The organism is Butyrivibrio sp. XPD2002, from assembly GCF_000423945.1.
In the GTDB taxonomy this organism is placed as follows: Bacteria; Bacillota; Clostridia; order Lachnospirales; family Lachnospiraceae; genus Butyrivibrio.
Window position 1 is genome coordinate 57672 of sequence record NZ_AUIY01000011.1, and the last position, 57671, is coordinate 115342.

Sequence of the window (57671 nt, forward strand, 5' to 3'; positions counted from 1 at the left end):
TCTGAACAGGCTTTATCCGTATCTGACCGATAAAGATGTCACACCGCTCTCCACGGAGGAGCACTCGGAGATATGGCGAAAAACCAGAGCTCTTGTATTACACAAGGTCGGCGACGTCGCAAGACTTCAGACAGATACCCTGATCATTTCCTCATTTATAGAAGTCGGCATGGCCGCTGTTGTCGGCAACTACACCATGGTCACCGGAACAATTGCCAATTTTGTAAATATCATTTTTAACTCGGTAATTTCAGGCTTTGGCAATCTTATAGCAACAGAATCAAAGGAAAAGCAGTTCAAGACCTTCAAGGTTTATAGGTTCTTTGCTTCCTGGGTCTACGGATTTTCAGCCTGCGGATTTTTCATTCTTCTGCAGCCCCTTATCTACCTGTGGATAGTACAAAAATACGGACCGGACTGGATGCTTGGGAACCTGGCTGTTTACCTGTTTTTAACTGACTATTACTTTAAGGGCGACAGAATCGTTCTATCAAATTACAAGACCGCTGCCGGTGTTTTTGAACAGGATAAATATCTTGCTCTGATACAGGGCATTGTAAACCTTGTTCTTTCCATCGTTCTGGTTCAAAAGATAGGACTTGCCGGAATTTATGTGGGAACTGTTGTGTCCGGCCTTATCGCTAACATAACAAAGCCCATAATCATTTACAAGGTATGCTTTGATAAAAGCTCAATATCCTACTTTGCAGACAGCGCGAAGTACATTATCACGGAAGCAGCAACAATCCTTGCACTTTATATGCTTGGAACCGTTGTCATGAAAAACATAACCTTCCTCACCTTTGCCATGATGTTCGTGATCGTTACTGTAGTATTTAACGCAGTATTCTGGATCATATATCACAAAACCGAGGAATATGATTATCTTAAGGGCATTGTATTAAGAAAGCTGGGAAAAGCATGAACAAAGAAACCATCGAACAAATTATAAAGGTTACAGAAAAGGATCTTTCGGAAATCAATAACTACTCTGCCAAGGATGCCTTAAAGGATGTTGCAAAAAAGGCTCTGAAAAGAGGCGTAACTAACCGCGATCCCATATTCTGGCCTGCCGGATTACTGATGCTTGGTCTTTCCGAAGCTGCCACATCTCCTTCCGACAGCACCTCCGAGCTGATATCCAAAGAGCTTAATTCTGAAATAATTGGTAATCTTCGCGCATATATAGATAAATGGATAAAAAGCGGCAAGGAGGTATCCTTTGTTGATGACTCTGTTGCCGGCATAACCATGATCAAGCTCTATGAAGCTACCGGAGAGAGGCAGTTCCATCACGGTGCTGCAAAAATAGCCAATTTCCTCTCCCAGGCTACTAAAAACGATGAAGAGAGCATCATCTACAATCCCGCCAGGGGAAATGACCTGATATACGCAGACGGCGCAGGCCAGGCAGCAATGTTCCTCGCAAAATACGGAACAGTTTTTCATAAGAGAAATGCCATTGCCCTTGCAGCAAAGCAACTGATCAATTTCTATAATAATGGTTTCGATAAAAAATCAGGCCTGCCCTATCATGCCTTTTCTCTGGCAGAAGAAAAAAAGGCTGGTATCATCGGCTGGGGAAGAGCTGTAGGCTGGCTTATGCTTGGATATTCCGAGATACTTTCCAACATCAATAAAGAAGAGAATCACGGCGATGGCCCTATCGGCGACGCCATATTAAAGAGCACCTCCGAAAAGCTCATGTCTGAGTTCTACAGCCTGATAAAGGTGACACTGGAATATCAGAGGCCTGATGGCGGTTTTTCATGGCTCCTTCCCGCAGTAGAGGGTGAAGCCGACACCTCCGCAACAGCTATGATCGCATATTCCATGGCAAACTGGCTAAGAAGCGGTATGTTCCAGTCTCATGCAAAAGAGCTAAGTGAAGAAGCAAAAGAGGCCATTCAAAGGGCTAAGGATTTTCTCCTTGAGAACACTGAAAACGGCTCTGTACTTCAGTCATTGAGCAACTGTGAGGATCTTGCAGTGCACAGGCAGATTTATGGTCACTATCCCTGGGGACAGGGAAGTGCACTGGCATTTTTCAGTATTACCGACTAATGCATAAAAAACATCTTCTCCTCTATAGACACCCTATAGAAGAGAAGATGTTTTTAATTACACGATTGCCGGCGGGAGCTCATCTGTCGCAGTCAGATAGAACTGCTCAACTCTGACTCCTGCGGATAATGAGAAGTATCTGATAATATGTCTTCCACCTCTTAGCTTCACATCCATAAGTGGTACCCATCGCCAGATATTCTCCGCAGAGAATCTCCAAATTGACTGTCCACCATAGAGATCCTGCTCTGAGTAAATCTTATCGTCTACTCCTATTGTAAAGTGTGCCTTTTCGGCATCCCACATCAGGAACTTACCCCATATTCTGTAATTTCCACCTCTTGTCTCAACGCTGTAATGAAGAGACGGAGCCTTCTTAATGGCACTTGCACCACCCCAGCTTGTTTCCTTGTAGTTCTTTAGCGCCTTTTCATCCCTGATATACATGGCAAGACCGCTCTCACCATGAGACGGTGCATTGCAGTAATCCCATCCTGCGCCCTCGGTATATGCAGCCTTGGACTGCATAAGGGCTGAAGCTGCTTCTATAAATATTCTTCCGTCCTTCTCCACGGCGGTATGCTCACCGGTTGCAACAATATCCTTAGCAGGTATAGGTGATCCATAGTGAGGTAAAAACTCCATATGCTCACCCATTTCAAGGCAATTGCCCTTCTGTTTTCTGAATGCATAATACACAGGTCTTGGAGGCAGCTCGTAAGCTTCCTTGCCATAGAAATCCCAGCAGAAGCCCGCTGCATCAAAGCTAAGCGGAAGTCTTAAATCTCCGCCTCTTATACCAAGGTTATTCTCCTGGCGCTCTCTTGTATAAATAACGAATCTGGAGAAGGAGAAATACTTATCTACCGCATGGAATATAATTCTGTGGGATCCCGGCTTGATGTTGGGTAGTCTTAAATAGAGCTTATCAACGTTATTTCTTACATTGCTCTTCCACTCGCCCTTATATTCATCATTGGCTTCGGATTCCACAACCTCCATGGGATTCTCATCTACCGATACCCCGATCCTGATTCTTCCAACAGAATTAAGGGACGGGAATCTGTGGAGCTCTAAAAGGAATGCGCCTTCACTTGTTACCGTAACCTCATATGTAAGAGTTGCACCCTCAGTTCTCGCCTCTACAAGTGATCCTCTCTGTCTGCCAAGATTGGGAATTCTTACCCAGGCACCGGACAAGTCTCTGACCATGTCAGCCTCAATTCTGAGCATTCCATCATCTTCCATGTGGGGCGGGAATACGATGTTTCCCTGGCCAAGCAGAGTTATACCCCTAAACAGCTTGGCTTCCACAGGAATCACATGGCTTTCTCCGGTCATAAGAGCCATCACATGAATGGCATCCTTTATTGAAACCACATTATCGTCAGGCTTTACCTCTCCCTTTTTAGTCATCTGTTCTATCATGTCTGAAACCTGATTCCAGTCAACCTCAAGAAGAAGTCTCTCCTCACCGTTTATTCTTATATCTCCGTGGCCCTCAAAGCCGACTATACTTTCATCTGTTACCCTCAGCCATGAAGGCAGATCAACAGTGACAACTATCTCATTTTCACCTGCATTTGCTATCTCAAACCACTTTTCAACAGGCTTAACAAAGGTCAGTGAATTCTCTTCGTTCTGACATGTCACTATCAGATGGTCATCTGATTTCATAATTGGCGGCTTACATGCAGGATGCATGGCTGTTCTTGTAGGCGGGAAGTCCTCAGGAGTCATTACGCCATCCCATTTTCCATCAGCCATCACATGGTTGTAGTAATACAGCATGCTTCGTCTTGCATGATCAAAGGCCAGTGACCTTGTAGTGTAATCTGCTGCGCTGTGGGTCTTCCCCTGCTTTATGCACAGATTACTTCTGTCAGCATAGTAATACATGGCATAGGTATAGTATGCTGCGTGTATCTTCATGAGTATCAGCTGGAAAAATGAGTCCTTTTCATTGTCCGGAAGTGAATGGTAAATTCTGTTTCCGGTCTTGAACATGTACTCGTAGCGGTGGATTCTGCTTACAGCCTCGTCAGTGTAGGCAGTCTGTGTGAAGGTATCCACATCCATCTGCTCGACCTTTCTTACGTTTGTAAGCTGATCGAATTCAACAAGCATGGGAGCAAGCTTCTTTCCATGATGTCCGCTGAAGGTTTCATCTATCCACTTTGCCAAAAACTCTATTTCATCCGCACATATAGTCTCTGTTTTACCTATATCCCAAGCCAGCTGGGCATAGTAAGTCATCTGCTGCTCAAGAGGCTTAATGGCACCAAAATTGGTCACCCAAAGCTTACGGATTCCCTCCTCGTATGCCTTCTTGAGCTCATTTCTCGTCTGAGACAGCGGAATGGAGCAAAGGAAAAGATATGATGCTCCGGGCGGTGCCCAGTATGAATTGTGATAGTAAAGTCCGTTTCCACCGGGACGTCTCTTCTCCGTCTCATTGGGATAACGCCTTACATGTCCGTAATTATCATTTACCCAAATGAGTGTGAAATCATCCGGAATATTTAGTCCGTTATCATAGAGCTCAAGCACTTCCTTGTATGGCACAAAAATTTTCATGGGAGTGTGCTCAAGTGTATTATCAAGAATCTGCTCCTGAGCCCTTATTACGTCCTCCAAGAGCTCTATCTTAGCGTTTCTAAGTTCCTCTCCGCGAAGTCCAGCCAGAGCTATAGGCTCAATCTCGGTATCATTTATTCCGCGCATTCCGAGAGTATATGTAACTTCATAGTCCTTGTTCTGCTCAACAGCCTCCTGCCAGTACTCGATTATGGCATCACGGCTCTTTTCAGAAGCAGTGAAATCATAGGGAACTCCGCCATAGCCCTTCTTTTCAAGCCATGGTCTCCATTCCTTGTTGTTACTTCGCATCAGCATGTCGCAGTGAGAGGTACCTACCACGATGCCCATCCTGTCTGCAAGCTTCGCATTTTCAGGGTTGGCATTAAAAGCATTTACATGCATAGCCGGCCAGATATAATTCATCTTCAGCCTCAGCATAAGCTCAAAAATTTTCTCATAGGTCCTGATACCTATGGTAGTCTCTCCGAGATAGCGCTGAGCCCAATGATCCAGCTCTTCCTCATCATTTACGAAAATACCTCTGTATTCTATACTTGGGTGATCCGAAACATGATAATCGTCCGGTAAAGAAATCTCAGTTTTGGGGTGAATCGGTACATCTGCCATGAAATACCAGGGTGAAACCCCTAAAACAGTTCTGCAAAATTCATAGATTCCGAAAACAGTTCCTCTTCTGTCTGATCCGGCAATAACAAGCCTTCCTCTTCTGTCTCTGATAACATAAGCTTCCTTTCGCCTTCTGCCATGAGAACTGAAAAGGCCGACAAGATCCTCTTCTTCAAAGTCTTCGCACACACCAACTGTTCCCACCAGTATCTGCTGAGAGTCAGGATCATATACCTCTGTATTAATTTGAAGCACGCGTTTGAAATCGCGGATCAGATTTGACACCGCGAGCTTGACTGCTTCGGATTCGCGCTCACTGATCGTCACCACGACCGATGAGTACTGTCTGATAGTTATTCCCATTACTCTCCCCCCATGAGACTTTGGTTACTACCAAATGTTAAATTTTTATAAACTGTGAATATTATTATTTTATCAATAATTTATATTTTTGTGTCCTAGCACCTTTGCCGAACATTCTTCCCTTAAATTGTGTAAAATGACGGATAATTAAAGCCTGTTTAAAACATTAAAATAATTACTTGTTTTCATTATTGTTTTGTAGGACAATAGAAATGGTCGCATTCAACCCTGCAAAAAAGTGAGCACACATGGATAAACCCAAAATTCTAGACAAATTCATTCAGCTATTATCCGATTCCGAAGATACCCTTCGCGCCGCAGGGCAGGCCTTTTCTTTGATTGGGCCATCTCTTAATATTTCACAGATAATTCTTGATCTGAATATTCCTGAAACCAGGCAGACCCCCACTGGCGAAGTCAGACATCTGACGGTTTACCTTGGAGAAATGGCATCTGATGAAGTTACAGAGATAGTATGGCTTGAAGAGTCCACACGCACCTTTGAGAACGGTGTGATAACGGCTCATGTTTATGCTCCAATCGAGACCAACTGGAGCTCTGATGAGAGACAGCTTCTTCAGTCTGCCGTTAAGATTTTCCTCATCCACATGGACCGCTACAGACTTATCGAGCTTGTTCAGAAGAGTTCCATGACTCAGTATCTCACTGGTCTTCCAAATTCCGGCGGCTTCATCGCTTTTGCAACAAAAAAGATGTTTGCCGGAGAAATAAAGAATTACAATTCCTATTATTTTAATTTAAAAGGCTTTGGCCTTATAAACAGACGCTTTGGCAGTGAAGAAACCGATAATATTATCCGCAGATATGCCAGAACGCTTCTGGAGTTCTGCAAGGAGGATGAGACCATCGGACACCTTGGCGGTGACAACTTTGTTGCTCTCATCCGCAAGGAGCGCACCGGCGATTTCTTAAAGCTCCTCGAAAAGACCGAAGTTTTCGGTATCCGTGACGGCGAAAGACTTCCCGTTCACATAAGCGCTGTTGCAGGTGTATACGACATCGATGATTCATTAAAGGCTCCCGGCCAGATAATAGGCCGAAGCTCAATAGCGTGCAGCGTTGCAAGATCACTTGCAAACGAGCCCTTCCTCTTTGTCACCAAGGAGATGAGCACCAGGGTTTACCGTGAAAAGCAGATTGAAGACCGCTTTGAAGATGGTCTCTTAAATAACGAATTTAAGGTTTACTATCAGCCCAAGGTTGATACCAAGACCCACACTCTTGTGGGTGCGGAGGCTCTCTCCCGCTGGCTCTGCAAGGGTGAGTATGTCTATCCCGCTGAATTCGTACCCATTCTTGAAAAAAACAGCTATTCCATAGGTCTTGATATCTATGTTATGGAGGATGTTTGTAAGACAATCCGTCACTGGATTGATAAAGGTATTGAACCTGTACCTGTTTCCGTAAACTTCTCCAGAAGTGATCTCGCAGAAGAGCATCTGGCAGACCAGATTCTTGAGATCACCAAGAAATACAATGTTGATCTTAAATATATACAGATTGAAGTTACCGAGACTGCAACTCAGAAGGAAAAAGGACTTATCGCTGATTTCCTGAATAAACTGAACGGAATGCATATCGCCAGCTCAATAGATGATTTTGGTACAGGCTACTCTTCTCTTGGTATTTTAAGAGATCTTCCTGTATCCACCATCAAGATTGACAAGTCCTTCATAGATAACGACACTTTGACAAAACGTGATGAAATTGTTCTAAAGAACATTATCCAGATGGCTAAAGAGCTTGATATCGAGGTCATCACGGAAGGTGTTGAGAGACAGGATCAGATTGAATTCCTCCAGAACGTAGGCTGCGATCTGGTTCAGGGCTTCTATTATGATAAGCCCTTGTCCCTTGAAGAATTTGAAGAACGTCTAAAAAACAAAAATTACGTAATTTAAAAAAGTGCCCTCCTGTCAGGTTGAACAGGAGGGCGTCTTTAAATGTTTTATTTTATAATGCTGCTAAAAGAATAGAAATAACTACCTGAATTATCACAAATCTTATTACCACCTGCGTGTCTGACCACTCCAGATTTTTTCTCATATGATCATGTATCGGTGTCCTTAAGTTAGTCATAACATGGAGCTTCAAAAATCTGATAAGAGATATCTTAAGAAGTCCAAGCCCTCCATCTATGATCAAAACCAGAGAAAGCATAATGTACGCAAAGGGATGTCCCGATTTCATTGCAAGAAGAGCTATGAAAAATCCAAGCGCTCTTGATCCGGCATCACCCATAAGCATTGAGCTAGGTGAACAGTTAAAGTACAGATATGCCAAAAGCACAGCACATAAAATCTGTCCGGCTGTTCCTATGCTTCCAAGCGTTTCGGAAAACATGATCACAAAGGACATCACTGTTACGATTACCAATGATCCACACAGACCGTCTACACCGTCCGAGCAGTTGGTGACGTTGATAGCAATCCATATAAGAATAACTCCAAGAATAAAGTAAACAGGATAAGGAATTGTAAATTCAAATGAAAACACCGTTACAGTTGTGCTGTTTTGCGATAAAAAGGTCACCATAGTCCCTACTGAGATAGCAAAGTCAATGAGTCCCTTTTTATATTCATTCCAGGGCTTGTCTGATGCATCATCCATATACCCGCTCAGCATGATCAGGAAGATCAGTCCCAGATAGATCAGAAACTCCACGGAAAGCGGAAGGAATAATACAGCCATCAGGATGAAATCTATCACAAAGACCAGTCCCACACCCCTTAGCTTTCCCTTGGAAAGAGCGCCGTTTACGGCAAATGCTCTGCCCTGGTCCTGCGGAAGGAACGAAAATCTCATATTCAGAGTTATGAATGTGAATATAAATGCCACGATCATACCGATAGCTGAAAGCTGGAACTGAGTAAACCGTCCGATTAAAAGTTCGTAAAACATCTCAAAAATCTCCCGTCTCAATAATTATTTTTATTTAAGGAAATACCGTATTCATGGTATAATTTTCTTTGGCTTTAATTTAGCCTGCATCAATATATTAGCGAAGGTAGATAAGAATGGCAACTTTTTCCGGCAAATGGAATAAATTCAAAAATTACATGAATCCATATATACATCCATCAATAAAGGAGGGCTTATACCGCAAAAATATCCAGTCCACACACGATATTGCCTTTGCCTTCACCATTGTTGAATGCTTTGTCATTGCTTATTATATGTTATTTGACAGAGAAAAGCTCCTCAATCCATTCATTGGTCCCGGCGCTATTTACTCAGTAATAATAAGTGCCATAGCACTGGTTATAAGCCACTATGCGCTCAAGGATATAAAGCGCCCCTTTAGTGCCTATCGTTTCTGCTATATTGCATACTTTTTGATGTACATCCTTTTTGGTATGTTTGCATCCTTTTATGAATATAATCACGGTCAGCAGATGTTTATTTTCTTCGCAATCATTTTCTGTCTTGTGAATTTCATACTACTTCCTCCGGCAGTCGGTTCCGTTCTGATCTGGGGATCATATTTTGTATTTTATTTAATCCTGTATTCTTTTGATGGAGCTAAGAATATTAACCTGTTTAATTACATAGTATTTTCGCTTCTTACTCTCATCGGGTCCTTTAACAAATTCAAGATGCAGGCCACCGAGCTGGAGCGTATCCATCGCATTGAAACCATGAATGACATGCTTCAGAATCTGCCTGTCCACGACAATATAACCAATATGAAAAACCGTTATGCTCTTCGAGACGACTTCACTTCATATCAGAATCATCACATCATTGTGGTCATGCTAGATTTGGATGAATTCAAGAAGATAAACGAGGAATATGGACAGGCCACCGGAGATGCCGTTCTTGGCCAGGTGGGAAGCTGTATTAAAACTCATCTTACGGAGAGCCATTCCTACAGATACGGCTCAGATTCATTCCTTATCATTCTTCAGGATATTGAATTAAGTGACGCCCTTCAGCGTCTCTCTATCTGGGAGAGAAATATGGCAACCCTCAGTGTACCGGAGCTTGATAAGCCAATACATTACACAAGTGGTTACTCCCACGGAACCCCCAGAGATGAGGATGAGCTCAGAATGCTTATCGAAGCAGCTGACAGAAAGCGCAGAGATTTTTCATAAATACACAGATGTTAAAGCCCAATTTCAAAAATTGAAAATTGGGCTTTTTCCTTTATACCTTTTCTGTTAAAATGATAAGGATGTGTCATTTCCTACACATTTTTTAAGGAGGATTTATTATGAAATTTAATAAAAGTGTCGTAAGCCTCGCTCTTACAGCTATGATACTTACAACAGCTGTTGGGTGTGGCAAGGAAAAGCCTGCGGAGGATTCTTCTGAAGGCCTTTCATGGGAGTCTATCGAGGACAATTCTGCTGAGGAAGCTTCAGAAGAGCCTGAAGTACAGGAAGAGGCTGAGCCCGAGATCGTTTCTGCTGAGATTCCTGAAGGAATGTACAGAAGTGAGCTCACAGGTGAACCTATCAGTGAGACAATTAAGGACCAGCGTCCTATAGCTGCAATGGTTGATAACGAATCAATTGCACTTCCTCACTTTGGTATTTCAGAATGTGATGTTGTTTATGAAATGATGAACAGTACACAGAATGGCAGAATTACACGTCTTATGTGTCTGGTAAAGGATTGGGGTTCTATTAAACAGCTCGGTTCTATCCGAAGCACACGTCCCACAAACATCATTCTTTCAGCTGAGTGGAACGCAGTACTTTGCCACGATGGTGGTCCTAAGGTTCACATTGATCCCTATCTTGCTAAGGAATGGGGAACAAACCACTTCTCAGGAACATTCTCTCGTGTAGATAACGGTAAGAAGAGAGAGTACACAGAATACATTCTCGCCGGCGATCTTGAAAACAACTTCTCAGGAAGCAATTTCTCAACTACCTACAATGAATTTGCTCCCGAAGGAATCCAGGAAGCACACTTTAACTTCACTCCCTGGGGTAATGAGATAAACCTTGAGAACAAGGGCTATGCTAAGTGCCTTGATGCTAACACAATCGATATCATTCCTTTCGAGCATAACAGCTCAAAGCTCGTATACAACCCTGATACTCAGGAGTATGAGTACTATGATTATGGCAACCCTCACAAGGATGGTGAAGACGGAGCAGTTCTTTCATTCAAGAACGTAATCCTTCAGAAATGTACCTTCAACCAGCTTGATGATCACGGTTACCTCATCTACAACTGTATCGATATCAACCAGCCCGGTTACTACTGCACAAATGGTAAGGCAACAGATATCGTTTGGACAAAGACAGGTGAGCTTGTAAAGACACAGTTCTTTGATTCACAGGCTAACGAGCTTGAGATCAACAACGGCAAAACTTATATTGCTCTTGTTCCTGCCGATACATGGGATCAGCTCGTTATTGAATAATTTAATATCCGCATTAATTAAGGCGCCGCATTACTGCGACGCCTTTTATTATGTCTCTATGTTCATCACTCAATAAGTTCCTTAAACTTCTCTGCCGGTACAGGCTTTGAGAAATAGTAGCCCTGAATCATCTCACAGCCTATGGATCTTAGGTATTCGTACTGTTCCTCTGTCTCTACACCTTCTACAACTATTGGCATATCCAGCTTCTTAGTCATCTCAACGATGGTATTTATAACAATCTTGCCCTTTTCAGATGATACTATTCCATCCATGAACTTCATATCCGCTTTAAGGATATCAACATGGGCATTCTTGAATGTGTTAAAGCTGGAATATCCACTTCCAAAGTCATCCATCAGGATTCTGAAGCCGACCTCTTTAAGGAGATCTACTGTATTAAAAAATCTCTGATTCTCTGCAACGAAGGCGCTCTCCGTAATCTCAAGCTTAATATCATTGGGCGAAAGATGATATTTCTTAATCATATCCAATATGACTTCATAGAGGTTATCAAGCTGCAAATCTCTTCTGGATATATTTACAGATATCGGAGGCACCAATATTCCCTCTTTACGCCACTCTGCTATCTGTTTGCACACTTCTTCCCACATATAGATATCAAGCTTGTTAATGAAGCCGTTACGCTCAAATAAAGGTATAAAATCACCGGGACTTATAAGACCGTACTGTCTGTCCTTCCATCTTACCAATGCCTCTGCACTACATACCTTCTTTGTCTCAGCATCATATATAGGCTGGAAGTATGGCATAAAATCGTGCTCATGTATAGCTCTGTCACAGTTGTGCTGCATATAAGCCAGCATTTCAAAATCATGATTCTGCTTCTCATCAAAAATGTGCTCATGCTTATCATATTCATAGCGTATCTTCTGCATGGCGAATCTTGCTCTGTCTATCATAAGCTGCGGATTCATGGTTCTGTCAGTTATAGGGTAGACACCTGAATACAATGACAGATTATAATCCATATCCTCACCGGGATACATCTCATCCAGCGACAATACACCCTGAAGCATCCAATATGAGCCCTGCGGGAATAGCCCTACAAAATTATCCTCTCCAAGATATGCAAGCTCAACCTCCCATGAAAACTGTTTTCTCATGGCAGCCGCAATACGCCTTAGGATGTCATCTCCGCGCTCAAAACCGAATCTCTCGTTTACATCCTGGAAGTCTCTGATATCAAGAACGCACAATTGATATTCTATGTCAGGGTTTAATATCAGATCCTCTTCTACTGCCCTGAAAAACGCCTTCTGATTGTATATTCCCGTCTTTGGATCTGTAGGATTATCCACAAGATAAAGCATAACAAGGTTGAAGGTTACACAGGCAGCAAAGGCAGCGCCCATGTATTTAAAATCTGTGATGCGGTCATTCATTATCAGCATTATATCTACCAGTACTACAAGGGCCGTAATAACTGATGCTGCCACCTTACCAAGACGTCTTATATGTCTCCATGCAAGGAAAATCGACAAAACAACATAAATAAGTCCGAAGAAAGAACTGACCACAATAAATACTATTCTTTCAAAGGTAATTATTCCTCTGACATCTTCAAAATATGCAATATGATTTATTGGATTTAATACCAGGAGATTGATTACGCCAAGAGCATAAGGAACAACTGATAACAATGGACTTTTTTCACGATATCTTACAAGTCCCACTGTTATCTTAAAGGCGCACAAAAGATAGGTATTCAGCGCGATCACAAGCATCGTTTCACTTGCAACATATTTAATGTCGCTGTTAAACCCGATGTACCTTCCATACAGATCAAGCGCCCAGATAAGAATAATGTATGCGATTGTCACATCAATTTGCAGATCAATCCAGATCGTGCCAACAGTACGGCTGATACTTCTTGCCCGTATAGCCAGAATGCCGACCGCCATGATCCCCAGACTCAATAAAGTGATCATATACTGACTCCTAATGCATACGTTTACAATACAATTATACATAAAAAAATCAGAGAGAAATAAATCTCTCTGATTTTTCAGAATTTCTTTATATCAATTTTACATTCTACGAATATAGATCAGAATTGATACTGTCATGTTTTATTTGTCATCATAAAGATGGCATCTAACTACATGTCCATTCCCCATATCCTTGGGCTGAGGATCCTGCTCCTTACAAATGCCCATGCAGTGAGGACATCTTGTATGGAACTTACATCCCTTAGGCGGGTTAGCAGGTGAAGGAATATCTCCCTCAAGGAGCACTCTCTCCTTCTTAATATCCGGATCAGGCATCGGAATAGCACTGAAAAGTGCCTTTGTATAAGGATGAAGAGGCTCTGCAAATATATCCTCTGTCTTACCTGTCTCAACAAGACTTCCAAGGTACATAACACCTACAGCATCTGAAATGTGCTCAACTACTGAAAGATCATGTGAGATGAACAAATATGTGAGATTGTTCTTCTCCTGAAGATCCTTAAGAAGGTTGATGATCTGCGCCTGGATAGAAACGTCAAGAGCTGATACAGGCTCGTCACATACTACAAACTCAGGCTTAACTGCAAGTGCTCTGGCAATGCAGATACGCTGTCTCTGACCACCGGAGAACTCATGAGGATAACGGTCCTTATGATAGGGCTGAAGACCGCATTCCTTCATGATCTCTGTAATATAGTCGTTATACTCTGCCTTGGGCACAAGTCCATGCTCACGAACAGCTTCTCCGATAATCTCACCGATAGGAAGACGGGGAGAAAGTGAAGAATAGGGATCCTGGAAAATGATCTGCATCTTCGTGCGAAGCTCACGGAGCTTTTTCTTATCATATTTACTGATATCTTCACCATTGAAAAGGATATCACCCTCTGTCTTTTCAAGAAGTCTTAAGATTGTTCTTCCTGTTGTGGACTTACCACAACCTGACTCACCAACAAGACCCATTGTTGTTCCACGAGGGATAGTAAATGATACATCATCAACGGCCTTTACATTTCCTGTAACACCACCGAAGAAACCACCCTTAATAGGGAAATATTTCTTGAGGTGCTTTACTTCAAGTATATTATCGCTCATTACTTTGCACCTCCTTCTTCAGTCTTTGCATTATTTGCGAAATCCTCGCATCTGTAACAGCTTACTTCATGAGTGGGAGAAATCTTGTAAACTCCGGGATACTTTCCGGAACATTTCTCTACGCACATCTCACAACGATCCTTAAAGTAGCAGTAATCAGGCATATCAATCGGATTAGGTACGTTTCCGGGAATATTGTAAAGCTTATCCACATGCTTACCAACAACGGGCTTAGACTTCATAAGACCGATTGTGTAAGGATGTCTGGGATCCTTAAAGATCTCTCTTGCTGTACCTTTTTCAATAACACGTCCTGCGTACATAACAACTACATAATCAGCCATCTCTGCAACAACACCAAGGTCGTGAGTGATAAGCATGATTGATGAATTGATCTTATCCTTAAGGTTTCTGAGAAGATCAAGGATCTGAGCCTGAATAGTAACATCAAGCGCTGTTGTGGGCTCGTCCGCAATAATAAGCTTAGGATCGCAGGCAAGTGCCATAGCGATCATGATACGCTGACGCATACCACCTGAAAGCTCGTGGGGATACATCTGGTAAACACCCTCTTTATTAGCGATACCAACCATCTGGAGCATCTCGATTGTTCTTGCCTTAACCTGCTCAGGTGTCATATCAGGGTTGTGAAGTGCAATTACCTCATCAACCTGTGCACCGATTCTGAATACAGGATTAAGGGATGTCATGGGCTCCTGGAAGATCATTGACATCTTATTACCACGAAGCTTCTGCATAGCAGATGCAGGTGCATTGACAACATTTATTGTTCTCTCACCGTCATTAAAACGGATCTCACCTTCAACAGTCTGACCTGCAGGTCTCTGTACAAGCTGCATGAGTGAAAGGCTGGTAACTGACTTACCGCATCCTGACTCACCAACAATACCTACTGTCTTACCCTGGGGTACCTCAAAGGATACACCGTCAACAGCCTTAACTGTACCGATATCTGTGAAGAAATATGTGTGAACATTGTCAAACTCAACACAGTTTTCAGGGTTCTTCATTTTTGTAACATACTCACTCTCAGGAATATGCTTTCTGTTTCTCTTTTTCTCAATCTCGGATGTGATCTTACGGTTCTCGCGTGAAATCCTTCTAGACTCTTTAGCCGAGATGTAATTTGAATTTTTAGCCATTTTTGTCTCCTATACACATACAGATAATGCGTCTTGCTTCGTGCTTTGCACTCTCGCAAGACTAGAAATCATTCGGAATCCGAGCTTTCGCTCTACTTCCTCATGATTTCTTATCTGACAAATGTCAGCACAAAATCTTATGCAAGCATAGATTTTGTACTGCCGCTTGTCAGAATTATCTTTTCATCTTTGGATCGAACGCGTCACGAAGACCATCACCAATAAAGTTAAATGCAAGAACTGTAAGAAGGATGAATGTTCCTGCAGGAAGCCATACAAATAAGTAATTGGTCATTACGTATGAATCGTTAACCGCATTTATGATACTTCCCCATGAAGCAGCAGGGTACTTGATACCAAGACCAAGGAATGAAAGTGAAGCCTCTGAAAGGATAACCTCACCAAGACCCATACTGGCAAATACGATAAGCTGAGGAATAACGTTAGGTATAAGGTGCTTGAAGATTCTACGGTATGTGCTGATACCAAGTGCCTCAGCAGCTACCATGAACTCCTGCTCACGAAGTGAAAGGATCTGACCTCTTACGATACGGGCAATTCCTACCCAGCCGATAATAGCCATAACTACGCAGAGCAGATAAATACGTGCTCTGGGGCTTGCCTGATAATAGTCCATGATTGAACCAAGGATCAGGTAAAGAGGCATGGCCGGGATACAATAAACTACGTCAACAAGTCTCATGAGAAGGTTATCAACCCATCCGCCAAAGAAACCTGCTACACCACCGATTACCATACCGATAAATACTTCGATAAATACTACTACAAAGCCGATAAGCAATGAAATACGTCCACCATACATAAGACGTGCAAGGAGGTCCATACCGTTAGCATCAGTTCCTACAGGATGTGCCTTGGAAGGAGCTGAATAAATATCGATAAGTCTTGTCTCCTGGTACTTCTTAATTGTGTACTGACCTGTCTTAACCTCAAATTTGTACTCAACCATATTGCCGTCAGCATCAGGATACTCGAATGAACCTGCATTGCCCTGAGCTTCAAATGCCTCAAGAGCTGTTGCCTTATATGTAGGATCAAGGAAGGTTCCGGGATCGATAGCATTAAAGTTCATATTTGAAACAACTGCGTATCCCTCACCGTTTGCTTCTACAAGACCTTCATCGTTAACTGTGTAGCTTGTGCCGTCAGCCTCGAAAGAAGTTGCACCTGTAGCTACTGCTACAAGAGCATTTCTGTAAAACTCATATGAGAACTTTGTATCCTTGCTGTATCCTGTGAATGATCTCTTACTTGCAACCGCAAGCTCAGTAGCTTCATATACATCAGCCTTGAAATCCTCACCGTCGAACATGTAAATCTTTCCATCCTGCTCAAAGTCAGCTCTTCCTGCCTCTACAGCAGCATCAAATTCCTTATTGCCCTTGAGGAAAACCTGCGCAGGCTCAAGTGAATAGATAAGATAAACATCTGAATCCTCAGCAGCCGGTGACATTCCCATCATCTGACCGCCACGGGTCTCGAATACGTACTTTTTCTTGGAAGCAGCAATAAGTGCCTTTGAATTAATATCTGAAGGAAGAGTTGCTCCATCAGCTATCTGGAACTGGAACTGATCGATAACAGTAGCACCTGCAAACTCCTTCATTACCTGCTCAGACTTGTAGAACACCTGGCTCTCTGAATAAGGATAGAGAGCACCGCCTACAAAGGCGAACAGGAACATTGCAACAATAATTACCATTCCTACAATAGCGAGTCTGTTTCTAAGGAATCTCTTAAGAACCATCATTCCCGGAGAGAGGACACGGACTCTGTTGGCATCATCAAGATGCATTTCTTCTTTTTTAACTTCGTTTTTCTTTTCTTCTGACATTACATCCGCCTCCTTTCCTTAGTTTACTCTGACTCTCGGGTCAACTACCGCATAGAGAATATCTGCGATAAGGTTACCGAGCAAAATAAGGACTGCCATAAATACCATGTAGAACATAACGAAAGGAATATCGCCCTGTACTACGCACTGGTATGATGTATAACCGATACCGGGAATCTGGAACAAAGTCTCAGTGATCATGGCACCGGAGAAAAGTCCGGGAAGTGATCCGCCAAGAAGTGTAACAATCGGGATAAGTGTATTTCTGAAAGCATGATAGTTTACTACTCTGTCCTCAGAAAGTCCCTTTGCTCTTGCAGTTCTGATATAATCTGCATTCAGAACTTCGAGCATGTTTGTTCGTGTGTAACGCATAAGAGAACCTACGCTTACAACAGTAAGTGTAATAACAGGCATGATCATATGACGAGCCATATCAAGGATTTTACCCACGTCTGAATATGATTCATGAAATCTTCCAACTATTCCGTATAGGTCAAGCCAGCCAAGCTTTACAGAAAGAATATATTTCAAAATCGTCGCAAAGAAAAAACTCGGAAGTGAAATTCCGATAAGTGCGATAACCGTAACGGTATAGTCTGTTGCAGAATACTGTCTTCTTGCAGCAGCCACTCCCGCAGGTATAGCGATTATTATTTCCAAAATAAATACAACAAGTCCCAGTGCAAATGAATACCAGATTACGCTGGAGAACTTCTGCAATACAGGCTGATTCCAGAACCAGGAATCACCAAAATCAAGTGTTATTGCCTTTGATGCCCATTTGAAATATCCCTGGATTACCCCCGTGTCCAAGCCATACTGGGCATTTAACTGTTCAACCCACTCAGAGTAGCTTTTTGCTCCCGGCTTAGTAGATAAAGCCATAGCCTGCTGTTCAACATATGATGTAGGCATGCATCTCATGATGGTATAAATGATCATAGATACGAAAAACAATAATACTACTGATATGAGTAGACGTTTAAGTATGAATTTCTTCATTGTTGTCTATACTCCTTCTAAATAAAATATCTTCCACCTGAAAAATTATTCCTCGGGGATTGTTAATATATCTAAAAATTTCGCTTGGCGAAATATAATTTTCTAATCCATTTTCTAAATAGTGCAACTATTCTCTGTTGATTTAAAGTTATGAAGTAAAAAAGTACATAACATGTCCGCGGGAGCTAAATAACCCCCACGGACAAAGTTATGCGCATTATTTATGCAACTGATTGTCTTAAAAGCTCTACTATTGTAGCAGATTCTCAGCACATCGAAAACTCTAAATTCATTTTCGAATTTATAAATACGAATTACTTAGTCATAAGTCTCTCAATTCCGTCGTGAGCACTTGTTGTAGCAAAGAAGTTGTAGTATGTTGTCTCGTCATGAAGCATATCTGAGTTTTCAACATCTACGCGCTCAGAAGAATAGATTGAGCAGTTCTGTCTCTGATAAATCGGGATCTCAACTGCGTAATCAACAACATAGTCCAGAGCTTCCTTATAAATAGCCTTACGTACTGCCTGATCTGTTGTTGAACGACCCTCAACTACAAGTTCGTCAAGTTCAGGCTGGTTAATCTTGTACATGTATGCAGAACCACCTTCTGAGTGATAGATCTGATACATATCAGGATCCATTGATCCGCCCCAAGCTGCACACCAGATCTCAGCTGTGCCGCCTTCTGTTGCAGACCAAAGAACTGAAGAATCTGAAAGGTCATTGATGATAAGATCAAAGCCAATCTTTGCAAGGTCTTCCTTAGCTGCTGTAAGGATACCGAATGAAGGGTGATCACCCTTACCATCAGCAGGAATCATAGCCTCGTATGAAAGCTTAGCACCTTCAGGAGCTGCTGTAAGCTTACCATCTGTTACTGTGTAACCAGCCTTCTCGAAGAATCCAAGTGCTGCCTGAAGAGCTGCATCATACTTCTCATCTTCGCTCATGCCGTCTGTATAGATAGGATTTCCGTCAACATCTGTTGAGAAAGCAACCTTATAATCAGGATCAGATGCCTGAGGTGCTGCCCATGATGTGTTAGAAATAGGATAGTTGATTACGTTAGCTGCATCGCCATAGTAAGAATCAACAACTACGTCTCTGTGAACAGCAAGAACAGTTGCGATAGCCTTACGAAGTGCCTTAGACTCTTCACTTCCTGCATCAGAACCAACCTTAACGTTCTGTGAGTTCATACCAATGTAACCATAACCATTGTTGTCTACAAGTGAAGTAGAAATCTTGTCACCTGTAAGCTCGCCGTTTGAGTTATCACCGGCGATCTGCTCAAGAGTTGACTTGTTAGCTGAAGGCTCAGCAACATCAAGTGTACCCTGAACGATAGCAGGCTCAGCATCAGACTGCTGAGTAACCTTCATCTGAACTTCCTTGATTACAGGAGCGCCAAGATAGTAGTTCTCGTTAGCTGTGAAGTAAACAATCTTGTTCTCAAACTTGTCGAATACATAAGGACCGGCGCCAAGAGGCTGTGTTGTCTTAGCTCTTACAGTTGAAAGATCACCCTTTGTGAATCCGAACTTATTATTATCATAATCGTATTCAGCCTTGTCACCATAGTAGTGAAGAGGTGCAATCTCAACAGGAAGTGAGTAGATAGCTGTTGCATCAAGCTTGTCCATGTGAACAACCATTGAGTAGTCGCCTGTCTTCTCGATACCTGTGATTGAAGGAGCTGAATCACCTGTCTCAATTGAGTTCTTGTAATCATCTGAAAGCATATCAAGGATGCCGTCGCCAGCCTTCTCCTTGTCAGTAGCTGCCATAACGTCTCCGTCATAAGCTGCAACGATTTCATTCCAGAAATCATCTACTGTAGGAGCTGTGCCACCCTTAACATCGAATGTAGCACCTGAAGGAGCTGTAAGAACGCCGCCTTCTACTGTACCATAGCCCCAGTTTGCCATTGCATTGGCAATAGGATCCTTGGCAATATCTTCATCATCAGATACAGCACCGTTTGCTGTGCAGTAATCTGCGATATCATTGATGAACTGTTCCTTAGCTGCAGGGAAATCTGTCTCCCAGAACTTCTTCTGCTGATCTTCTGTGAAGTATGTGAAGTCTGTGTTGTCCTCACCAGCCTTAACAAGAAGGTTGAAGAGTGTATCAGAACCTTTTCTGTAGTCTTCCATACCTGTAATAGGAAGTGCACTGAATGTAGCAGCTCCATCATAAGAAGGATCAGCAACTACATACATTGAGAAAATAACATCATCGATAGTAAGAGGCTCACCATCAGAGAACTTGATATCATCACGAAGCTCAAATGCATAATCAACTGTACCATCTTCGTTCTCTGTGATCACGCAGTTTGCGGGTCCCTTGTACTCATAGGACTGACCATTGTATTCCTTTGTCTCACCTTCGATACCATTAAGTATCATCTCACCTAAACGGTCAACTGTAAGTAAAGGAAGAGTTGTCATCTGTGAAACATTGTTATCATATACTGAATTTGCAAAGAAAGGACTGAACTTCTCAGAGAATTCAGACTCTCCAATTACGAGCGGTGCTCCGCTTCCTGTGCTCTGTGCAGCGTCTCCTGCTTCCTCTGTTGACTCTGCCTCAGCAGCATCGCTGCTCTCCTCAGTAGAAGCGTCTGCAGTAGCCTCAGCTGTATCTGCAGATTCGGTTGTTGTTGTGTTAGTGTCGCCGCCATTGTTAGCATTGCCACCGCAGCCAACAGCTGAAACAACCATTGTTCCGGCAAGTCCTAATGCCAGAAATTTGCCTAACTTTTTCATATTGCCCTCCGTTCTGGGGTTCTCTTCCCCAAATATTTATGTACATCCACCTTGGTGGTTGTCACCGAAATCACGATTGAAAGTATATAGTTATTTAATTAAACCTTCTAATATATATAATCTATAAGCAACCATAAGTAATTGTTATAGAAATCATTTACCGGATTCAACTGAAATTCCTGAAAAGTATTTATTATAATATCTCGCAAAAAGACAAGCTATTATAATCACCGGTAAGTGAAGCGCCAGATAAATGAGCTCAAGGCGAACATCATACTGGCCTCTTCTTAAAATCAGATAGATTACTTCACATAAGGCGCTTATTGCCGCAAGAACTATAACTGCAACACCACAAAAATGCATTCGTCCCACACCCTTATCATATTGCCTTCTCGTCATCCTTGGAGTCGCACCCAAATATTCAACTATTCCAATAAAAAAGAAAAGCACCGGCAAAAACTGAAAAAAATAAGGGAGCACCACCCAAATTGTTCGTGAAGATGTCTGATTAAGCAACCCCTGTACAACAAGAGCCGCAAACATCAATATTCCATATACTACACATGGAAGATACGTCTTCTTTTTCTCTGTTTCGCCAAAAGGAAGAACATAGATATCCCCTTTATAGAAGAATCTGTCCCGGAACCTCCCCCGCTTATCCATCTCGGGAGCGTGATCATAATCTCCCTTGTATGGATTATGCAAAATACTCATTACTACTAAAATCCTATTCTAAGCCGGATATCAAATCTCCGACAAACAACCTGTAAATACGAAAAAAGCGCTCCTAACTTACACTTTGCAAGTCGGAACGCCGTTGTTCTAGATGTAAGTATACAATATTAATATCTGAATTTCTACACCGAGATTATACTACCGAACGAAATCTTATTAACAATATATGAAACCGATAGCATACCGACATTTCGTTCGCTAGTCGGGTATGTTAGTAAAATAATCTCACCAGCAAGATTAAATTATATCAAAATGATAAAATAAGTCAAGCACTGGCGAACTTTTGTCTTTCTGTCGCGGACACTTTGCTGATTTAAAGCGTGTCAGCGGAAACTGTACAGAAATAAAACCCACTATTTCCGCATTATATAAGCTCTCCAGATAAACTTTGCATTTGAAGCCAAGTATCTCTTGAGAAGACGTTTGGGATCCTGGAAGAGTCTGTAAAGCCATTCCATACCTATTTTTCTAACCCACATAGGCGCTCTTTTGATATTTCCGGCAAAAAAATTAAATCCTGCACCAACTCCCAGCATGACACCATGAACCTTACCTTCATGCGCTGCCATCCATTTTTCCTGCTTGGGAGCTCCAAGTCCGATCCAGATGAAGTCTGCACCGGAGGCATTTAGCATCTCAATAACCTCGTCATCTTCCTCAGGAGTAAGCTCTCTGTACGGCGGTGAATAAAAACCTCTTATATCCATCCCCGGGAATCTCTTGGGAAGCTTTTCCTTAAGAAGCTCTATTGTCTCCTCGGATGATCCGTAGAAGAAATGAGAAAGCTTACCATCCATGGTGGATGAAAACATTGTCTCCATAAAGTCAGGACCGGCTATTCTCTCTGCCTTTACGAATCCTGCCTTCTGAATTCTGTTTACAATCGGCTGTCCGTCAGGAAATGTCAGCGCCGAAGCATTCTGAATCTCCATGTAATCTGCATGATCGCTGGCTTCAACCGTAGTATGAACATTACAAAAGCAAATATATTTTCCGAACAGCTCCTTTATGTGGCTTCTCACATAAAGCACTGCATTCTCTACATTTGAAACTGCAAAGTTAACACCAAGAACAGAGCACCTCTTTGACATTGCGGAATAATATGAAGTCTGGAAATAACCAATTCCTCTTATGAGATGTCTTGTCACCCAGAGGCCATCAAGAGAAAGTCCGTAATATGTGTTTATTCCTTCGTTGGCAAGCCTTCTGACAAGATCTGTTCTTACAAAATCAACAATATCAAGCTTATCAGGAATGCACAGGAATACATCACTGCAGCCTGTTTCCTTCACCTTGCTTACAAGCTGCTCTCTGTTAATAACAGCTTCATAATCGTCAATATTCCTTGTAGCTTCTTCAGCATAAGCATCATCAATCTGAAAAATGTCTTCCAACTCAAATTCAAGCCCTAAGTCTTTTTCGAGATTTGCCCTGACATAATCCATGTCCCTGGCATAGGTTAGTGCAACCAGTCTTCTTCTGTGAAGATCAGGATTACCCATTTTTATAAGTATTCCTCTGTAGATAAGCCTGAATGCAAATACCAGGACAAAGTTAATAACCACAAGATAGGCCATTGCAAGCCTGGATACCAGGTATGTATTCTTGGAAGCCATCAGAACCACAAGCAAAAACACAAACAGCATCACCTGATTCTTGAAAACCTCAGTGAAGGTCTCGAGGGGATCCAGATCCTCAATAGCCTTGTAATCAAGTCTTCTGCCCCTGTACACATTTACAAGTGTGGCAAAAAGAATCTCCATAACAAAGATCATGGAATAGAGCGGTACCATCCACTCCTTCTTAAAGTGCCAGTTAAATCTGATGGTTATCATCAGTACATAAGCAAGGGTAAGCGAAACCGCATCTACTATGAGCAATATTCTTTTTCTTCTGTGTGAGCGTGAAAGGCTCATATCAAAAATCCCTCACTTCTTTATTTAAAGCATCTGTGAATGATATCAATAATGATATCCTGCTCTTCTTCGGTCATCTTATTATCGGAAGGAAGACATAAACCTCTCTCAAAAATGTCAGCACTGACATCTGCTGCTACACCCTCATCGATATAAGCATTGCTTCTACCGCGAAGAATTCCCTCGGTAGTAACAAAAATATTATTTCTGTACATAGGCTGCATGTGCATGGGCTTCCAGATAGGTCTTCCCTCAGCATTGAAGCTTGCCAAAACATCAAGTATCTCTGTGGGGCAGCTCTTTCCGGGCTCGCTCTTATACAAAACCTCTTTTTCTGATCTTACATGAGGACACATAGCATCCTTATCGATCACAATGCAGCTAAGCCAGTAATTAGGCTCTGTGTCATCCGGAATAGGATTCATTGAAACAGGAAGATCCTTAAGTCCTTCCTTATATCTTTCGTAAATTCTCTTCTTACTAGCGATATGCTCCTCGAGATAAGGCATCTGACCTCTCACAACACCTGCAACGATGTTGGACATACGGTAGTTATAGCCAAGCTCCTCATGCTGATACCAGGGCGCATTCTCTCTGGCCTGGGTGCTGAGCTTACGTACCTTATGGCAATCCTCCTCGGAATCAGTAACAAACATTCCACCTGAACTTCCTGTTATTATCTTGTTTCCATTGAAGGATATAATACTGTAATCACCGAACTTACCGGTCTGTACGCCTTTGTATGATGCGCCAAAGGACTCGGCTGCATCCTCAACAATAAGGGCGCCGTGCTCGTCCGCTATTTTCCTAATTTCATCAATTTTACCGGGAGTTCCGTAAAGATAAGCAACCACAATAAGCTTAACATCAGGATAAATCTCAAAAGCCTTCTTAAGTGCTTCCGGGCTCATATTCCAGCTATCCGTTTCAGTATCAATAAATACTGCTTCACCACCCTCATAGGCTATGGGATTCACTGTGGCATCAAAAGTCATATCGGAACAAAATACTTTTTTACCTAATAAGGTTCCGACATTAGCGGGCTGAGGTCCATACAGCTTCTCACCTGCAAGTCTGATTGCAAGGTGAAGTGCTGCTGTTCCTGAGCTTAAGCCTACAGCAAATTTTCTTCCGATCTTTTCCTGAACAAGCTTTTCAGATTCATTTATATTCTCACCAACTGTGGAAACCCAGTTTTTCTCAATGGCATCCGTTACCCACTTAAGCTCATCACCATGCATGGTAGGAGACGCAAGCCACACCTTTTTCTCAAATCTCTTAATTCCGTCAAATCTACTGTCCATAATATTACTCCGTCTCGTTTATAAGCTCTGCTGCACGCTCAAGCGCTCTCTGGTGCTCGATTGAATGCGAATCCGCATTATCCTCCGGATGATATGTTGTAACAATCTTCTGGACTATCTCTCTTATCTCATCTGCGTGCTCAGCCTTTGAAGCCCCATTGAGCTCCTCAAGCTGTGAAAAGAACTTCATATCGTCCATATCGATAGGCTTACCGATATGAATCATTCTGTTAGCAGTATCCTGCATTCCTTCCTCGTCCATAAGCATCTCTTCGTAGAGCTTCTCTCCGGGACGAAGACCTGTAAACTCAATCTTGATATCCTCGCCAACCTTGTAGCCTGAAAGCTTGATAAGGTTCTCAGCAAGATCAAGGATTCTCACAGGCTCACCCATATCAAGGACGAATATCTCTCCTCCCTTAGCATAAGCGCCTGCCTGCATAACGAGGCTCACTGCCTCAGGTATAGTCATGAAGTATCTGATGATATTAGGGTCTGTTACCGTAACAGGTCCGCCGGCAGCTATCTGCTTCTTGAAAAGCGGAATAACTGATCCGTTTGAACCGAGAACATTACCGAATCTTACTGCAACAAACTCTGTATCATAGTGCTTATTAAAGGTCTGAACTATCATCTCACAGATTCGCTTACTTGCACCCATGATGTTAGTGGGATTAACAGCCTTATCTGTGGAGATCATAACGAATTTCTGACAGCCGTTCATAGCTGCTGCCATAGCTGTCTTGAAGGTACCAAATACGTTATTCTTGATTGCTTCGTTCGGACTGTCCTCCATAAGCGGAACATGCTTATGTGCAGCTGCATGATAAACAATCTCAGGTCTGTACTGCTCAAAGATCTTGTTGATTCTGTTTGTATTTCTTACAGAAGCAATAAGAACTTCGAGATCAAGCTCGGGATGATCCCTCTTAAGCTCCTGCTGAATATCATAGGCATTGTTCTCATAGATATCTACGATGATCAGCTTTCCGGGCTTATGGTTTGCAATCTGTCTTGAAAGCTCGGAACCGATTGAACCGCCACCACCTGTAACAAGAACAGTTTTGCCACTTACATAGCCAGCGATCTGATTAAGGTCAACCGCGATAGGATCTCTTCCGAGAAGGTCCTCTACCTCGACCTCACGGAGCTTACTTACATTTACTTCACCATTAACCAGCTGATAAACACCCGGAAGTGAACGAAGCTTACAGTTAGTCTCCTTACAGAGATCAAGGAGCTTCTTCATCTCACTTCTTGAAAGTGAAGGAATTGCAACGATAATCTCATCGATATCATAGAGATCGGCACACTCAAGGATCTTGTCGCGTCCGCCCACTACTCTGATACCCTGGATATAATGTCCCCACTTACTTCTGTCATCATCGATGATACAGCTGATGACCATTGTAGAGAAATTACTGTTCACGATCTCCTTAATGATGATGTTACCAGACTCACCGGCACCGATCACCATTACAGAGGTAGTGTTTTTACGATTCTCTGTCTTGTGCTTTACGCTTCTAATAAATCTGTAGCTGAATCTGCTTATGAAAATAAGCGTTATCAGAATAAATGTGTACAGAAAGTAATAGCTCTGAGGAACAGGCTGTCTTCCCACCTTGAAAAACTGAAGGCCGAACACATTAGTAACGCCTGATGCAACGCAGGCTATAACCAGATTCTGAAGCTCTGTCTCTCCGGCATACGCCCACAGACTGTTATAAAGTCTGAACAGATAAAAATATGCCAAAGATACAACAACATTGATAGCCAAAAAGTCCGTAACCGGATCCATGAATTCATAGGGCACAAGATCAATGTTGAACTCGTATCTCATAAGGAGCGCCAGATAGCTTGCAATTATGATACTTAGCACATCATAAACTATAAGTCCGGCTCTTCTATAAAATTTTGCAAAATTAAAAGGTTTCTTCTCTGATTTCATATCTTCTTATTCTATCATAAATTAGCTTTACATAATACCAAGCCTATTATCACCGATAATTATTTATTATTTTTCTTAAATGCGATTGGCATAAGTGAAAAAACAAGTGCAATAGTCATGGGATTACTAAACTGGAATACCCATTCGGAAATAGCAGCAACGCCAAAGCCCACAGTCATTGCAAAAGGAAGTATTGCTCCGGGAACATCATCCCTGTGCTTAATGTAATATGCTGCTCCGCAAAAAAATGCAAAGGCCATCACAAGCAAAAATACTATTCCGCTAAGAATTCCGTTATCATACATAACCTGTATGTAGGTGTTATGAGCATGAACCGCAATCTCTCCTGACGGAAGAACTGCCCCCATCTCATCATGCCCAAAAAGATTCATCTGCTGGAGATAAGATTTAAAAATCGTAATTCTACCGTTTGAGAATTCCTCAATTCCATCTTCTGTAGTCTGATCTTCCTGCTCCTCGTTTGTTTCTTCCGGAGCTTCAGTACTTTCTTCAGCCAAAGCTTCAGCCTGTGCAGCAGCTGCCTCTTCCTCAAGTCGTCTTCTCTCGAAGAGCTCATTACCGCCTGTCTCCATGAGATATTCCTTTATCTCAGGTGATGTCTGCTTGGAGGCAACGATTTCAGGAAGTGAGTACACCATCGCTCTGGACTGGTCCTCTGTAAGGGGAACACCGTTCTCACCCACAGTTGAGTATCCCTCACTGTTAAAGTTCTTATCATCCTCAGGATAGTTGTAATCCATAATGTCGACATTCAGGATCTTTTCAGCAAAAAGATCAACGAATCTCTCAATGTTCATGTAAAGATGATTGTCAGGCTGACCGCCACCGTATAAACCAAAGTTCCCGGTTTCAACAAGAAACTTCTTGGGACGGGCAACTATCGCAGGGAACATTCTCTGCAGCGCAAAGGCTGAAGGGAAGCAAAGAACAACCGCGAGGATCATGGTTCCAATCTGTATCCCCAGATACTTAAGCCTGCCCTTTTTGCAATCAGTTGACATAAGCGCCAGCATACACATGATCATAACCACACATGCAAGATAGGATGTTCTTGAAATAGTGAAGATCATGTAAGCGGATACAAATCCAAAAAGAATAAACTCTTTCCAGAGATATCTAAAGCGATCTCTGAAAGAAGTAAGCTCTCTTGTAGTGTATATCTTATATAGTAGAAGTACAGCCGCAGCGCACTCCATCACTGTCATGTACTCGGCAGTAATTGTTACTGTATGAAAAACGAATGCATATCTTCCTGTGTTAAAAGCCGCAAAGCTTCTGTGCATCCAGCAGTATATCATAGAAACTACAAAGTTCAGCAAAAGTCCGCCAACTACAAGCTCCGGATACTCTTTAAATCCATATAGCTTATAGCAAAACATAAGACCGATGACAAAGGCTGCTATTGCAACTCCCCACCATCTGGTATTTCTGAACACCACCAGGACCACAAGAAATACTACGAAAAGCACTCCAAAAGCGCTCACCTTAACTCCTGACAGCTTACGACCGCCTTCTTCCTTAATCCTGCCATAAATATCCGCAGCAATATTAAAGATAAGGAACCCTGCCAGTACAGCAATGATAACTCCATAGGTCATAGCAGCATTGTGAAGATCGTATTCTTTCTCTGTCTCAGGCATCAGGTGCGCTGATCTGTAACATATTCCTGCTACAGCAGCAACAATCGCATATACTGCATTTCTTATGCTGCGTACTCGCTCAAGCGGAAGTGCAAAGCATAATAACAGAAGAAGGCATATCATCTCCTTACGCTCTGCAAGGGTCTGATATATCGTAAAAAGCGCATTCATATATTCACAACAGAACCAGATTGCCGCAGCAATAATTCCCATCTGTGCAAAGTGCTTTACGTTATGCCAGAGCTTTTCATCAAGAGTAGCATCACTCTCATGGTTGATCGCATAGAACACAAGGACATATGTTATCAAAACTCCAAGCTCAAGAAAAGCATTCTCTATGGGTCTGCTGTCAAAATACTTTACGGGATAGATAAGAACCATGAGCACGATCATGGAAATTGCAGCTATGGGATTACCAACCACTCTTACAACACGATGGATAGTAATAAGCTCATCCTTTTTATCTCTAAAGATCATTCTTTCAAGAAGGATAAGTATTGCAGCGATCGCCATGATACCTGCAATTATAAGAAGTGACATTCCCTTTGTCAGAGGTTGTCTGTAATTGTAGTTTGCAGCAAGCTGAAGCCCCTGAACAGTTGTGTCATGATAAGCAAATGACACAAAGTAGGGTGAAGTATCCTCCCCTGCATGCTCATAAGCTACATAGAAGGTTGAAAAAGCACCGTTTAAGATCATGGTGTAGGTCTCACCTACATTCAGATCAAGGCCCACTCTTACATGAACATATCCAGGAAGCTCTGCGTCTCTCAGATACACACCTCTCTGGTATATTTCTTCCATATTTTCATTGTAGAAAACCATGCTCATATAATTACCGAGCTCTATCTCTTCTACATAAATATCTATGGACTCAAGTCTGTCATACTGAGCTATAAACTTCTGAACCACATCATGGTAGTCGTTAACTCTTTCCGAGGTCTGAATGATCTCGCCGCCACCATTTTCAGTAATTGTTCTCTGCCAGATTCTAAAAGGAAAAACAGACAGTATAAACAGAGCAGCAAAAATAAGTATCACTGCTCTTATAGCCACACTTCTGTAAATAACTTTTCTTCTCATAAATCCTCCACCGCATAGTGATTATGCAGTAAAACAGTATACACCAAAACCGGAACACTATACCACAAATATATTGTATATCTGACCAGGTATGTAGGCCCAAGCAGGATAGTAAGCCAAACAAGAAGTACCAGAAGCCACGGATACATTCCCAGTTTTCTTCTTATAACTCCTGCTGTCATCAGCAGATAAATAAAAAGCCAGAAATATGCAGCCGGTGAAAACAAAAGTGAAACCACCGGAATATTCTGCTGGAATTTCTCTATTGAAAGCTTCCTGTAAAAGGCATCAATAAATGGAATAAGACTTTTCCTCTCGCCCGGAAGCTCAACCTCATAACCAAAATATGAGCTGTCAGTGTATGTAAATGTAAATACCGTATTCCCCTGATATACGTTGATAACTGCCCCCGGATACCAATATCCATAGGATGTTAAAAACCATCCGTTCAAATAGCTCATTGGGTTCTGCAGACCTTTCCCCAGCCACAGCCTCCAAAATGACCTGCTATCCTTTTCATAGGCAGCATTGTCGAAATACATCTTTAGTATATCCGATATCCTGGGTGTGTAATGGGGCAGTGCCTCTTCACTCAGGTATGTATACAGCACTTCCTTTTCTTCCTCAGTAAAGCTGTCCTTATCGTAATAGTAAACTCTTGCAAGCTGCTGGATAGGCACAGTCAGCATTTCCTGATGCTCTCCTGTCTCTGCAGAAAGAGCCGCACCAATTATAGTGTTTATACAAAAATATATTATGACAGGCGCTATGAGGAATGTCACTCTGTGGTACCTGTCCTTTTCCTTTACAAATTTGGCAGCCACAATGACAATCACTGCAAATACCAGATATGCATAAAAGCCGTTATGTCTAAAGAGCATCATAAGAACTGCACTTATGATTATCTGCCAGGCTTTTCTTCTCTTGAGGCCTCTGCCCTCTGTCTCTTCCCACTCCAGCATGAGAATGACGGATAATATCAAAAATGCTGAAAAGAAGCCATCCTTACAGGAGCACAGCGTATACATGACAATGGTCGGGAACACTCCGAAAAATGCAGCCGTGAATGCCCTGTATTTTTTTCCTGCGCCGTGTTTTTTCAGATAGCTGATCACATAGGTGAAAATCCATGTCATAACCAGCATCTGCATTAAAATATAGAAAAAGATTCCGGCATTATAGCTTCCCGTAAACTTATGGAAGAAGGCAACGCTCCCTCCAAGAAGAAGCACATGTAAAAGGGGATGATGTGTATTAAAGCTCCTTGAGAGTACCTCTATTACTTCGGTCTGGGCATCATACACGAAAAAACCCGGATAAACTCCCAACAAAACCACGAAGTTCAGAGCCGCAATTATCATCCATACCTTAAAGAACTCATCACTTGTATAGCCCTTTTTCAGCTCCTGACCTTTGCCGGTTCTCCCTGAAACAAAGGTTATTCCCTGCTTCTCTTTTCGACTTCTCAAAAGAAGCTTATTCCAGCTGTATCTCACAGCAAGGGTTATGAAAACAGAAAGCCCCCAAAACAAAAGAAGCATTTTTACGTTGCCGATATCTATGTGATCCGAGCTTTCAAGCTGGTAGCCCCACACTATCCCAAGGGACATGCATACGCCAAATAAGACCGGCATCAGCCAGGTCTTATTCTTACTCTTTTGATTCCTCATGTTTAACCTCATCACGGATAACATACTGCGGATTATTATTCTGTGAAATGTAAATTCTTCCGATGTACTCACCCACCATGCCTACCATCAGCATCAGCATTCCGCCCATGAAGGTTACAGCAGACATAAGTGCCGAAAAGCCCACCGCCGGAAGCTCCGGATACATGATCTTTTTGATCACAGTATAAATACCGTAGAGGAAACCGATGCAGGCGAATATTCCTCCCATCAGCGTTCCAAGTCTCAGCGGCTTAATGCTAAATGCAGTAAATCCGTTTATCCAAAGTGCCATAAGCTTGGAGAAGGTATAACCGCTGGTTCCTACCTCCCTTGCTCTGTGAGTGACATCCACATTGACAATATTTCTGGTAGTTCTAAGGACAAGACCTATAACATACGGATATGAGCTCTTGTACTTAAGCATCTCATCAACCACAAATCTTCTTGCAGCAAAATAGCTGGAAACATGAAGGTCCTTAGGTTTTCCCAGCATTACGTGAGCCATCCACTCATTCATTGCTGTTCCGAAATTCCTGAAAAGGTTGTGCTTTTTCTGAGAGTATCTTGCATACGCAACATCTGCTCCCATCTCTATCTGATACAAGAGCTTACCAACCTCGTCAGCAGGAGTCTGCCCGTCATCATCAAGACATACAACGATCTCGCCCTTTGATGCATTAAGGCCGGCCATTATGGCAGCGTGCTGTCCGAAGTTCTTTGCAAGATTATAGCCTCGTATCTCATCATGCTCCTTAACAAGCTGGCAGATCTTATCCCAGGTATTATCAGGTGAACAATCATTTACAAGGATAATCTCATAGCTGTAAAGGACAAGCATGTCCATTGCGCCTTCGATCTCATTTATTACATTTTCAATTGTCTGTTCCGAGCGATAGCAGGGAATCACAAAACTTACTAATTTATTTCGCATAAAGTTATTCTACACCATTTCACAGTATCTTTTCCATCAGTATCATATCGCCAAGGGCTCCGTCAGAGCACTGAACGGCGGGCATATCTTCTGTCTTTACAAAGCCTGCATGCTCATAGCTTTTGCGGGCAGCTTCGTTTGATGAAAATACGCGGAGAATAAGCCTTTTTAAACCAAGCCCCTTAGCTGCATAATCGCACATAAGCTCTGCCGCTTCATTCCCATAGCCCTTACCTGTGGCGTCGTCCTCACCAATAAAAATACCATACTCGGCAGTTTTTTTCTCCAAATCAATATCACGAAGATATACACTTCCTACAGGTCTTGTACTTTTTGCGGCATCTTCATCTGCCTTTTCAAGAATAACAAGCTGGCAGACCTCTCCTGTTTCCACCTTGTTCTTCATCCATCCATTGTGTATCTCTTCCGTGAAGGTCTCTCTATATATGAAATTATTTCTGACTCTGGGGTTATTTCTCCATTTTACGATAAGTGGAGTATCCTCGTAGGTTATATCCCTCAGAATCACCTTTTTACCGATTATATCTGTCATAATATCTCTTTTCTTACTCTGCAGGTTTTACCTTCCAGATAACAAACTCTCCTGCCACATCATCCTCTCTGGTAACGGCTACGGATTTTTCTTTATCAAGATAGTAGTTCTTAAGCCACTCCATATCCATGTCCTTATCGGTAACTACAAATACGTTGTCACCAAGAGTTATATCCTCCATGCTTTCGTCATAACCAAGATTATGAAGCTTATCCTTCTCCGCAGGACTTTTGGATGCCCAGCCGCCCATCATCACACAGTTAGAAAGGCTGTTATCCACATTCGTCAGCATCTTCTGAGAATATGTGTATCCATTATCCTCATAGGATACGGATGTGTAAACATCAATAAGGTAAAGCTTGTCCGAGTTATTCTTAAAATATTTATCAAGCTCTTCGTAGGCCTTATTATATTCTCCCCTGCCGTCACACTCAGCTCTCAAAACAGAAAGCTGAGCAGGTATATAAACAACACAAGCAGCAACAACCAGCACAAGACAGAAGCCTGAAAAAGCATGTGCCGGAATATACGGATAATCCTCTTTTTCATTACTTTTAACAGCTGCTTTTTCTACAAGGTGAAGGAGCCTCTCCCCTGCAATAAGCGTTAGCAATGTCAGCTCTATAAAATACAGTGAATGGGTTATCCTTATGGGATCCCTTCCCCGTACCATTATGTACATCCATAATAAAGATCTGCCTGCAAAAAGCAGTATCAGCTTCCACACAGAATTCCAGATGCGTAAGCCAAGGTTCTTTTCATCAGCATAGCTTACAAGCATGATAACCAGGGCTGTAAGATACATAAGCCCCACAAAAATATTCCAGGGTGCATCTGTCATAGGATACTCATAGCTCTGCGGAGTTCCGACAGCTCTAAGCCTGTATAAATACAAAGGAAGCGCTCTCTTAATTCCTGCTACAAGGCCCTCTCCCTGCCATATGCTCTTTGAATAAGCAGCTATCTGCGCCATCTTTCCAGCATCAATAGCATCATCCAGTCCAAAATTGTAATTAACAAGAAGCTCATATTCACTCTTCTTTAAATCAATGGAATCATAGAACTCTTTGTTTTCTTCATAATCCGGTATCTGATAAAAATCGTAAATATCAGTTCTACTGTTAAAAAACGAAGTGAACTCCTTCCATTCAGGAGAGGAATAACCTACAAAATGAAGCCCCTCGGAAGCAAGAAGTCCTGCCAGGATAAACGCTGCTACCGTAAGCTCGCGCTTAATCCTTCTCTCATCTATAAGCCTGTAAAAAATTACAAGAGACACAAAGGGTAGCATCAAAAACGTCATCTCTGACCTTGTCATGAACGCCAGGATGATCAGAACAACTGCTGCCGCATCCCTTTTCTCAAAAATAAGAACTGCAGCTGCAGCGCACAGCATAGCCACCGTAAAGGTATACTGCACTATAAGCAGATGTCCCGGAACAAGAGCCGTGATCACAATAAACACGATAAGCGCAGAAGCAATTCTTACAAGAAGCTCCTTGCCTTTAAAGCTCTTTTTCTTAAGCCTCATAAGCACTGCTTCCGCAATCACCCCTGATGAGAAGCTGCTGACTATAAAAAGGCTTATATACTGACACAAAATAAGGTAAAGTCCATAGCAGTCAGTTTTCCCATAGACTCTGTATAGCAGACTTATCACGAAGCTTATAGGATAGAGCATCTGAATATTATGACCCTCAGGACTTCCGGTAAATACTCCGGAAAGTATATCCTTCATTAGAACATCATCGTTGAGATCATAGTAATAAGCGTACAAAAGTCCCATGATCACCGCATAAGCAGCAGTCATGAGACCTGTAATTATAGAATTGTATGATAGGGATTTTCTATTATTTTCCATGTCAGACAAATTATCTATCGTAGTGTTATTTGTTTAATTAGCCTTGTAATACTCCTTGACGCGCATAACTACTTCATCGAGATCCTCATCAGTAAGACTGTAGTACATAGGAAGTCTAAGAAGTCGTAAGCTCTCCTTGGTTGTGTACTTATCCTCACCGTTGAATCTGCTGTACTTAAGTCCTGCAGTTGAAGTGTGAAGCGGAACATAATGCGAAGCAGGGAGGATATCATTGGCCTTAAGATGCTTGATAAGACCCTCTCTCTCCTCAAAGTCCTTACACTTAATGTAGAACATGTGCGCATTGTGCTGACACTCTGAAGGAACATAGGGAAGCTCTATAAGACCTGCCTCCTCCATATCCTTAAAGGCATCATAATATCTGTTGTAATGTGCCATTCTGGCATCATTGATCTCGTCAGCAACCTGAAGCTGCGCATAAAGATATGCAGCGTTCATATCGCTGGGAAGGTAAGATGATCCGGGCTGAAGCCAGGTGTACTTATCAACCTTACCGAGCTGATAAAGGGTTCTATTTGTCCCCTTCTCTCTTACGATTATCGCATCATTCACATAGGTCTCATCTCTAAGAAGGAGGGCTCCGCCCTCACCCATGCTGTAGTTCTTGGTCTCATGGAAGCTGTAATTACCAAAGTCACCGATTGAGCCAAGTGCCTTACCCTTGTAGGTACTCATCACACCCTGGGCAGCATCCTCAATAACAAAAAGGTTATGGCGCTTTGCGATATCCATGATGGTATCCATCTCGCAGCCAACACCTGCATAGTGCATGGGAACGATAGCTCTTGTCTTCTCTGTAATGGCAGCCTCGATAAGGTTCTCATCGATATTCATCGTATCGGGACGGATATCCACAAATACAACCTTGGCTCCGCGGAGCACAAATGCATTGGCAGTTGATACGAATGTATATGAAGGCATGATTACCTCATCACCCTCTTTTATTCCTGCAAGGATTGCAGACATCTCTGTAGCGTGGGTGCAGGAGGTAGTAAGAAGACACTTGCTTACCCCTGTCTTTTTCTCGAACCATTCATTATCTTTCTTGGTGTATTCACCATCACCGCAGATCTTCTGGTTCTCCACACAATCCTTGATATAATCCATTTCCTTCCCGGTATAGGGAGGCACATTAAAGTTTATTCTCATAGTTTAGTCCTTCTGTTCCAAGAAAATTTTGCGAGTAATAAAATTGTATACCATAACTACGCCTGTAGCACCGAATTTAAAGAAAATATTCTTAGCAAAGCCTTCACTCATTATACCCTTAAGCCATGCCCAGTGCATATAAATAAGGTCGATTCCCACAAACAGGCATAGCTCGTTAACACCAAGGCCGATGATGCTGAGGATAAGGAATATCACAAATTCCTTCTTCCTGCTCATGTCATCGCGACGTACAAATACAAACTTAAAACTAAGAATATAGTTAACTACTACTGAAACAGTGAAACCGATAAGAGCAGATACGAGGTAGTACTTGGGAAAAGCGGCTGCAATACCGACATTTTCAAAAACAAGGTTTGCTCCAATGTAAATAAAGTAGTCTACAAAAAAGCAAAATACGCCCACCAGTCCAAACTTCATTATCTGCTGCATTAAATTATTCATAACTTCCTCTTCCTAAAACAAATCATTCGATCGCAAAAACTAAAAAGCGATCATTATCAAAGACACTATTATACTTCCAAGTCTCGAGGAAGTCCAATAAAAGGTCATATTTTTCCTCTGCAAGCACCTCTCCCTCAAAATCAGGATTGATGATCACAACAGGTAAATCTTCAGGATTGCAGCCCTCAAACCCTGACAGAGCATCCGCAAATTTCTCTGTTGTATTGGAATCAAGGTCGGGCCATGTTGTGAAAATAGCAGGCTCCATATCAAGAAGATATGAAAGTCCCGGTGCTTTTCCAAACTGAAGGAGCTTTTTATCCTCCAGATCATAATCAGTAATAGCTTCATGGAGCTCAGAGAGTGTCTCAGCATTGTACTCTGTAGTAAACATCCCTGCTGCCTTGGGAAGGTCCTTGGTTCCAACAAGGGAAGCCCTCTTTGTTCCGTCAGTTCCATCAACAAAGCTGTACTTTAAGTGGAAAAGTGAACCCTGAACAAATAACAGCACAAGAATAGCCATATAAACTGCCTTCCAGGAGAAGTTCAGTTCGCTTGGTCCTGCTGCCTGTCTCATTCTTCTGAACATCCACATAATAAACGGAGCAACTATGAAAAGATTGTTCAAAAGAGGATAGGTGTAATTATTACTTCCAAGAGGAGTAATTATCATTATAAGAAGAGATGCAAGACAAAGGCTTCTCTCCGATGCCTGTCCGTGAATCCTTCTGGTCACGCCTACTATAAAGAAGCATGCCCCGCAAATAAGAAACATCATTGCAGGCTCAAACATGGAGTCATAATAATGATAGCTCCTTGTGAATACTCCATCGGTGTAATAGTAGTAGAACAGCACCAGAATACCGGCGATATAGAGCATTCTCTTTATCCAGTAATACTTTCCCGGTTTTAACATCATCATTATAATTCCCATTATCATACAGGGAACCATAATAGCCATGTGTGCAAAGCTGGTATACCAGGCTCTCAATATCGCGCCAAGCATACCTATAGCAGTGTAATCGGATGCACCCTTGGACATCTCTGATAAGGATGTGATCATTCCCGGATATGCCGCCATGCCGTATTTAATACATATTGCTATAAAAGGAATAAGGAAGCCTATCGCATATCCAAGTATGCACAGACCGGTTTTTCTCAAAATCTCTTTAAAATCGCGCCTATGGATTGTCTCGTAGTACCACAGAATAAGAATCATGGAAGCTTCCATGATATTAGGAAATCTCACCATAACAGACAGTCCCAGGACCGCTCCTGCAAGAATGAACTTCCACCTTGTAAGCTCATAGTCTGTCATCGCATGCATCAAAAGAAGCGTACCTGTAGTAAAACAGAAATATGTAAGATAGTTATACAGAATAACTCTTGGACACCAGCACAGGTTAATAGCTATAAGCTCGCCGATAAAGGTCATCCAGCCGGGCATCCATCTCTGAAGAAGGTAATAAGCCACAAGTGCTGTAGCACTTATAATAAATGAACAGTAAATGTTCATTCCAAGCATGGTGTCACCACCGGGAAGTGCCATAAAAAGTCTTCCCAGTACATTGGGAATATATGTGGCGATCATCCACATGGGGTCAAGCACATCACCATACTGATAATTGCCAAGGCTATAGGTAGTATCAGTGATATCCACTCCCTGGGTCCCCCCGATCAGAGGATAAAAGAGCAGAATAATCGGAAAGAGCCATTTTTCCATGGGTTCCTGATATTTTTTAAGTCTGAATACTTTATCCCTGATGGTCCAAAGCGTTATCATAGTTTCTCCCCTCACCTCTGCTGAGTTACTTTCTGTCCGTTAACTCTGTATACGATGTCGCATTTCTCAATTGTCTGAAGCCTGTGAGCGATTATTATAAGCGTCTTCTTGCCATGGAGTCTGTTGATGGAATCCATGATAGCTGCCTCTGTCTCGTTATCAAGGGCACTGGTTGCCTCATCAAGCACAAGCACCTCGGGATCCTCAAATAAAGCTCTGGCAATACCGATACGCTGTCTCTGACCACCTGATAATCTGATACCTCTCTCACCGATAGATGTATCAAGACCCTCAGGAAGTGATCTGATAAATTCATCAAGCTGAGCCTCTTTAAGAGCTGCCCAGACCTTGTTGTCATCTATATCCTTATCCGGAACTCCGAAGGCCACGTTTTTCCTGATGGTAGAATCCAGCATGAAAATTGTCTGCGGAATGTATCCGATGTTCTTAAGCCACTCCGGATAATGCTCTCTTACTTCAACACCGTCAGCAAGGATCTCTCCGGTCTCTATCTTCAAAAGTCCAAGCATGATATCAACTATTGTTGTCTTACCTGCACCTGAAGTTCCAACGATACCTATAGCCTTACCAACAGGAATCTCCATGTCAGCATTCTTAAGGACGTAGGCCTCTGAATTGGGATAACGGTAGGTGATGTTTTTAAGCTCAATTGTCTTATGAACAGGGAGCTTTTCCACCTCTCCCATTTTCATATAATCCTCAGCCTTATAGGAGATGCTTGAATCATTGATCTCTGTCTGAAGATTGTCACTTACATTCATGAAAAACGGCTCAAAATAAGCTATTGATGTAAGGTAGTTGTTGATTCTGTTGGCACTTGGAATAAGTCTTGTGGCAGCCGCGCCCATAACACCGACTAAGGCTATCATATCCTTAAGCGCCTCACCCCTCATAAGCACAACCAGCATATAGCCAACCATTCCGGCTACGCTTATTGTCTCAATAAGAAGTCTGGGAGTAGAATTGTAAAGGTTATATTTTTGTACTGCATGCACATAACCGGCACCGCAATCCGCATAGCCGTTTATGAAATAGTTTTCCTTATTGGCAATCTTGATCTCCTTGATACCCATAACAGACTCTTCTATCCACTTGAAAAGTCCGCTGTAGTAATCCTGGTTATCCTGACCTGCCTTGACCATGATAGGCTTGATAATGAACTTAATTACAAGAAGCACGGTACCAAGCAAAACTGCTATAGATATTGTCATTTTGGCATCTATAAAAAGAAGCATTACAACAAGACACGCAAAAACAATAACCTCTGAAATAAGCTGAAGACAGCTTAAGATAAGTCCGTACATATTGTTTACATCTGAAGTGATATTTCTCTGAATAACAGAGGTGTCCGCATTGAGATAATACTCATAGGGTCTTTGCATGAAATTGATCATCATGCGTCTTGAAGTCGCAAACTGGTTGGTATAAACAAATCTAAGCTGTACAACATTTATGAAAAACAGAACGATATTCTTTATAACAAAAACCGCTATCAGCGCCACAAAAATTACTATTGCAAACTGCGTAATGCTGTTGCATCCAAGAATGTTATAAACCATGGAAAGTTTCTCACTCTCAGATACCTTATCCGGGTCTATTACCGTTGTCATTGCAGGAAGCAGAATAGCTATTCCCAGGGTTTCAAGAAGACCTCCCAGCAGCATCATTAAAACTATAAGCACCATCTGCTTCTTCTGACGGGCATCAAGCAGCACCATCATTTTCTGATAAATTTTTTTCATGTTTCTCCTAGTTATCTATTATCTGTTCATTAAGTCGGTGAATCTCCGGCGCTTCATATTTGTCCATAAAATCATCGCCAAGGAAGAGCTTCTCATCCACAAACTTTATTGAATCCACCACAGTGTATACGGATACTAGTCTATCAAATTTTAGCCCATCGATAAAGTTGAGCATTTCCATGGGAAATGTTCCGGCAAGAAGTATCACATCCGGGAACTTTGCCTTGTAATCAAGGTAGTCTCTGGGATGCTGTTTGATCATTACGATGGCCTCTTTGCCATTAAGACTTCCATACTCTGTAACAAGATCCCTGAAAAGGCGCTCTCTTGTCTCAAGGTCACAGAGAGGCTCTGAAAGAATAAGTACTCTTGGCTTATCCTTTCCCTTTTCAAGCTGATCCCTTAGTTCGTCCATATTTTCCACAAAGAGCTTCAGCATAAGGTCCTTATCGGACTGTGTGAGCTCCTCTACCAAAGGCTCGCGGGGTACCTCAATGTACTTGGGACACGGATAGTCAAGGATTGATATGTCATTGACCTCCATGTCTATGCAGTATCTTCCCCAGCCGTTCTGTATAAAAATAAGGCCTGTGGAAGCAAGCCACGCCTTGAACTTAAAGTGTCCGTTGTTGTCATAGCGGGCCTGATCTCCGTATTTAATACAGTTAAGTCCGTCCTCCAGAGCATGGTATCTGATCTTCTTATAATTCAGATAGTAGCCTATTGGGTCCGAATCGCAGAATACGTATATGTCCTTGTATTTTGTGAAGTCCACCGGAACATAAGGCTCCTGCAGCTGTGCAAATCTTCTGCAAAACTTTATTCTGTTCAGCATGTTCTTTGGAAGGCTTCCGGTGTTTGTACGAAGAGGCTTAAGCTCAGGAAAAAATGTATCAACCTTTTCATCATACTCAATAACTTCCTCAAAAAGGCCGCATTCTCTTGCTCTGTCCACCATACTTCCAAATTTGTTACTCATCCTGGACAGAACCAGTGTTGCTCTGCCGGCTGCTTCACTTCCCTTACCTGCTGCCTGTCCTTCAATATGAGTCTGATGTAATATATGAAATTCCTTAAGGCATGCCACATAAACATGATAGAAGGTGTGGCACACATAAATTCTCTCGTGCAAATTAACTCCTTAAATCTCTATACATCCACAAAAGTCTGTAATATACATAGAACAGCAAATGTGATTTCATCTGCATTCCGATAAGCTTCTTTTCTTCCGCGTGGATTCTCTCTTTATAGTAGGGATTCTCCTGAAAATCCGGAAAAGCCTCCTTCATTTCAATTCCCATTTTTTTCGTAAAGTTATAGCAGTCCTCGATCCTCATGCGTTTTGGCATGGCTGAAAACAGAGTATTTACATAGAAAAGAACTGTGTACATAAACTCTATCTCAGGCTTGTATTTCTCGAGGTATCCATTCTCCCTAGCTTCAGCAAGGATCTGTCTTCCCGCTACCATTCTGTCCTCAAGATTTTTCTTGGAGACAGTATGCACCGTGGAAGCATCATGCTGATAATAGAAATACAGGGGTTCCTGTATGTATTCAAAATGCTTTACTCTCAGCATCCAGGTGTTGCTGACAGCATTGTCCTCGTAAAAAATGTCCTCCGGAAAAACACTGATCTTACCATCAGAATCCGGAGTTCTGTCACCCAGCACAATATTCCTCTTATAAATCTTAACTACCAGGCTTCCTGTATCAAGAAGAAGCTTTCTGTACTTCTCCTCATCCATGGTTCCTGTCTGATCGGCGGTGTTGTTGTGAACCACCTGTCCGGGTTCAAATGTGTAAGTATCCACAAGACTGTAGTCACAGCCCACCATATCAGCTCCGGTTTCCTCTGCCTTTTTAAGGAGCCTCTCATAATAATCGGGAACCACCCAGTCATCTGCATCGATAAAGCCGAGCCACTCACCCTTTGCCCGTCCAAGACCGATATTCTTGGCGCCGCCCTGATGATGATTAACAGGACTGTGAATAGCCACGAATCTTCCCGGATAATTCTTCTCATAATCCTGCATCAGCGCAAATGAATCATCCGTTGAACAGTCATCAACGGCAATAATCTCGATGTCTCCGTCAGGAAGAGTCTGTCCTACCAGAGAATCGAGACAATGCTTTAATTTATCGTCGCCTGCCATATTGTAAACAGGCACAATTACACTAAGTCGCATATAATAATCTTTCCAAGTCGTTACTTTATAGTCTGCTGAGCTCGTCTCTTAAAATCTCAGCCACACGCTCCATGTCAAAGCGGCTATATCTCTGGTCTATCCAGAACGCCAGCATATTATCTGAAAAGCTGCCGGAATTGGCACAGGTGTCAGCAGCTTCCTTTGATATAGGCCATAAAACAGGAGCATAAACACCTCTCTTGGCAAGGCGTCTCTCGAATCCATCACGGGTGATGTTCTTTCCTTCATCAGTGATGGCACTTCTTTTCATAAAATCAATATCCAGCACTATAGGAAGCATGAACGGAGTATACTCGTACTCATCATCATTAGCAGGTATCTCCGGAAGAAGTCTGTATGCCTTATCGAAAAGCGGAGCCTCCTTAAGAAGTCTGTACAGATTTTTGTAATTGGCACGTCTTCTGTTTTTTATATTTTCAATATTAAGGTCACTTAAATATTCAGCACTTACATCTGACATATGATAGGGATCAAGTCCATCACTTAAGGAATCCTCTGCATCAGATAAAAGCTTCCTGAAATGTGCCTTTAATTCCTGATCTCCATTATCAAGGTATTCGGATTTTTCAATAAGCGCTTCCGTTCTAAGTCCTGTAAAATCTGTTTCTCCGGTCAAAGCTCCCATCACGAATTCCGTACTGCTTATGGCAACAGCACCGTCAGGCACTCCAAGCCACTTGCGAATGCTTCCAACATGATAGTCTGCAAGGATATCCTTTACGATATATTTTTCAGGCTCCAGAAGAATATGTGTCACATCCTCAATTATGATCGCGCCTCTGCAGGCATCCTTAATTGCTTTGGAAACATTTGCAATGCCCGCTGAGCCAAAAAAGTTCATTATCAAAACAACGGGTGTGATTTTTTCTCCTGCGATATTGTTTATCTTCTCTGTAAGATAACCTTCATCCACTGTTAATTCAGGGCTGAGCTTATAATACTCCACCTTAATTCCCCTGACTTCGAAGGGTATTACCATTGAATCACAGGCCAGAGCCGGCATCAGTACTCGGATCTCATCTTTATTTTTAGCAATGATATCATCGGCTACAAATCCTATGGCATCGCGTCCACATCTAAGAAATTCTGCGTATCTGTCATTATTCTGTGCAGTCTCAGACAGCAACGCCACAAGATCCTGCCTCCTGGATGCTTTCTCAAAGTTAAATTCACTTCCGATCTCGTACATAATTCCTCTAACCTCATTTTTCAAAACTTCTGACATACATATACCGCATGATTTTATAACTTTTTATAGGCAGATGCAACGCCGGAGCCGTGCAGAAGTGTTTTAGTATTTTCCGTGATAATAGGTTCTTCTTACAGTCCCCTTCTTATACGACCATACATAGCCTATTCCGCTGGTACCGGTTCGTCCTCCGGACTTCCTTATTCCCTGAACATATACATAGTATGTTCCGTTCTTTTTATAGGAGCTGCCCTTAAATTTCTTAACCACAGCGCCGCTCTTATTTTTTCCGGCTCTGGCTACCTGAACATATCCCTTATCACGACTCTTTGACACATAGATTCTGTATCCGCCGTTTGCGTATTTTACCTTGTCCCAATTAAGCTTTAGCTTTCCACCCTCTATTTTCAGGTCAAAATCGTTGCCATAATTATATGACTTAATCATGGGCTGCGCAAAAAGATATATGCGGTCAGACCAGGCTCCTTCGTAGGTTTTACCGTTTATTATGGCAACAGTCTTAACCTTGAAGGAATAACACTTATCATTATCGATAGTTCTGTCATAGGAATTGGTAAAAGCTTCGCCTGATTTGATCTTTTTACCTGACTTATTCATGAATACATACTTATAATAGCCAGCTGTCTGAGCCTCCCAGGTGATATACACTTTCTTTTTGGATGTATACCACTTTGCCTGAGTTACTCCTGTAACCTTGTCAGGTATTGTTTTTATCATTGCTCCGCCGGCCCTGGCTTCCGCTTCACCATCCTCTCCTGTGTAACGGTATCTTAAGGTCAGATAATAATTCATACCGGGCTTTAAATCTGTGAAGGTGTGATTGATCTTATCAGCGCCTTCTACAACCCTGTGCTCCATAGCTGCTGTATCAGCCTCGTCCTTGGTCTCCCCAAGTCCCAGGTAATATTCTTTAGCACCGGTCACCTTGGACCAGTTAACGGTAGCACTGTTTGTGGAAAGCTTTGTCTGCATGATCACAGATGAAGCTGCGGATGCCTTTTCTCCGGGAATAAGACATGCCATCGTCAAAACTGCCAATATCGCCGTACATGTTACTTTTTTTAAAAGATCAAATTTTCTCATCAGCTATTCCTCTTGCCTTTTTTAATGTCTTCTATGGCGCTTCTTTTTGCCTCTTCCTGAGTAGTTTTTGCTGCTCTTATTCTCGGGTTTATCTTCCGGCTTATTATCCTGTTCTTCTTCCTGCCTTTCATCCCGTAAATCTTCATTCTTTTCAGAAGTAGGTTCATCCGTCTCAATCTTATTCTTGTCGCTATTTCTGGCATTATTTTTCTTTACACGCCTCTTTATAGCTGCGTAGACGATAGCCAACACTAAAAGAACAACCGCAACAAGGCTTACGAGATACAGGATTCGTGTTAACAGCGGAGTGGTCTGTACTATAGCAAAAATCGCTTCCTCACTTTCAAGCTCGATCTCAAGATACTTTCCTATGGCTTTTGATGAAACAGCATCCCACTTGCCATCCCTGTAAATCTTAACCTCAGCGTTATTATAGGGATTATAAAGTCTGATACGTCTGTCTGTTGTCTGGGAGTATGAGCCTTCATCAACCTGTATCCTGTAGACGACTGCACCCTTCTCGAAGGCGGGATTGTCCGTCTCATAAACAGGATCTGCTACGAGTTCTGCGATAATATAAGCATCATCACCATAGCTTCCGCCGAGGATTGCCACATACTTTCCTGTATTTCCAAAGACAGATTCACTTACTATGGACTTATTGGTTGGAACATATTCTCCTGTGAGAATATAACTTCCTTCCATAACTATCTTTGAAACATCAGGCCACTTAATGAAATACCCATCCCTTGTTTTTCCCTCAGGGAAATCAAGATTAGAAAGACTATCTCCATAGGCAAGCTCCTGCTCGCCAAGCTTTTTATCTTCAACCTCAAATATTACCTTAAGATGTCTGAAGTCATTGGGGATTCTCTTCTGGGCGATCAGCGTCTTATAGCTTATGGCCTCAGCTTTCTTTGTATAACTGATGTCATCAATTCCACCAATCTTACTCTCAACAAAATAGTTATTCCTTACATTATCGAGTTTGGTTCGCTTGGTTTCTGAATCAGTATTAACTATACCTGCAATTGAACCATATCTCTCAGACGGCTCATTATCCCAGGTTATCATAGCGTTACAGCCTGTAATTGTCGTTCCATATCCGGCTATTCCGCCAACATATTTATTGCCATTGAGGAGGCAGAGCGAATCACAGTCCCTTATTATGGACATCGACTGGCCTGCTATTCCACCTGTATAATTTCCTTCCGTGCTCTTGGCAAAGCCATAGCCCTCACAAGAGGTCACGATACCCTGAGCCATATATCCTACTATAAGTCCGGCACCATCCTTCTTGGATTCTACCGTTGACTCATTTTTGCACTCACAAATTATATTTTTTAGGGTATATTTGCTACCTCTTCCCACATTGAGATTACCGGCTGCATTTTCCTCAGGATCCTCATCATCTATAGCCATTGATCCGGCTATTCCGCCAATATTTATATCTCCCTTGACCGTTCCCTTATTTAAGGATCCATCCACACGTCCGGTTTTGGCGTTCTCTATCTCCTCGTCAGATACATCTGTGAAAACTGCGGAATCTTCATTGTAGATGATATCCAGCTTGTCAGAGAGAATATGATATATTTCGTTTACCTGATCGTTTACAGCTTCAAGGTTTGAGTTCAAGGTGTGTGAAGTAGCTTTTCCGTCCTGGTTGATATTTTCTATAGATCCTGATATTCCCTTAAGGTTGTCATGAAGAGAATCAAGACTTGCATCCCACTGGCTGCTAAGACCTGTCAGTCTCAGCTTTTCCTGAGAATTAAGATAATCAATAATGCTTCTTGTTCCCTTTGCAGCCTCCTTGAGTTCTCCTTCCGCATCCTGAAGAGCTGCTATTGCATTCTGAGTTTCTCCAAGTGTCTCATCCTCTGCAGACTGCGCATAGGGCTTATAGGTCTCGAGAATATTGGAGACATCACCGAACATCTCATATACATTGCCGCCTGATTCTGCTGTCATCTGCTGGAGATCCGCAAGGTAAGAATTGAGCTGATTCCTTTCTTCTTCGGTGAGAACTCTAAGTTTTCTGTTTCCGTTTTCATCGAAGACATAATCGCCATTCTCATCCTTTTCATAGAGAAGATCATTTATCTCATTCGATATGCTCTGTATCCTCTGTGCCTTTTCATTGGCATCTGCGAGCTTATCATATATCTGATTTTCGCTGTTCTCTATCTTGTCTCTGTCATCACCGGATATATCATCGTCAACATCAATTGCTTCAATAGCCCTGGCCAGGGAATTATTGAAGTAATACATCTTATCCGATGCGCTTTCCATGTGGTCTATGACACCGGGGACATTCTCAAGCACGTATTCAAAGCGCTCCAGTGCTGCATTTGCCACAGTTACATTTGCATTGATTGATGTTGTCAGTTCACCTGCAAGCGATCTTCCGTCATCAACAACACCATTGGCATAGGTTGTAAGATCCGTCACATCTGAAGATATGGTATCCACTCCACCATCCATGTCATCCAGCGTCTTTTCCACAAGGTCATGGAGCCTGTCGGCTGCTTCTGGAAGTGTCTGCAGGTCCTCAGGCTCAAGGTAAGGCTCCATCTGGCCGACAATTCCGCCAATGTCCTTACGTCCATTGATTTTGCCTGTATTTGTACTATAGGACACAATACCCATCTGTCTTCCGACGATTCCACCGATGTTATATCCTGCATGCGCGTAGCCGATATTTCCTTTATTTGAGCAGTGTACAATGCTGCCCTTTGAATATCCTGCGATTCCGCCCGTATCTGTTCCTGAACGGATAATTCGCTCTTCTCCCTCATTGGAGGCAATGGATTGGATAAGGCTTTCGCCCTTTTCATCATCCTTTATAACCCATTCTTCGTTATCATTTATGTTTGCGTTATTGGTTGAACCGGATACAACACCATAATTTTTTCCTACTATTCCTCCTGTGAAATAATATCCGGAAACGTGTGCATCGTTCACGCAATAATTTATAAGTCCCGTATTTTCATTGATGGCCGCTATCGCACCGACAGTGTTATTACCTTCAATAAGTCCGGAGTAGGTACAGTTCTTGATAATACCCAGATTCATACCGCAGATTCCGCCTGTATATTTCAGTTCATCGGACATGCGGATATCACCTGTAACCTTCAGATCCTGAACCATTCCGTTCACTCCGACATATCGGAATAATCCGGTAATATAGCTGTCGTTTATGTTGGAATAACCCCTAATCTCATGGTTATTGCCCTTGAAGATTCCATCAAAATATGGAATCATTCCGTATTTCGAATTTGAGATATCAATATCTTCCTGAAGGGTAACTATCTTATTTGTGGACCAGGAATCGCTCTTACAGTTCTTGGAAAATTCGACAAAGTCAGCAAGGGAATTAATATCGATATTTTCATAGACTATCTCTATCACTTCCTCGGCTTCTGCATCTCCGGAAGAAACCTCTTTATTCTGGTCGGCGTCTGATTCTCCTGAGTCTGCGAGTCTCTCACTGCTCTCCTTCTGACTACGTTCTGTGAGCCCTGTTATCGTGTCGCTTCTTACTCTGTTTTCCAGACCACGCAGCAAATCAGATTCGAGATCATTTACAGCAATAACATCAAGATTAAAGCTGCTTAAGATCAATGATACGGCTGCTGCAGATACGGCTATGTTTTTAAGAACGAGTTTTAGCGTCTTCATTTTCATGATTACACCTCCCCTTTCTTATTAGAGTTAAGGAGTTTATCCAAATCCTCAGCCTTTAACCGCGTCGAATCCAATCTCTCGGCATTACCACTCTGAATAAACGCTCTTACATCACCTCTTACAACAGCATGAACCTCACCAATGATGGTTCCGTTTATCTGACCCTCGATAGTTCCGTCAATTCTCATAAGACCTCTGTCACGCTCCATAACAAGCGGAACAGAAACCTCGAAGGAGGTCTTGTCGATTATCTTAGCACCAATCAGAAGAATCTGAGGAAGTACAAACATAACGAGAATAATTGAAATTATTGTTCCTCTACCGATGCACTGACCGATACCGCAGATAGCACCATCTGATGTGAGCATACCGATTGAAATACCTGCAAGGGCAAGCATGGAACCTGATGTGATGATGGTAGGGAATGCAAAGTTCATGGTCTCAATGATTGCATCCTCATGGGACATCTTATCCTTAAGCTCCATGAATCTTCCGGATATAACTATGGCGTAGTCAATATTCGCACCCATCTGGATAGAGCTTACGATCAGGTATGTCATGAAGAAGATATTGTCCTGCTGAATTGTAGGGAATGCAAAGTTTATCCAGATCGCGCCCTCAATTACCAATATCAGAAGCACCGGCATTCCGGCTGATTTGAATGTAAACAGAAGTACAACAAGCACCGCCAGAATCGAGATTACCGTAACAACAGTGTTATCTCTTGAGAATGTCTTTTGAAGGTCATATTGGCTGGTTGATTCGCCAATAATAAAAATCTCTCCGTCATAATACCTGTTGGCTATTGTGTGCATCTTGTCCAGGAACTTGAAGGTCTCTTCACCCTCCTCAGGAAGATTTAAGTACACAAGTATTCTGCTGTAGTCCTCACCCTGAAGCTGTTTCTTGGCAATATTCATCTGCTCATAGGCATCATCAAGCTTTTCCTTCATGCTGTCCTCAAGAGTTACATATCCCTCTTCGACTTCGTCATGTAAAAACATGACCATGTCAATAAGAGCCACTCTATAGGTTGAGAGACCATTTACAAGCTTTGCATAGTTTTTGTCGTTTACCGCATAAGCCATATAAAGAAGCTCAGCCTTCTCATAGTCCAGCTCCAGCAGCTCTGAGAACTCTCTGACCGTAAGCCTGTCTGCAAGGCAATAACCATCCATGGCCTCAATATTGGCAAGACCCTGTACTGATTTAACCTCAGGACATTCAAGGTAGCTCTGTATAAGCCTTTTCTCCTTCTCGTAGTTTCCGGCAGGAATATTTACCGCAACAAAATTGTTGTCTCCAAAGGTCTCACTTATAAGCTCAGATGCAATCTGTGTTTCATTTTTTATAGGTGTTTCGATATCGCTATAGCCGTATACAAAGGGGCACTTGTTCTGAATCATAAAAGCGATGATGATGGTCGCCACAAATACAGGGGGAACGATGAACCTTGTACTATAGTCCAGTTTTCCTACAAAAGGAATCTTGGGAACGAAGCTCTTGTGCTTTGTCTTGTCCATCCAGGGTCCGAAAATTATCAGAAGTCCGGGCATAAGAAGGAATACCGAAATAAGACTGAGAAGGATCGCCTTGATAAGGCAGATAGCCATATCCCTACCTATTCCGAACTGCATGAACATCATGGCCACAAGACCACCGATTGTTGTAAGTGAACTTGATGAAATCTCAGGGATAGCTTTGCTGAGCGCAATAATATCAGCTTCCCTGATAGGAAGACTTTCATGCTCTTCTTTATATCTGTTACAGAAAATAACAGCGTAGTCTATAGAAAGTGCAAGTTGTAATACAATTGTTACGGAATCAGACACGAAAGAAATTGTGCCAAGGATAAAGTTAGTACCGGCTGACATAACGGCCGCTGCACCAAATGTGATGAGAAGTACCGGTATCTCCGCATAGGTCTGTGAAGTAATGAGCAGCACCGCAAGAACTATCACCACAACCAGAGCACTTACAACCTGCATCTCCTTTGCAATGGCATCAGCCTGTTGGTTACCCATGGATGTGCTGACAAAAATATCGTAATCAGCGAGCATCTCTTCGATCTCTGCAAGACCTTCGAGAGCTCTCTCATCAGTATCCTCATACTTGAAGGTAATATCAAAAAGTGCAGAAAAATTGTTATAATGATCTGCTGTTTCATCAAAGGAAACCATTGTAATATCATCACGCTCAGCGATCTTATCAGACAGCACTTCCGCATCTTTATATACAATGTTTGACACCATGATCTTAGCAGAGCCATAGGTCGTATATTGTTCTTCCATGAGATCGAGACCGCGACTGGTCTCAAAAGAGTCGGGAAGATATGCCGGAAGTGAATTCTCGACCTTTACCATCCCCGATGCTATCGCACAGAAAATCATGACTATTCCAAAGATAAGGAAGAACAGGTTTCTTCTATCAACGACAAAGGTAGCAACCTTTATCATGAAATTGCTCTCTTCTTCCTGAACCATAGGTTTAGATGCCTTACTACGTTCAGCCATATTCAGTTACCCCCTCAAAACCTTTTCATACAGCTATAATGATTATATTTTAGCATAATTTGTATTGAAAAACCGCTAAAAATCATTATTTTTCGTTATTTAAGCACGCATTTCACCCTAAAATAAAGCGAATTTTGGTAGCAGCCTTTTCTGCATTGGCGGCAGCCTCATCCGCATCCTTACCTGTAGCAATGACATGTCCCCATCTGTCACCGCTATTTCTAAGACTTACTGCCCTATCTCCTGCAGATTTATATATGGATATTTCCGATACTCCCGGCAGCTTCTCTGCTTCATCTACGCCCTCGATAGCTTTGATAACACTACCCGGCGTAAGCTCGCCCTCTGCCTCTGCGGAATACAAAAATCTTATAGCCGAGCCCTCACTCTTTGTGTTCTGCCACTTTACATCGTCGCCCAGTGTAGATGAGATACAACAGTCTATAAGATCAACACCTGTAGAAAGCGGAACAAGTCTGGAGGTAATATAATCTCCTCCAAGACGGGCTGCTATCTCAACAAGCTTTGCTCCCGTGGATGTAACTTTGATCTCTGTATGTGAAGGTCCGTTCTGGATACCCACGGCTTTTATTGCAGCCATGGCTACTTTCCTGATATCCTCCTGAACCCCGACAGAAAGCCTGGAAGGCTCAGTATGCCCTGTCTCAACAAAGAAAGGAACTTCGGTGACCATTTTATCTGTTATGGTAATGATATGAGTATCCCCGTTAACAGTGAATGACTCCACGCTTACCTCAGGACCTTCCATAAACTCTTCAAGAAGGACCTCTCCGCTTCTTGAGTATTCCTTTGTGTAAGAATATATTCCAATAAGCTCCTCGCTTATCTCTTCTTCATTTCCATCAAAGCGGATTTGAAGCTCATCCATATCAACAAGAACAACGCCTCTGCTTGCTGCATTATCCGCAGGCTTACACACAAAGCGTCTTCCCAGCGCCTTCCTTGCCTCTTCAAATCCCTTCTTGTCAAAAATCACGTGAAACTCCGGAATAGGTACTCCGCAGTCCTTCATTCTTCTTCTCATGGCAGCCTTGTCAGTTGCACAAATGGAATTCTCATAGGAGATATCATTTTTCTTTCCAAGCTGCTCGTTGACCCAGGCAACAGTCCTGACCGGCATATCGCTGGTAGAAGTGATTATATAATCCGGCTGGTATTTCTTAGCAGCCTCAAGAACCGCTTCCTTATCGATTGTACTGATGCACAAAAATTCATCAGCGTCTTTTATTCCGACTGCCTCAGGATCGTAGTCAAGGGTGTATACATAAAGCCCCTTCTCCTTAGCCTTTTTTATTGCAGGTACCTGAAGTGCACTTGCACCAAGTATAAAAATCTTTTCCATAAATCCTTACATCTCCGTCAAAACTTCCGCTATTCTGTCTGCTCCCTGACCGTCAATCAGCCTCTTAAGCCTGTTAGATATCTCCAGTCTCTCAGTGGTATCCATGGATTGAACCTCTTCCACATAAGTCAGTATCGCCGTAAGTGCTTCATTTACATCATCTCTGAAATCCCCCGCATAGGGCACATATCCCTGATTGGCAAAATACAAAGCGTCCGGCTCCTGGTTTTCTGCAAACACAAAGCTTATGGACAGCACTCCTACAGAGCACAGTTCATAAAGTGTTGTGCCTGCCGGGGTTATGGCAACATCGCAGCTGCTCATGATGTCCGCAACATTAGACACGTTCTGGTGAAGCACCACATAACCGTCCTCTATATACTGCTGGATCTTCTCAGTTACCCTGTAGAATCTTCCTGCCAGCAGATGGATCTTCTTATTTCTGTCTTCCTTAAAGTGCAGCTCAGGATCCCTGATTATAGCAGAGGCTATTATTTCCGATAGGCCCATGCTGTCAGCACCACCTGTTGTAAGGAAAATATTGTTAAGCTCATCTGTCTTATAGCCATAGGTTCTGTGGACGCCCTCAAAGGCCTCCTTATTCTCATTGGCTACAAGATCAATATTTTTTATAAGCTCACCATCTGTACCGAATCTCTCAGCGGAGCTTATGAATCCGGATCCTTCAGTGGTCCTGCTCTTTTGGACAAACTGCTCCCTTATGGGAATATACTTTGTACCAAGAAGGAATTTGGGAGAAAGCTCTCCGTAGAATTCCTCATATCCAAGTCCCGGCGCTCCCGGACTGTAGTTTAATATCGCACTTGCAGGAAATACTTCCTTTTGCATGTCATCCACATACATGGTCCTGATTCCATTGGATTCCAGTATCCGTATATATTCAGGTGTCGCATAGTAGCTGTCAACAAGGATTCTGTCTATCTCCTCTTCATGCAGAAAATCAAGGAGAACAATAATTTCCTCCTCCATTTTTCGCCAGTTACTTTCAAGAACATGAAAGGGATATTCGTCCTGTATATATGGGACTATATTATTGTCCGCAGACACAAAAACGACAGAGCATCCCATTTGCTGCAGGCTTCCGGCTATCGTCCTGCAGCGCATAATATGCCCCGTCGCTACTATTTCATTTGCATCCACACGAATTGCTATTTTATTCAATGCTACTCCAATCCAGCGGTGTTCCACGAGTTAGCTTCTGTTTTGCTTTTCTTCCAAGCACCTCATCGTAGTGCTTTGGCTTCATTCCCTGAATGTTGTAAGAGCGGATACTGCGAACATTTTTATCTGTGAAAACTTCGCCTTCCTCCATATCCTCTACCACAAAAAGAGATCTGCGGTTGGTGTATTCACCTGCCTCAGCCTCTGTCGGTCCATAGAAAATCTGACCGAGAGCAAGCTCTGCATCATGAACACCCTTGACCATATCTGCAAATTCAGCAGGCTCCATAGAAAATGCTGAATCAGCTGAAGGAAGATCTCTGCTCAAACAGAAATGCTTTTCAATAACAACAGCACCAAGTGCAGCAGCTGCAATGGCAGCGGTTCCACCCATCGAATGATCGGAAAGACCAACCGGCACCTTGAACTTTTCTCGCATATCAGGAATAGTTCTAAGGTTCAGATCCGCTGAAACTGTAGGATAAACGCTACAGCATTTCAGAATGATAATGTCATTATTACCCTCGGATCTTATGGCATCAATGGCCTCCTGAATCTCTTCCTCTGAGCCCATTCCGGTAGACATGATGATGGGTTTACCGGTTCTCGCAATATATTTGATAAGCGGAATATCCACAAGCTCAAAGGATGCTATCTTGTAGAATTCCTCCCCGATGTTTTCAAGATAATCAACAGATGTTGTGTCAAAAGGAGTAGAAAGAAAATCTATTCCGCACTCCTCACATTTTTTCTTTATAGGCTCCATCCACTCCCAAGGAGTATAGGCTTCCTTATAAAGGTCGTGGAGATTATATCCGTCCCATAGGCCACCGTGAATCTTAAAGGCCTCGGCATCACAATCAATAGTGATGGTATCCGCAGTATAGGTCTGTGTCTTAAGACAGTCAGCTCCTGACTTGGCAGCGGCCTCAACTATCTTAAGGGCATTTTCAAGAGAGCCACCGTGATTGGCACTCATCTCAGCGATCATATATGCTCTGTTGTTTTTAAGACATTCTTTTAATTTCATAAAACCTCATTTACTTCAGTATTCCCTGCTCAGTAAGGAATCTGTACTTTAGTTCAGCCAGCAGCCAGTCGCTCTCATTATCTATATCCTGCGACTCCACCGGATCAATGATATACGGTATGGACCTTTCCATAGTGGTATCCTTCTGAATTCTGAAGGCATCATTTCTGAAAATATAGAACTGTCCACATTCGTGGTACTGTTTCTGAAGATCCTGGCTTCTTGTAGTTGCATACTCAGGATGAAGCATCTTCACAAGTCCCTTATCATCAATGAACAGTCCTCTCTGTGGCGGATAGGAAAACTCCTGCATTGGAACAATGGACTCAGCACCTGATTTCACAAGCTCATCCATGGCCTCCTTAAGCTTCCTTGCAGTAACAAAGGGAGCTGTGGGATAAATGCAGCATCCATATTCGAAGGATTGTCCCTTCTCTTCGTATCTGTCCAGAACCTCCAGGAGAACGTCTGCTGTGGTAGCAGTGTCCGTGGAAGTCTCTGCTGATCTGAAGAAAGGAACACTGGCTCCTGCTGCCCTGGATATCTCGGCTATCTCTTCATCATCTGTAGATACCATGACTTCATCAAAGATGCCTGATTGCAGGGCTGCTTCTATCGAATAATTTATTATCGGTTTGCCGTTAAATATTTTTATATTTTTACGCGGGATTCGTTTGCTGCCACCGCGTGCTGTTATTATTGCTATCGCGCTCATAAAGCCCTCATCTGCCAGCTTCCCGGAAGGAAAGAAATAGGCTTCTTATTTTTGTCCCTAACGGGCGAACCCCCGCAAATTGCAGGGATTCCGTTTTATCGTTATTCATTGTTTACCTCTTTTCAAAGCATAATTCTAACAAATTATACTACACTTAAAAAACTCTTAAAAGCTTTACTTTAGCCTGTTTTTGAAAAAAAGCAGCCCCATAGCAGAGAATTTGCTCATACTCCGTTATGGCAAGCCCCTCAAAAATACCCTTGCTGTCCTTCCGTATGCTAAAAAAATTCTCCATCATACTCATCATAAGAGTCTTCCCAAATCTGCGTGGTCTGGTAATCCGAACAATCCTAATCCACACTGTTCAATATATATGCTACCACAAATCGTTTTAAACTTCAGTGGAATTGTTAAACTGCATGAATTATGACACAGTGTTAAGAATTCTCTACTATGTCATCAGCATTACATTCAAGTACGCTTGCCAGACGCTTAACTATCCTGTACTGCGCGCGGGAGATGTCGCGTTTTCCTTGTTCATAGGCGCATATTGACTCTACAGAAATTCCTGCCCTTTTGGCGAGCTCTTCCTGGGATAAATCTGCCAGTTTCCTGTGCTTTGCCAGTAATGTTTCTGCGTTATCAGTATGTTTTTCTTCAAAAAATTCTGCGAGTGTTATTCCAAAAGCCATGCACATTTTTTCTATGGCTTCCATTGGAGGTGCAAGCTCTTTATTATACCAGGTTGCCATGGAGGATTGAGGGATTTTAGCGTTTTTCGCAAGACGGTATACAGACCACCCTCTCTCATTTCTAAGTTCTGTTATTCTGCCTAAGATATCAAACATAACATGCCTTCTCTTTCGTTTTATTTACAGCGAAGGAGCGGGCATAGCCCGCTCCTTCTAAAAGTGATTGAAGAAAAGTAATCTTACATGAGGTAACCTCATGTGAAGGTTTTCCTATGAATGGCAATTACTTAACCTTTGTCTTTCCGTTCTTTACAGTACTAAGGTTGTTAAGGATTTCCTTATTCTTCTTCTTGTGACTACCTGAGCACTTAATCTTTCCACCCTTCTTAAGCTTCTTGAAGGACTTAGCCATCTTCTTTGTGAGCTTGGTTCCCTTAATCTTAACGTTCTTAACCTTACTCTTTTCGAAAGCCTTAGGATCGATTCTCTTGATGTTCTTTCTGATAGTAACTGTCTTAACCTTAGTATCCTTGAATGCTCTAGCATCGATACCAACTACCTTGTATACATTACCTGAAAGGTCTGTATATGTCTCAGGGATGTCAGCCTTTGTTGCATTCTTATCTGAAGGTCCTTCGTACTCAACTTCGGGTGCGCTTGCGTTTGCATCAGTTACCTTGAAGCCAGTCTTGTTGCCGTTTGCATCAACGAGCTCTGTGCCTGCTGCTGCAGGAGTATCCTTAGCTGAACCGTCAGCTGCCTTAGCCTCTTCTTCAGCCTTCTTCTTAGCTTCTTCGTCAGCCTTCTTCTTAGCTTCCTCATCAGCCGTCTTCTTAGCTTCTACAGCCTGTGCAATCTTATCTGTTGCAGCCTTAAGTTCAGCATCTGTAGCATCCTTACTCTTCGCTGCTGCTACTGCATCATTTGCTTTCTTAATTGTTTCGTCTGTAGGATTTGCCAGTGCTGCATCTGCTGCAGCTTCTGCTTCTGCAATAGCTGCTTCCTTAAGTCTAATCTTCTCAACTTCAGGTGCAAGCTCTTCGAATGTGTTCTCAGCAAAAGCAACTGCTTTTTCTGCGGCTTCTACTTTTCCTTCTGCTGTTTCTACAGCTCTTTCTGCTGCTTTTACAGCTGCATCTGCCTCATCAGATTTTGCACCTGCTGCTTTAGCTTCTTTCAATGCAGTATTAGCTGCTTCAAGGGCATCCTGAGCTGCTTTAAGATCTGTCTGTGCCTGTGTAAGAGCATCATCTGCTGCCTTAAGATTCTCAGCTGTGGGATCATCTTTTGCCTTGTTTGCTGCTGCTACAGCCTCGTCTGCTGCTTTACTTGCACTCTCAGCATTGGTTGTAGCTTCATCTGCATTCTGAAGAGCTGTTTCTGCTGCTTCAAGAGCACCAGAATTTTCTTTAATTGAAGCGAAAGTAACTTCAACTGAATAAACAACTGTATTTTCTGTGTATTCACCCTTAACCTTAACACCCTTTGAAACCTTAAGGGCTGTAGCCAAACCACCAGTAACAGACACATAATCAGGCTTTGTAGATGTCCATGTCATCTTACTTGTGAGATCTGTATTACCCATGGCTGCGACTATCTGATATGTCTCACCTACTTCTGCTGTTGTGATTTCCTTTGTAGCAGCAGTCTCTCCATCTTGAATATCTACACCCTTGCTATTGATTGTAACCTCATATTTATCTGCATTAAGTGTGATTTCTGCCGGCTCACCAACCTGCTCATTATCAATCTTCCAAATTACATTAACTTTTATTTCACCAGTAGTAGCCTTTGTAGCCTTAACAGTATTACCACTAAGTGTAAAGTATGCTTTGTGTTCTCCTGAAAGTTCAAGAGTTCCTTCAGATGAAGCTGTTCCATTCTTTTTTCTAGTAATTGTTGCACTCTGTCCGAAGTATAGAGTAGGCTTATCTGCAGAAAGCGCATATTTATCTTCAACCGCTGTCTTTTCTTTTACAGTTACTACGAAAGGAACGCCAACGCTTTCTCCATCGACTAATGCATAGATATTTGCTGTGCTGTCCTTTTTTGCATCAGCAGCTACAGAGATATTACCATTATTAACAGTAACCTTTTCATTTCCTGTTACTTTCCATGTAATTGTGCCTGGAATCTTTGAGCCATCTGTATATGTATAAGTAACTTTAAGTGATTCACCCTGAACAATATCGGCTGTTGTTTTTGTTTTACTTCCAACAAAATATGCTGCTTCTTTTTCAGGAATAGCAGTT

The 57671-nt window shown here is 42.4% G+C and carries 39 protein-coding genes (2 of these 39 cut by a window edge); 5 read left to right on the forward strand and 34 right to left on the reverse strand.

Going from position 1 to position 57671, the window contains the following annotated elements:
• Positions 1-925, forward strand: partial view of a lipopolysaccharide biosynthesis protein gene (locus tag G587_RS0106525; protein ID WP_026491572.1) — the 3' portion only. The gene continues 611 nt to the left of window position 1, outside the view; the window shows 925 of its 1536 coding nt (coding positions 612-1536); its start codon lies off the left edge, out of view; its stop codon occupies positions 923-925.
• The gene (locus tag G587_RS0106530) at positions 922-2064 is read left to right on the forward strand and encodes a glycoside hydrolase family 88 protein (RefSeq protein WP_026491573.1); all 1143 of its coding nucleotides are present in this window, start codon (positions 922-924) and stop codon (positions 2062-2064) included. The genes G587_RS0106525 and G587_RS0106530 overlap by 4 nt, the downstream gene beginning before the upstream one ends.
• 57 nt (positions 2065-2121) lie before the next feature.
• Here the strand turns inward: G587_RS0106530 and G587_RS21685 are convergent, their stop codons facing one another.
• A complete protein-coding gene (locus G587_RS21685; RefSeq protein WP_051200826.1) occupies positions 2122-5634 on the reverse strand; it encodes a glycosyl hydrolase 115 family protein in 3513 nt (1170 codons plus the stop codon).
• Between the two features lie 248 nt (positions 5635-5882).
• Here G587_RS21685 and G587_RS0106540 point away from each other — a divergent pair, with 248 nt between their 5' ends.
• A complete protein-coding gene (locus tag G587_RS0106540; RefSeq protein ID WP_081679358.1) occupies positions 5883-7556 on the forward strand; it encodes a GGDEF domain-containing phosphodiesterase in 1674 nt (557 codons plus the stop codon).
• A gap of 52 nt (positions 7557-7608) precedes the next feature.
• On the opposite strand, the gene G587_RS0106545 is transcribed toward G587_RS0106540, so the two are convergent.
• Positions 7609-8556 (reverse strand): phospho-N-acetylmuramoyl-pentapeptide-transferase, encoded by a 948-nt coding sequence (locus G587_RS0106545; RefSeq protein ID WP_051200828.1) that lies wholly within the window; start codon positions 8554-8556, stop codon positions 7609-7611.
• A gap of 158 nt (positions 8557-8714) precedes the next feature.
• Here G587_RS0106545 and G587_RS0106550 point away from each other — a divergent pair, with 158 nt between their 5' ends.
• Positions 8715-9752: a GGDEF domain-containing protein gene (locus tag G587_RS0106550; RefSeq protein WP_207637464.1), complete on the forward strand. Its 1038-nt coding sequence runs from the start codon at positions 8715-8717 to the stop codon at positions 9750-9752.
• Between the two features lie 119 nt (positions 9753-9871).
• Complete coding sequence (locus tag G587_RS0106555; protein ID WP_026491577.1) at positions 9872-11035, forward strand: DUF3048 domain-containing protein; 1164 nt, start codon at positions 9872-9874, stop codon at positions 11033-11035.
• Between the two features lie 65 nt (positions 11036-11100).
• Here G587_RS0106555 and G587_RS0106560 read toward each other — a convergent pair whose 3' ends face one another.
• The 32 genes from G587_RS0106560 to G587_RS24250 all read right to left on the reverse strand — a co-directional run.
• The gene (locus G587_RS0106560) at positions 11101-12987 is read right to left on the reverse strand and encodes a putative bifunctional diguanylate cyclase/phosphodiesterase (protein ID WP_196812528.1); all 1887 of its coding nucleotides are present in this window, start codon (positions 12985-12987) and stop codon (positions 11101-11103) included.
• 141 nt (positions 12988-13128) lie between these two features.
• On the reverse strand, positions 13129-14103 hold the full coding sequence (locus tag G587_RS0106565) for an ABC transporter ATP-binding protein (protein ID WP_026491579.1): 975 nt from the start codon (positions 14101-14103) through the stop codon (positions 13129-13131).
• Positions 14103-15266, reverse strand: a complete 1164-nt coding sequence (locus G587_RS0106570; RefSeq protein ID WP_026491580.1) for an ABC transporter ATP-binding protein — start codon at positions 15264-15266, stop codon at positions 14103-14105. Before G587_RS0106570 ends, G587_RS0106565 begins: the two co-directional genes overlap by 1 nt.
• Before the next feature lie 175 nt (positions 15267-15441).
• Positions 15442-17121, reverse strand: coding sequence for an ABC transporter permease (locus tag G587_RS25035; RefSeq protein WP_026491581.1), 1680 nt, complete (start codon positions 17119-17121; stop codon positions 15442-15444).
• An 18-nt stretch (positions 17122-17139) separates the two neighbouring features.
• Entirely contained in the window at positions 17140-18126 is a 987-nt protein-coding gene (locus G587_RS0106580) for an ABC transporter permease (RefSeq protein ID WP_026491582.1), read from the reverse strand.
• A gap of 314 nt (positions 18127-18440) precedes the next feature.
• Positions 18441-20897: an ABC transporter substrate-binding protein gene (locus tag G587_RS0106585; RefSeq protein WP_051200830.1), complete on the reverse strand. Its 2457-nt coding sequence runs from the start codon at positions 20895-20897 to the stop codon at positions 18441-18443.
• 153 nt (positions 20898-21050) lie between these two features.
• Positions 21051-21611 carry a hypothetical protein gene (locus G587_RS0106590; protein WP_026664267.1) on the reverse strand — a complete coding sequence of 187 codons (561 nt, stop codon included), beginning with the start codon at positions 21609-21611 and terminating at the stop codon, positions 21051-21053.
• 374 nt (positions 21612-21985) lie between these two features.
• Positions 21986-23548, reverse strand: coding sequence for a WecB/TagA/CpsF family glycosyltransferase (locus G587_RS25040; RefSeq protein WP_081679360.1), 1563 nt, complete (start codon positions 23546-23548; stop codon positions 21986-21988).
• A gap of 20 nt (positions 23549-23568) precedes the next feature.
• A complete protein-coding gene (locus tag G587_RS0106600) occupies positions 23569-24852 on the reverse strand; it encodes a DegT/DnrJ/EryC1/StrS family aminotransferase (RefSeq protein ID WP_026491586.1) in 1284 nt (427 codons plus the stop codon).
• Between the two features lie 4 nt (positions 24853-24856).
• Complete coding sequence (locus G587_RS0106605; RefSeq protein ID WP_026491587.1) at positions 24857-26800, reverse strand: polysaccharide biosynthesis protein; 1944 nt, start codon at positions 26798-26800, stop codon at positions 24857-24859.
• 59 nt (positions 26801-26859) lie between these two features.
• On the reverse strand, positions 26860-29544 hold the full coding sequence (locus G587_RS0106610) for an O-antigen ligase family protein (RefSeq protein WP_026491588.1): 2685 nt from the start codon (positions 29542-29544) through the stop codon (positions 26860-26862).
• Positions 29541-31214: a DUF6020 family protein gene (locus G587_RS0106615; protein WP_026491589.1), complete on the reverse strand. Its 1674-nt coding sequence runs from the start codon at positions 31212-31214 to the stop codon at positions 29541-29543. The genes G587_RS0106610 and G587_RS0106615 overlap by 4 nt, the downstream gene beginning before the upstream one ends.
• The gene (locus G587_RS0106620) at positions 31195-32145 is read right to left on the reverse strand and encodes a glycosyltransferase family 2 protein (RefSeq protein WP_026491590.1); all 951 of its coding nucleotides are present in this window, start codon (positions 32143-32145) and stop codon (positions 31195-31197) included. The genes G587_RS0106615 and G587_RS0106620 overlap by 20 nt, the downstream gene beginning before the upstream one ends.
• Positions 32146-32164: 19 nt before the next feature.
• Entirely contained in the window at positions 32165-32698 is a 534-nt protein-coding gene (locus tag G587_RS21690; RefSeq protein WP_051200832.1) for a GNAT family N-acetyltransferase, read from the reverse strand.
• 13 nt (positions 32699-32711) lie between these two features.
• Positions 32712-34559 (reverse strand): hypothetical protein, encoded by a 1848-nt coding sequence (locus G587_RS0106630; RefSeq protein ID WP_155829445.1) that lies wholly within the window; start codon positions 34557-34559, stop codon positions 32712-32714.
• A gap of 33 nt (positions 34560-34592) precedes the next feature.
• On the reverse strand, positions 34593-35729 hold the full coding sequence (rffA, locus tag G587_RS0106635; protein ID WP_026491592.1) for a dTDP-4-amino-4,6-dideoxygalactose transaminase: 1137 nt from the start codon (positions 35727-35729) through the stop codon (positions 34593-34595).
• Positions 35730-35732: 3 nt separating this feature from the next.
• Entirely contained in the window at positions 35733-36191 is a 459-nt protein-coding gene (locus tag G587_RS0106640) for a GtrA family protein (protein ID WP_026491593.1), read from the reverse strand.
• A 22-nt stretch (positions 36192-36213) separates the two neighbouring features.
• The gene (locus G587_RS0106645; RefSeq protein ID WP_026491594.1) at positions 36214-37974 is read right to left on the reverse strand and encodes a hypothetical protein; all 1761 of its coding nucleotides are present in this window, start codon (positions 37972-37974) and stop codon (positions 36214-36216) included.
• Positions 37975-37985: 11 nt separating this feature from the next.
• Entirely contained in the window at positions 37986-39737 is a 1752-nt protein-coding gene (locus G587_RS0106650; protein ID WP_026491595.1) for an ABC transporter ATP-binding protein, read from the reverse strand.
• A 7-nt stretch (positions 39738-39744) separates the two neighbouring features.
• Positions 39745-40869: a glycosyltransferase family 52 gene (locus G587_RS0106655; RefSeq protein WP_026491596.1), complete on the reverse strand. Its 1125-nt coding sequence runs from the start codon at positions 40867-40869 to the stop codon at positions 39745-39747.
• Position 40870: 1 nt separating this feature from the next.
• Positions 40871-41923 carry a glycosyltransferase family 2 protein gene (locus G587_RS0106660; RefSeq protein ID WP_026491597.1) on the reverse strand — a complete coding sequence of 351 codons (1053 nt, stop codon included), beginning with the start codon at positions 41921-41923 and terminating at the stop codon, positions 40871-40873.
• Between the two features lie 25 nt (positions 41924-41948).
• On the reverse strand, positions 41949-43169 hold the full coding sequence (locus G587_RS0106665; protein WP_155829446.1) for a hypothetical protein: 1221 nt from the start codon (positions 43167-43169) through the stop codon (positions 41949-41951).
• A 66-nt stretch (positions 43170-43235) separates the two neighbouring features.
• Positions 43236-44237, reverse strand: a complete 1002-nt coding sequence (locus G587_RS0106670; RefSeq protein ID WP_026491599.1) for a hypothetical protein — start codon at positions 44235-44237, stop codon at positions 43236-43238.
• 21 nt (positions 44238-44258) lie between these two features.
• The gene (locus G587_RS0106675) at positions 44259-47924 is read right to left on the reverse strand and encodes a hypothetical protein (RefSeq protein ID WP_026491600.1); all 3666 of its coding nucleotides are present in this window, start codon (positions 47922-47924) and stop codon (positions 44259-44261) included.
• Between the two features lie 2 nt (positions 47925-47926).
• Entirely contained in the window at positions 47927-50437 is a 2511-nt protein-coding gene (locus tag G587_RS0106680) for an MMPL family transporter (RefSeq protein ID WP_242830044.1), read from the reverse strand.
• A gap of 112 nt (positions 50438-50549) precedes the next feature.
• A complete protein-coding gene (locus tag G587_RS0106685; RefSeq protein WP_026491602.1) occupies positions 50550-51800 on the reverse strand; it encodes an ATP-grasp domain-containing protein in 1251 nt (416 codons plus the stop codon).
• A gap of 6 nt (positions 51801-51806) precedes the next feature.
• Entirely contained in the window at positions 51807-52982 is a 1176-nt protein-coding gene (locus G587_RS0106690; protein ID WP_026491603.1) for a PseG/SpsG family protein, read from the reverse strand.
• Positions 52975-54012: a pseudaminic acid synthase gene (gene pseI, locus G587_RS0106695; protein ID WP_026491604.1), complete on the reverse strand. Its 1038-nt coding sequence runs from the start codon at positions 54010-54012 to the stop codon at positions 52975-52977. Before pseI ends, G587_RS0106690 begins: the two co-directional genes overlap by 8 nt.
• 10 nt (positions 54013-54022) lie before the next feature.
• A complete protein-coding gene (pseF, locus tag G587_RS0106700) occupies positions 54023-54727 on the reverse strand; it encodes a pseudaminic acid cytidylyltransferase (RefSeq protein ID WP_026491605.1) in 705 nt (234 codons plus the stop codon).
• 154 nt (positions 54728-54881) lie between these two features.
• A complete protein-coding gene (locus tag G587_RS26835) occupies positions 54882-55088 on the reverse strand; it encodes an AAA family ATPase (RefSeq protein ID WP_442855754.1) in 207 nt (68 codons plus the stop codon).
• A gap of 76 nt (positions 55089-55164) precedes the next feature.
• A complete protein-coding gene (locus G587_RS24245; RefSeq protein WP_051200834.1) occupies positions 55165-55575 on the reverse strand; it encodes a helix-turn-helix transcriptional regulator in 411 nt (136 codons plus the stop codon).
• Between the two features lie 127 nt (positions 55576-55702).
• A protein-coding gene (locus tag G587_RS24250; protein WP_051200837.1) for a leucine-rich repeat protein crosses the window boundary here: on the reverse strand, positions 55703-57671 show its 3' portion. Its footprint extends 1169 nt past the window's final position; the window shows 1969 of its 3138 coding nt (coding positions 1170-3138); its start codon lies beyond the right edge, outside the window; its stop codon occupies positions 55703-55705.

Excerpts from the sequence above, each read along its gene's own strand:
- pseF (WP_026491605.1), bottom strand. The coding sequence starts at position 54,727 with ATGAGCGCGATAGCAATAATAACAGCACGCGGTGGCAGCAAACGAATC.
- G587_RS0106665 (WP_155829446.1), bottom strand. The coding sequence starts at position 43,169 with ATGTCAGAAGTTTTGAAAAATGAGGTTAGAGGAATTATGTACGAGATC.
- G587_RS0106640 (WP_026491593.1), bottom strand. The coding sequence starts at position 36,191 with ATGAATAATTTAATGCAGCAGATAATGAAGTTTGGACTGGTGGGCGTA.
- pseI (WP_026491604.1), bottom strand. The coding sequence starts at position 54,012 with ATGAAATTAAAAGAATGTCTTAAAAACAACAGAGCATATATGATCGCT.
- G587_RS0106645 (WP_026491594.1), bottom strand. The coding sequence starts at position 37,974 with ATGATAACGCTTTGGACCATCAGGGATAAAGTATTCAGACTTAAAAAA.
- G587_RS0106585 (WP_051200830.1), bottom strand. The coding sequence starts at position 20,897 with ATGAAAAAGTTAGGCAAATTTCTGGCATTAGGACTTGCCGGAACAATG.
- G587_RS0106600 (WP_026491586.1), bottom strand. The coding sequence starts at position 24,852 with ATGGACAGTAGATTTGACGGAATTAAGAGATTTGAGAAAAAGGTGTGG.
- G587_RS0106610 (WP_026491588.1), bottom strand. The coding sequence starts at position 29,544 with ATGAGAAGAAAAGTTATTTACAGAAGTGTGGCTATAAGAGCAGTGATA.
- G587_RS0106570 (WP_026491580.1), bottom strand. The coding sequence starts at position 15,266 with ATGGCTAAAAATTCAAATTACATCTCGGCTAAAGAGTCTAGAAGGATT.
- G587_RS0106670 (WP_026491599.1), bottom strand. The coding sequence starts at position 44,237 with ATGAGAAAATTTGATCTTTTAAAAAAAGTAACATGTACGGCGATATTG.
- G587_RS0106555 (WP_026491577.1), top strand. The coding sequence starts at position 9,872 with ATGAAATTTAATAAAAGTGTCGTAAGCCTCGCTCTTACAGCTATGATA.
- G587_RS21685 (WP_051200826.1), bottom strand. The coding sequence starts at position 5,634 with ATGGGAATAACTATCAGACAGTACTCATCGGTCGTGGTGACGATCAGT.
- G587_RS0106680 (WP_242830044.1), bottom strand. The coding sequence starts at position 50,437 with ATGGCTGAACGTAGTAAGGCATCTAAACCTATGGTTCAGGAAGAAGAG.
- G587_RS24245 (WP_051200834.1), bottom strand. The coding sequence starts at position 55,575 with ATGTTTGATATCTTAGGCAGAATAACAGAACTTAGAAATGAGAGAGGG.
- G587_RS0106545 (WP_051200828.1), bottom strand. The coding sequence starts at position 8,556 with ATGTTTTACGAACTTTTAATCGGACGGTTTACTCAGTTCCAGCTTTCA.
- G587_RS21690 (WP_051200832.1), bottom strand. The coding sequence starts at position 32,698 with ATGACAGATATAATCGGTAAAAAGGTGATTCTGAGGGATATAACCTAC.
- G587_RS0106615 (WP_026491589.1), bottom strand. The coding sequence starts at position 31,214 with ATGAGGAATCAAAAGAGTAAGAATAAGACCTGGCTGATGCCGGTCTTA.
- G587_RS0106675 (WP_026491600.1), bottom strand. The coding sequence starts at position 47,924 with ATGAAAATGAAGACGCTAAAACTCGTTCTTAAAAACATAGCCGTATCT.
- G587_RS0106550 (WP_207637464.1), top strand. The coding sequence starts at position 8,715 with ATGAATCCATATATACATCCATCAATAAAGGAGGGCTTATACCGCAAA.
- G587_RS0106660 (WP_026491597.1), bottom strand. The coding sequence starts at position 41,923 with ATGCGACTTAGTGTAATTGTGCCTGTTTACAATATGGCAGGCGACGAT.
- G587_RS0106605 (WP_026491587.1), bottom strand. The coding sequence starts at position 26,800 with ATGAAATCAGAGAAGAAACCTTTTAATTTTGCAAAATTTTATAGAAGA.
- G587_RS0106540 (WP_081679358.1), top strand. The coding sequence starts at position 5,883 with ATGGATAAACCCAAAATTCTAGACAAATTCATTCAGCTATTATCCGAT.
- G587_RS0106650 (WP_026491595.1), bottom strand. The coding sequence starts at position 39,737 with ATGAAAAAAATTTATCAGAAAATGATGGTGCTGCTTGATGCCCGTCAG.
- G587_RS0106685 (WP_026491602.1), bottom strand. The coding sequence starts at position 51,800 with ATGGAAAAGATTTTTATACTTGGTGCAAGTGCACTTCAGGTACCTGCA.
- G587_RS0106565 (WP_026491579.1), bottom strand. The coding sequence starts at position 14,103 with ATGAGCGATAATATACTTGAAGTAAAGCACCTCAAGAAATATTTCCCT.
- G587_RS0106560 (WP_196812528.1), bottom strand. The coding sequence starts at position 12,987 with ATGATCACTTTATTGAGTCTGGGGATCATGGCGGTCGGCATTCTGGCT.
- G587_RS0106630 (WP_155829445.1), bottom strand. The coding sequence starts at position 34,559 with ATGGAAAATAATAGAAAATCCCTATCATACAATTCTATAATTACAGGT.
- G587_RS0106590 (WP_026664267.1), bottom strand. The coding sequence starts at position 21,611 with ATGAGTATTTTGCATAATCCATACAAGGGAGATTATGATCACGCTCCC.
- G587_RS0106530 (WP_026491573.1), top strand. The coding sequence starts at position 922 with ATGAACAAAGAAACCATCGAACAAATTATAAAGGTTACAGAAAAGGAT.
- G587_RS0106580 (WP_026491582.1), bottom strand. The coding sequence starts at position 18,126 with ATGAAGAAATTCATACTTAAACGTCTACTCATATCAGTAGTATTATTG.
- G587_RS25040 (WP_081679360.1), bottom strand. The coding sequence starts at position 23,548 with ATGAGCCTTTCACGCTCACACAGAAGAAAAAGAATATTGCTCATAGTA.
- rffA (WP_026491592.1), bottom strand. The coding sequence starts at position 35,729 with ATGAGAATAAACTTTAATGTGCCTCCCTATACCGGGAAGGAAATGGAT.
- G587_RS0106620 (WP_026491590.1), bottom strand. The coding sequence starts at position 32,145 with ATGCGAAATAAATTAGTAAGTTTTGTGATTCCCTGCTATCGCTCGGAA.
- G587_RS25035 (WP_026491581.1), bottom strand. The coding sequence starts at position 17,121 with ATGTCAGAAGAAAAGAAAAACGAAGTTAAAAAAGAAGAAATGCATCTT.